This is a genomic window from Bacillus cereus group sp. N14 (assembly GCF_016483555.1).
Lineage (GTDB): Bacteria > Bacillota > Bacilli > Bacillales > Bacillaceae_G > Bacillus_A > Bacillus_A wiedmannii.
The window spans coordinates 1-57,671 of record NZ_JAEHBQ010000019.1; the positions used below are offsets into that span (position 1 = coordinate 1).

Sequence of the window (57,671 nt, forward strand, 5' to 3'; positions counted from 1 at the left end):
GAAGAACAGAAGAAAGTAGAAGAACAGAAGAAAGTAGAAGAACAGAAGAAAGTAGAAGAACAGAAGAAAGTAGAAGAACAGAAGAAAGTAGAAGAGCAGAAGAAGGTAGAAGAGCAGAAACAAGTAGAGACAGCTAAAAAACTTGAGCAAGGAACTCATGAAAAGGCTACTACCACGGATCATAATGAGAAATCGTCAGAATAAACTGACGACCGGTATAAAAAATGATGTATATGAGTGTGAGGGAGTATTTGCCCCCGCACTTATTGTATTTCTTAAAATATAAACGTAAGAATTCAGAAAAAACGAAATAATATTGAGAAATAAAAATAATTGAAAATACTAATAAATATTTGTTGTATTTATAGAGTGATGTTCGTTATAATGAACTTAAGGTTTTTAAAAGAGAACGAACATTAGCTAAGCTAATATAGTTTTCTTTATATCTCTTATTGAAAAATAAGAGACAAAAATATAAAAAACAGCTAGGGGGAATTGATTGTGAGTCTGAAAAAGAAATTAGGTATGGGAGTTGCATCAGCAGCATTGGGGTTATCTTTAATTGGTGGAGGAACATTCGCTTACTTTAGCGATAAAGAAGTATCAAACAATACATTTGCAGCTGGGACGTTAGATCTTACATTAGACCCTAAAACGCTTGTAGATATTAAAGATTTAAAACCAGGGGACTCTATTAAGAAAGAGTTCTTATTAAAGAATAGCGGTTCATTAACAATTAAAGATGTTAAACTAGCGACAAAGTATACTGTAAAAGATGCAAAAGGTGATAATGCTGGTGAAGACTTTGGTAAGCACGTTAAAGTAAAATTCCTTTGGAACTGGGATAAACAAAGTGAGCCTGTATATGAAACAACTTTAGCTGATTTACAAAATGCTGATCCAGATCTTTTAGCGAAGGATATCTTTGCTCCTGAGTGGGGAGAAAAGGGTGGATTAGAAGCAGGCACAGAGGATTATCTGTGGGTACAATTTGAATTTGTAGATAATGGGAAAGAACAAAATATCTTCCAAGGTGATTCATTGAACTTAGAATGGACATTCAATGCTAACCAAGAAGCTGGAGAAGAAAAATAATAAAAAAGCGGGTATCCCCCGCTTTTTTTTATAAAGAAAAAAGAAGTGCCAATTGTAAGCACTTCTTTCTATTTATTATTTTTGATCTTGCTTCCATTTTGTAAATTCAAGAAATTCACGAAATTGTTCTTTGGAGACGCCGGAGCTCATCGCATCTTTAACGAGTTGTGTCCATTCGGAGTCTAAATGATTTTCCTTTGTTGTTTCATCATGAAGTAGAGTGTCAACTGGAATTTGTAGAACTGCTGCGATCTTTTCAAGAAACTGAATGGAAGGGTTTTTTTGTAAATTTCGTTCTATAGAACTAATGTAAGATTTAGCAACACCAGCTTTTTCGGCAAGCTCAGTTAATGAAATACCTTTTTGTAAGCGAAGGCGTTTTATACGTTCTCCAATCATATTTGCGCACCTTTCTATCAATATGTAGTCGTCTTATGATGTCATTATTATAACATAAACTTCGTTAAAAAGAACAAGCCTATTGAGCCTGACTGGATGGCTTCATACGTTGGAAAAAATGTTCGATATCTTGCAGGGCGATACCAGCGTCTAGAGCTTCAAGTATTAAATCAAGCCATTCTTGGTCCAGTGCGTCAGTCTTATCTTTGTACAAATGTAATTCCTCCCTAATTATCGGTCATAACTGCTGCTACAGAATAGATGATAAGCAATCGCATTTTGTGTTTTATATAGTGAATTATCAAATATTTTGTAGATAAAACAAAGATAAAATCCCCATTAAATTCCCTCTATGGCGATTATAAAGTTTCTGACAAATATTTTCAATATTTTCAGAAAACATTGTTGAATTGTGATATATTCGTATGCTAACTATGGAATTTTTACAAATATGTTAAAAAAATTACATAATATAACTAAATATTGAAAAAATATTGAATTTTTAATAAAATTCAATTTGTAATACATATTTTTTATTAGGGGAGGAAATAAGGGATGAACAAAAAACCGTTCAAAGTTTTGTCATCAATCGCTTTGACAGCTGTGTTAGGTCTTTCATTCGGAGCGGGTGGCCAGTCTGCATATGCTGAAACACCTGTGAATAAGACAGCTACGAGTCCAGTCGATGATCATTTAATTCCAGAAGAACGTTTAGCAAATGCGCTAAAAAACCGTGGGGTAATTGATTCGAAGGCTTCAGAGACAGAAACAAAGAAAGCCGTCGAAAAATACGTAGAGAACAAAAAGGGTGAAAATCCTGGGAAAGAAGTATCAAATGGGGACCCACTTACGAAAGAAGCATCTGACTTTTTAAAGAAAGTGAAAGATGCGAAAGCTGATACGAAAGAAAAGTTAGACAAACCAGCAACAGGAACACCTGCAGCGACAGGCCCAGTTAAGGGTGGTCTAAATGGTAAAGTACCAACTTCTCCAGCAAAGGGAAAAGAATATAACGGTGAAGTTCGTAAAGATAAAGTACTCGTTTTACTTGTAGAGTACGCTGACTTTAAACATAACAATATTGATAAAGAACCTGGTTATATGTATACTGACGATTTTAACAAAGAACATTATGAAAAAATGTTATTCGGTAATGAGCCATTCGCATTAGAGGATGGCAGCAAAATCGAAACGTTTAAACAATATTACGAAGAGCAATCTGGCGGTAGTTATACAGTAGACGGAACAGTTACAAAATGGTTAACAGTTCCTGGTAAAGCTGCTGATTACGGTGCAGATGGTGCGACAGGTCATGATAATAAAGGGCCAAAAGGACCACGTGATTTAGTAAAAGATGCATTAAAAGCAGCTGTAGATAGCGGTATTGATTTATCAGAGTTTGACCAATTCGATCAATATGATGTAAATGGCGATGGAAATCAAAAACAACCGGACGGTTTAATCGATCACTTAATGATTATCCATGCGGGTGTTGGACAAGAAGCAGGTGGCGGTAAATTAGGTGACGATGCAATTTGGTCACATCGCTGGACTGTTGGACCAAAACCATTCCCAATCGAAGGCACACAAGCGAAAGTTCCATATTGGGGCGGAAAGATCGCAGCATTCGACTACACAATTGAACCAGAAGATGGCGCAGTTGGTGTATTCGCACATGAATATGGTCATGATTTAGGTCTTCCAGATGAGTATGATACAGACTATACTGGTGACGGTGAACCAATTCAAGCTTGGTCTGTTATGAGTGGCGGAAGCTGGGCTGGTAACATTGCAGGAACAACGCCAACGAGTTTCTCACCACAAAATAAAGAGTTTTTCCAAAAAACAATCGGTGGTAACTGGGCAAATATCGTAGAAGTAGATTACGAGAAATTAAATAAAGGTATCGGTCTAGCAACATATTTAGACCAAAGTGTTACGAAATCTAACCGCCCAGGTATGATTCGTGTTAACTTGCCAGATAAAGATATAAAAACAATTGCTCCAGCATTTGGTAAGCAGTATTACTACAGCACAAAAGGTGACAATCTTCACACAAAAATGGAGACGCCACTGTTCGATTTAACAAATGCAACGACTGCGAAATTTGATTTCAAGTCATTGTATGAAATTGAAGCAGAGTATGATTTTCTTGAAGTACATGCTGTAACAGAAGATGGTCAACAAACATTAATCGAAAAACTTGGTGAGAAAGCAAATAGTGGAAATGCACATTCAACAAATGGAAAATGGATTGATAAATCATACGATTTAAGCCAATTCAAAGGTAAGAAAGTAAAATTAACATTTGAGTACATTACAGACGGTGGTTTAGCATTAAACGGTTTCCTACTTGATAATGCATCACTAAATGTAGACGGTAAAGTAGTATTCTCTGATGATGCAGAAGGTACACCGCAGTTCAAATTAGATGGATTCGCCGTATCTAATGGAACAGAGAAGAAAAAACATAACTATTATGTAGAGTGGAGAAACTATGCTGGTTCGGATAACGCATTGAAATATGCTCGCGGTCCAGAATACAACACAGGTATGGTTGTATGGTATGCAGACTCAGCTTATACAGATAACTGGGTTGGTTTACATCCAGGACATGGTTTCCTTGGCGTAGTTGATTCTCATCCAGAAGCAATTGTTGGAACTTTAAATGGTAAACCAACAGTAGCAAGTAGTACACGATTCCAAATCGCTGATGCAGCGTTCTCATTCGATAAAACGCCAGCTTGGAAAGTTGTATCTCCAACGCGCGGAACGTATACGTATAATGGCTTAGCAGGCGTACCGAAGTTTGATGATTCGAAAACGTATATTAATAAACAGATTCCAGATGCAGGACGTATTTTACCGAATCTTGGCCTGAAGTTTGAAGTAGTAGGACAAGCCGATGATAATTCTGCAGGTGCTGTTCGTTTATATCGTTAATACAGTAAAACTACCGAAAGATTTTCTTTCGGTAGTTTTTTTGTGAGCAATGAATTTTATATACAAGAAAAAATTATATATAATATAACTTTACGAATAGAAATTTATTATATATGAAGTCTATATAAATAATGAAAGAATTGGATAAAAATAGTGGGAGAAGGTGAATGAATGAGTGTTTCTTCTATTGTAAATAAACAAAAGGCATATTTTTATAATGGCCATACGAGAAGCATAGAAGTGAGAAAGAATAATTTGAAGAAGCTTTATAAAGGCATTCAGCGCTTTGAAGAAGAAATATTTCAGGCATTGAAATTAGATTTAAATAAGTCAGTTCATGAGTCGTTTACAACGGAAGTTGGATATGTATTAAAAGAAATTTCTTTTCAATTGAAGCATATTTCATCGTGGAGTAAACCGAAGCGAGTTCGAACAGCACTCACTCATTTTGGATCAAAGGGGAAAGTCGTACCTGAACCGTACGGTGTGACACTTATTATTGCGCCGTGGAACTATCCATTTCAATTAGCAATCGCACCTCTTGTAGGAGCGTTGGCGGCTGGAAATACAATCGTTTTAAAGCCGTCAGAGCTAACGCCGAACGTTTCCAAAGTGCTTACGAGAATGTTAGAGGGATTATTCCAAGAAGAGCTTGTAGCGGTAGTAGAAGGCGGTGTAGAAGAGAGTACGGAATTGTTAAAGGAACCGTTTGATTATATGTTCTTTACAGGTAGTGTCGGTGTTGGAAAAGTTGTGATGGAAGCAGCTGCGAAACGGTTGACACCACTCGCGTTAGAACTTGGCGGAAAAAGCCCATGTATTGTACATAAAGATGCAAAAATAGATGTAACAGCAAGAAGAATTGTGTGGGGGAAATTTTTAAATGCAGGGCAGACGTGTGTAGCACCTGATTATATGTATGTGCATGCTTCGGTGAGAGAACAGTTAATCAAGGCATTACGACACGAGATTGCGGAGCAGTATGGAGAAGATCCACTAAACAATGACAATTATGTACGAATTGTGACTGAACGTCATTTTGAACGTTTATGTTCATTTTTGAAAGATGGTAAAACGGTAATCGGCGGGAACTATAAAAAAGAAACTTTACATATAGAACCAACAGTGTTAACGAATGTTACATGGCAAAGTACTGTTATGGAAGATGAAATTTTTGGTCCGATTTTACCAATTATAGAATACGACAACATAGAAGAGGTAATTGGCACAATTCAGCAACATCCGAAGCCGTTAGCGTTATATGTATTTTCTGAAGATAAAGAAGTACAAAAGAAAGTGACAAGTAATATTTCATATGGTGGAGGCTGTATTAATGATGTTGTCTATCATCTTGCAACGCCATATTTACCTTTTGGTGGTGTTGGAAGTAGTGGATTAGGTAGTTATCATGGGGAAGAAAGTTTTCGGACTTTTTCACATTATAAAAGCATTTTAGCCCAATCTACGGCATTCGATATGAAAATTCGTTACTCTTCTACAAAAAGTGCTTTAAAATTCATACGAAAGTTGTTAAAATGATGATGGTGTTTATCAGTAGGCGTAGCCGTATGATAATAGCCCCTTCGTAATGGAAGGGGTTTTTCTGTTCGACATATGTATCATGCAAAAATGAATCAAACATACTACATAAAGAATAGAAGAGAACGCTAAACAACCATTTTTGTTTGGATCGAAACAAAAAATAGTCTATAGAACATAAATATTTATTCATGAATATAAAAATTAAAATTTAAGGTAGATAGGACGGGAAAATGAAAAAGATTATTAAAGTTGAAGCAGTAGAAAAACATTTTGGAAATCAAGTGATTATCCCACCTCTTTCTTTAGACATTAAAGAAGGGGAATTTTTAACGATTTTAGGGCCGAGTGGTTGCGGGAAAACAACGTTACTTCGCATGATCGCAGGCTTTGAAACACCAACTAAAGGGAATCTTTTATTAGATGATGAAAAGATTAACGATTTGCCACCATATAAGCGTCATATGAACTTAGTGTTCCAACATTATGCGCTATTCCCACATATGAATGTGGAGAAAAATATTTGTTTCGGTATGAAAATGCAGAAAGTACCGGCAGCAGAGCAGAAAGAGCGTGCTGAAGAGGCAATGCGTTTAACGCAGTTACTTGAGTTCCGTAATCGTAAACCTGCAAAGCTTTCTGGTGGACAGCAGCAGCGTGTAGCAATTGCGAGAGCGATTGTAAATAACCCGCGTGTATTATTACTAGATGAGCCACTTGGGGCGTTAGACTTTAAGTTAAGAAAAGATTTGCAACGTGAATTGAAAAACTTACAACGTAATTTAGGAATTACATTCATATACGTAACGCACGATCAAGAAGAAGCGATGAGCATGAGTGATCGTATTGTCGTTATGAATAAAGGACATATTGAGCAAATTGGAACGCCGAAAGAAATTTACAATAAGCCGAAAACAATGTTCGTTGCGACATTTATCGGTGAAAATAATATTGTGAAAAATGGGGAAGGCTATGTAGCAATTCGCCCTGAAAACGTAAAAGTACGTTCGGTTGAAGAGCCGATTTTAAAAGAATACCATCTTGGACATATTGAAGACGTTGAGTTTGTTGGAAATATGGAAAAGCTGTATGTACGTGACGAGAAAACATCAGAATTACTAATGGCATATCAAACTGCTGAAGAAGCAGCGCAGTGGAGCATTGGAGATAATGTATACGTAGGCTGGGAGCAAGAGGACGAGGTGACCTTAAATTGAAAAAAGGGAAATTACTCGCACTACCTACAGTTGCGTGGCTGTTAATCTTCTTCCTAATTCCCCTTCTGTTTGTATTGGCATTTGCCTTTATGCAACGCGGAGCATACGGAACAGTGGAAATGCAATTTACGTTAGAGAATATAGCTCGTGTGTTTGATCCACTATACATGGGAACGTTATGGGAAACTGTTAAGATTGCAGTTATTACAACAGTAATCTGTTTAGTAATTGGTTATCCATTTGCTTATACAATTACAATTGTTGATCGTAAATACCGTTCCATTCTTTTATTATTGGCAACGATCCCGTTTTGGATTAACTTCCTTGTTCGTTCATACGCATGGATTGTTATTTTACGTTCACAAGGTCTTGTAAACACATTGCTGTTGAAACTAGGTATTATTAGTGAACCTTTAAATTTACTATATAATACACCTTCTGTAATACTCGGAATGGTCTATTCTTTATTACCATTTATGATTTTACCGGTGTATGCAGCGATTGAGCAGCTTGATAAACGTAAGCTAGAAGCAGCTTATGATTTAGGAGCAACACCAGCAAAGGCATTTTGGAATGTAACAGTACCAATGACAATGTCAGGAATTGCTACTGGTTCTATTTTAGTGTTTGTTTCTTCTATCGGAATGTTTGTTGTATCAGACGTTATGGGTGGATCGAAAGTAGCATTAATCGGAAACGTAATTCAAAATCAATTCTTAGGAGCGCGTGACTGGCCGTTTGGATCTGCGTTATCTATGATTGTTGTTCTATTCTCTGTTCTGTTAATTTACTTATATTATCGTGCAACGAAAGTATATAAATATGATGGGAACGGAGGGGAATAAGCAAAGATGAAGAAGTTTTTAGTTTCTTATTCTTGGTTAATTTTATTGTTCTTGTATTTTCCAATGATGGTTTTAATGGTATATTCCTTCAATGATTCTCGCATTAATGCGGAATGGGAAGGTTTTACATTCCATTGGTATACAGATTTATTTCAAAAGCAAGATGTTATTGATGCGTTTGTAAATAGTATGACGATTGCGATCGTAACGACGATTGTAACGACAGTTCTTGGTGTGATTTTCGCCATTGCATTACATCGTTATAAATATCGTTATGAAGGGGCTATTAACGGTCTTGTGTATTTACCAATATTAATTCCTGATATTTTAATGGGGTTATCTTTACTTATCTTATTTAGTCAATTAGGTATGGAGCTTGGCAAGACAACAATTATTATTGCGCACATTACATTTAGTATTTCATTTGTTGTCGTTATTTTAGCAGCACGTCTTTCTGGTATGGGGCGTGATTTAGAAGAGGCTGCGAATGATTTAGGAGCAACGCCGTGGCAAACGTTTCGTTATGTAACGTTCCCAGCAATTGCACCAGGAGTTATTTCAGCCGCATTATTAACATTCACATTATCAATTGATGATTTTGTAATTAGTTTCTTCGTATCAGGACCAGGATCAACAACATTGCCATTATACATTTACAGTATGGTTAAGCGCGGAGTATCACCAGAAATTAATGCACTTTCTACAATTTTAATTGTGGCTATCGTAGGATTAATGGTTCTATCTGAAATCTTCCGTAACAAAGGTGCAGATGGTGAAGAAAACTCTGGAGGACACCTTCCTTTATAATACGAACGATATAGAAAGTACGAGGGGGTAATAAATCGATGAAATTAATGAAAAGATTAGCCGGCGCAGCAATTAGCTTTAGCCTTGTTGCTGGTGTACTTGCTGGTTGTGGTGAAAAGAAAGAAGAGTTAAATATTTATAGCTGGGCTGATAATTTTGATGAGCAAGTGCTAAGAGATTTTGAAAAGAAATATAACGTGAAAGTTAACTATGATAAGTACGCAAGTAACGAAGAAATGCTTGCGAAATTACAAGCTGGTGGCGCGAAGTATGATTTAATTCAGCCATCTGATTACATGGTTAAAACAATGGCAAAAATGGATTTATTAGCGCCGTTAGATAAAAAGAATATCCCAAATATCGAAAATATGATTTCTAATTTCAAAACACCTGCGTTTGACCCAGAGAATAAATATTCTTTAGTATATACTTGGGGCGTAACAGGAATTGCATACAATAAAAAGTATGTGAAAGAAGCACCTACAAGCTGGGCTGATTTATGGAATGAGAAATATAAAGGGCATGTAACTTTATTAAATGATTCTCGTGAAGTGTTAGGAATGGGTCTTAAGAAGCATGGATTCTCAAACAGCACGAAAGACGATGCACAGTTAAAGACAGCTGCGAATGATTTACAGAAGCTACTTCCAAACTTATTAGCATTTGATACAGATAATATTAAACAAAAATTCATTACAGAAGATGCTTGGATCGGAACAGTTTGGTCTGGAGATGCAGCATTTATCGCAAAAGATAATAAAGATGTAGAGTATGTTGTACCAAAAGAAGGCGGCACAATTTGGGCTGATACGTTAGCGATTCCAAAAGGTGCGAAAAACAAAGAGCTTGCAGAGAAGTTTATGAACTACTTATTAGATGAGAAAGTAAGTGTGAAAAACTACGAGTCAATTGGATACAGTAATCCAAATGAAAAAGCTCATCCTCTTCATAGTAAAGAATATCGTGAAAACCACATGATCTTCTTAACGAAAGAAGAATTAGATCGTACAGAATGGCTTGTTGATGTAGACGATAAGTTAAAAGACTATGATCGTTACTGGACAGAGTTAAAAACAAAAGGTAAATAAGTAAGGAAATGCGGTTTCTAAAATAGAAATCGCATTTTTTCATAGTAGGAGGAAATCGCTTGAAAAAGAAGTTGCATCAATATGAGGTAGTATGTATCGTTTTATTACTTGCTGTATTTGGCATTGTTGCTTGGCGCGTACATGCGGGTGGCGTTACAGTGATGGATACATATGTCCGAGCATTAGTAAAAGGATTACAAACAGAAGGTTCGCTTACATTTTTCTCACACTATACAAAATTAGGTTCTGCTATCGGGATCGTAACTACGCTGGCTATAAGTTTACTTGTTTTTTGGAGAAAACGTTATTATGCTGCGATGATCGTGTATCCAATGGGCATTTTAATAACACATCTTGTTAATAAAGGGATAAAAGAAATTGTGAAAAGGGAGCGCCCATCGTTAAATGAAACGTTGGATGCGCTTGGGTATAGCTTCCCTAGTGGACATGCAATGTTATCTATTATGACATTCGGGTTTCTTACTTATATTATTGCGGCAAATTTGAAGAGTGTAACTGGAAAATATGTTATAACGATTTTGATGGGAATTGTAATTGTATCGATTGGATTAAGTAGAGTTATTTTAAATGTACATTATCCAACTGATATTTTAGCTGGTTATTGCGTAGGTGGTATTTTGTTAATTATGGCGATTTACTGCCATCGTTTACTTACCAAGAGATTGGGACTTAATAAAGAGAGATAAAAAACGTCTGGAAAAACTATCATTATAGTGTTTCCAGACGTTTTTTGTTTGTACGAAGATGTGATACAGTATAAATGACAATTGAATTATTTAAAGTAGGTGAAAATGTGTGAAAACAAATGTACATAAAGTAGATAAGTGGGGGAAATTAGGAGCTTTTTTGTATCAGTTTCGTTATACAGTAATTGTAGCGTTACTATTGGTTGCGATCGCGCTCGGTATTTTCGCTCCAAAGCTGCCGGGAGTATTGGGCGGTGATGGTTTCCAAACGGAAGGGGACTATCAAAAAACGAAAGAAATTTTAGATAAAGATTTTAAGAGGTCTCAAGACACACTTCTACTCGTTTTTGAAAAAAATAAGGGTGCTTCACATGAGGAATTTCAAAAGCAAGTAGAGGGAATTGTAAAGAATGTAAAAGAGAAAGAGACATATGAATCTTTCCATCACCCAGTGCAAAATAAAGAAATGTTACAAGATGATATCGGCTATGCGACAATTTTATTTTCCGGGAAAACAAATAAAGAACGAATGGAAAAGACATTGCAATTTGCTGATAAAATCGAAAAGGAAAGTAATGCAGCATTAAAAGTAACGCCTACAGGGTTTCCAAAAATTAATCAAGAGATTAATGAAAGAACGCAAAATGATTTAAAAGTAGCAGAGATGATTGGATTACCAATTGCATTTCTCGTATTACTATTTTCATTTGGTAGCCTTTTGGCATCTATTTTACCAATTGTAAATGGGGCACTTAGTGTTATTAGTACGATGGGCATATTATACTTTATAGGTAGCGATAAGGAACTATCTATCTTTGTGTTAAATGTTGCACCGATGATTGGACTTGCGCTATCTATTGATTTTGCGCTATTATTTGTAAATCGCTTTCGAGAGGAAGTTGCAAAGCGAACGGTAAAAGAAGCGATAGCAATTACATATCAAACAGCAGGGCGCGCTATCGTATTTTCAGGATTATGTGTATTTGTTGGATTATCCGGCTTGTTTTTCTTTAAGATCGATTATATTCAGTCTGTCGCAATTAGCGGAATGATTGTTGTGATTATGAGTATTTTATTCTCACTCACACTTCTTCCAGCGCTATTATCATTAATTGGGAAACGAATATTAAAAAAGAATCAAGTAGCACATACGCCGGCAAAGGCGTGGCGTAAATTTGCGCAATTTGTAATGAAACATCCAATCGCAATGATTATTATTGTTACAACGTTTATTGTTATTTGCTTATTACCGTTACGTACAGCTAATTTGCAGTTCCCTGACGTAGAAGCTCTACCTAAACAAAGTGATACAAGAATTGCATATGAGAAGTACGAAGAGGCATTTAATAATACTGCAAAAAAACATGCTGATGTTACGTTAGTGGTAGAGACGAAAAAAGATATGAAAGAAAAAGAAAGTTTACAAAAGATAGAAGAAGTCGTTCAAAAGTTAAAAGATGATAAGAAAGTATATGAAGTTAGAAGCTTATACGACGGGTTAACTCGTATGAAAGCAGATCAAGTTGCTGGAATGTTAGAGTCGCCAGAAGCGGCGAAACTAGCTCCTATATTTGAAGCGTATACGAAAGGAAATAAGACGACGATAGAAATCTTTTTGAAAACAAAACCACGTACTGAAACTGCTAAACAGTGGGTTCGTGATTTTAAACAAAATTATAAAGAAACAGATGTAACGTATTATTTAGGCGGGATGACGACGTTCCAACAAGAGTTAGAAGATGAAATTAAAGATAAAGTTGCAATTGGTATGTCTGTTATATTTGGATCGACCTTTGTTATATTATTATTTGCATTCCGGTCTATACTCATTCCGATTAAGGCGATTATTATGAATATACTTAGTTTAAGTGCAACAATAGGAATTGTTGTTTGGTTATTTGAAGGTGGGCATTTTGGTTTAGAAGCGAGTCCTGTTCTATTTGTCTTACCAATCTTCATTTTCGGTCTCGTATTTGGGCTTAGCATGGATTATGAAGTCTTTCTTATTTCACGTATTCATGAACTGTATGAAGAAACAGGAGATAACGATCAAGCGACGTTAGAAGGACTTGTGTCAACAAGTAGAATCATTACATCAGCTGCATTAATTATGATTGTTGTAACTGGTGCGTTTGCCTTTACTGATATTTTACCAGTACGGCAAATGGGGCTTGGTGTTGCATTAGCAATATTCCTTGATGCAACAATTATTCGTCTTATGCTTGTACCAAGTTTAATGAAACTGTTTGGAGATTGGAACTGGTGGTTACCATTTCGAAAGAAAAGAGAAAAATCATCGTAAAAAATACTCATCTTATAGATGAGTATTTTTTTATGAATAGCAAGGCCTACATTTTGCAAATAGTATGTGATAAGAACATTACATATAAGTAGGTGAAGGCAATGTTTCGTTATTTTAAGTTTAAGCTAAATGATACAGTACAGTTTGCAGAAAACGATGGGCATATGTATCGCATTGTCGGTTATCGATTAGAAAAAGGATTTTATCCAAAAGATGAATGGACTCATATCATTTATGAATTACTTAGAGATTTTGATGGGTATACGATGGATGCGGAAGAGGAGGAACTTGTAAAGGTCATTCAAGTAGAGGATGAGTATTACAAAATACAAGAAGTATCGGGCTATCGTTATCCAGTAAAAATGAAGCAAAAACAACAAGTGATGAAAGTAGAAAAAATTGATGACTTATTAGATACGTATAATGATTATAAAAGATTGGCGGATTTCTTTAAAGATTTATCGTATGAGCAAAAAGCGGAAGAAGTATTGCAGGAAATGAAACGGCGTAGAGCGTGAGGAGGACAGTCTACTATAAGACTGTCCTCTATTTTTGACGGTGCATCAAATTGTATTTTCCGTTACAATGAGAGAATCAATAGAAATAAGGTGATACAGTATGGAAACGAAGAAGAAGGGCGAATGGTGTGAAATTACTGTTCCAGCGAAATGGAATGGCATAAGTATTGATTCGTTATTAAAAATAGAATGGGAAATACCGAAAAAGTTGTTACATCAGCTTCGTATGGAAAAAGGTATTACCGTTAACGGAGAACAGAGAAGATGGAATGAGCTTTTAAAAGAAGGCGATAAGTTACAAGTACATATGTTTATGGAAGAAGAATACGATGTAGAGCCTGAATATGGTGAATTAGATGTAGTATATGAAGACGATCACGTACTCATCGTAAATAAGCCTGAGAAGATGGATACGCATCCTGCGGAAAAAGGTGGAACGGGAACACTTGCAAACCTTGTTGCCTTTCATTTTCAAATGCAAGGTTTAGAGACGAAGGTTCGTCATATTCATCGGTTAGATAAAGATACGACAGGTGGTGTCGTGTTTGCTAAGCATAGAATTGCTGGTGCAATTATGGATCGTTTATTAATGGAACGAAAAATTAAAAGAACATATGCGGCGCTTGTGGAAGGGAAAGTAAAAGGTAAGCAAGGAACAATTGACGCAGCTATTGGAAGAGATCGCCATCATGCGACGAGACGACGTGTTTCTCCAAAGGGAGATCAAGCCATCACATTTTATAAAGTAGAGAAGTATTTTAAAAACCAAAATGTTACGTTCGTAACGTTACAATTAGAAACGGGTAGAACCCATCAAATTCGTGTTCATATGAGCTATAATGGTAATCCATTAGTTGGGGATGTATTATATGGTGGACAAACGCAATATATGTCTGGGCAAGCATTACATGCGATGAAGATAAACTTCTTACATCCCATTACGAAAGAAGAGATCGAAGTGGATGTACCATTCCCTGCAAAATTAAATCATACAATGAAAGAATTTCAAAGAATGAAGGCGTAAAGTGTAAGTTTAAATTTGAGAAAAGTAGATTCTTGCAGGAATTTCTCTAAAAGAAGCGAAGCCGTTAAGAGAAAAGAGAGGTGAGAATTGCTTGGTCAAATATAAATATATACTAGGAATATTTTTCGTTTGTCTTTTAGTTACTCTATGCCTCTATCCATATTTACCAAATGAGATGGCTGTACATTGGGATGAAAATGGTGGGCCGAACGATTTTATGAGCAAACAAGTTGTTATAGCATTTATTCCTTTTTTTCTTATTTTTTTACATGGATTGATGTATATTATTTCACATAATATATATAAGTTTAATGAAGGCGAGCATGTCATTATAAGTGGATTTCTAAAGACGATTACTTTATTTATGTTGTTTATCCATATGCTCATTCTCTTTATTAATTTTGGAAGTATGATATCCTTTCAAACAGGACTAACAATTGGGATTAGTATGTTTCTTTTTATGCTTAGTAAGTTGTTTAAACAAGTTCAGAGTAAGGAAAAAGACCCAATCAAATTACAAAAGATCCGTTTAGTGAGTAGGCGGATTTTTCAAATAATGGCATGTAGTATATTATTTTCATTATTTTTGAACTTGAAGTGGGGGTTTTATGTATTACTTAGTGTAATAAGTAGTGGTTCTATTTTGTTCATGTTTTACATTTTATACTCATACATAATAGAAAGTTATGAAACATAAAAAAGAGTCTTCTCATTATGAGAAGACTCTTTTAATCTATTTACTTCGTAATAAATTGTTGTGTCCAGTAGTTGCCGCTTTCTACATAGCCAACACCGATGTGAGTGAAGCCGTTATTTAAGATGTTTGCACGGTGTCCAGCACTGTTCATCCAAGCTTGTACTACTTCTTCAGGTGTACGTTGGCCTTGAGCGATGTTTTCACCGGCAGATGTATAAGAAATACCAAATTTCTTCATCATGTCAAACGGAGACCCGTATGTAGGGCTGTTATGATCAAAGTAGTTATTCTTCTGCATATCTTCAGATTTAACACGTGCTACTTTGCTTAATTCAGTATCGATTTTTAGTGCTGGTAAGCCTTGTTTTGCACGTTCAGCGTTTGTTAATTCAACAACACGTTGTTCGAATTCGCTTAAAGATTTTGCTTCTTCAGCAGGCTTTTGCTCAGCAGGTTTTTGTTCAGCAGGTTTTTGAGTATTGTTGTTTTCAGCAGGTTTTTGAGCTTCTGGTTTTTGAACTTCTTCAGCAGGCTTTTGCTCAACTGGTTTTTGCTCAGCAGGCTTTTGAGTTTCTGGCTTAGCTGTTGGTTGCTCAGTTACAACATTTTCAGTTGGTTGTTGACCAGGAATGAAGCAATTTGGTTGGAAATTTCCTTGTTGCCATTGTGCTAATGACTCAACGCCCATAGATTGTAAGAATGCTTGTAATTCTTGTTGGCTCATTTGCTTCATCATCACTTTTGAATGCTGAATATTTTGAACCTTTTCGTTAGATGGTTGTACTGTTGCAGCTTGTGCATCTAAAGATGATACTCCTAAAGTAAGAGCTGTTGCAGCAGCTACAGATAATAAAACACGTTTTTTCATGATGTGTGTCCCCCTATATAAAGTTTTAATTTGTTTTCACACGATTTGTTTTGACAGCCTGTCTGACTGACAAATTCATCGTAGCATACAATTTGTGAGAAAAAAGATGGAAAAAAATTCATAGACTTTAAAATTACCTAATTTATCCTAATTGAAGAAAAGGGGAAAAATAAGAGAAACATAGAGTATAAAAGGAATTTTCAGCATTTTTATACTTCGTTTTAAGAGGGGGTTTTTGGATAAATGTACCTATATTGAAAATGAAGAATCCTATTGTATCAATGATTTGAGCGTTTTTTTGAGGAATATAATGGATTGATTTTTACAAAACTGTAATGTTTCTGTTGTTCTTTTTTATAATAAAGTAACATATTCTTAATCTTGTAGCGGACAAAAAAGCGGCTATCTCTTTACATAGACGAAGGAGATAGCCGTTTTCCTATTATTACGTATGTTACGAGTTATTACGAGTTGGTTTCAATTGCTTCTAATAATAAATCTACAATGTGAATTCCTCTCATTTTATGAGAAATTCCTTCTCGTTCAATGCCTAATTTCATTTGTAGTAGACAACCTGGATTTGCAGTAACAATAGTTGCTGCTTCTGTTTCATGTACACGGTCCATTTTATAATCTAGAAATTCCATGGATAGTTCTGAATGAACAATATTGTAAATACCAGCAGAACCACAGCAGCGATCCGCATCTTTCATTTCACGATATGTTGCGCCTTGAATTGCTTCTAGTAACATACGAGGTTCTGAAGATGTTCGCATAACATTGCGTAAATGACAAGAGTCTTGATACGTAATAATTTGCGATGGAAGTCGTAAGTCATTTCGTTTATGGAAATCTAGTTCTACTAGAATAGCAGTAATATCTTTAATTTTAGAAACAAACTGCTTTGCGCGTTCAGCCCACTGTGGATCATCTTTTAAAAGATAATCGTAGTCTACGAGGTAAGCTCCGCAACCACCTGCATTCGTAATAATATAGTCGATATTTAAATCCTCGAATGCTTTTATATTTCGTTTTGCTAATTCTTTCGCTCCGCTCTTTTCACCAGCATGCCCATGTAATGCACCGCAGCAACTTTGTGTTTTCGGAATAACGATATCACAACCAGCTAACTGAAGAAGTTTCATCGTTGCGTTATTTGTTTCTAAAAACATCGTATCCATTAAACAGCCTGTGAAGAATGCAACTTGTTTCTTTTTTGTACTCTCAGCAGGTAAAAATGCAGGACGATCTTTCATTGCTTTCATTTTAGGAACTTTTGGTAAAACGAGATCCATTGTTGCAAGTGTTTCAGGGAATAACTTCATAATACCCATTTTATGTGTTAGCGTTTGTAAACCAGAACGTTGGTAAAATCCGATTAACCCTGTTAATGTTCTCATTCGATTTTGATGGGGGAAGAGCCCTTCAAAAACGACTTTACGAACGGCTCTCACTGGCACCGAGAACTTCTTGTTTTGATTTATAATATCACGAGCTTCTTCTAATAGATGTCCGTAATTTACACCTGATGGACAAACAGGTTCACAAGCACGGCAGCCGAGGCAAACATTCAATGTATTTTCAACATCTTCATCTGGTTCAATTAAACCGTCAACGACCGCTTTCATTAATGCAATACGTCCTCGTGGTGAATGTGATTCTTTATATCCAGATTGAATGTAAGTAGGACAAGTAGGTAAACAGAAACCGCATCGCATACAGTTTAGTAGTTCATCTTCACTTAATCTTTCTTTAAATTCTTTTTGAATGTTTTCTTTATTTAATGTTGTCATCGCTCAACCACCACTCTTTTGCGAGTGTCTTTCGCGAACATCTTGCCAGGGTTCATAATGTTATTTGGATCGAAGGCTTGTTTAATTCCTTGCATGGCAGCAATACCTTCTTTACCTAATTTCATTTCTAAATAAGGAGCTTTCATCGCACCAACACCATGTTCACCAGTAATTGTGCCACCAAGTTTAATTGCTTTCGCAAATATTTCAGCAAAAGCTTGTTCAGCTCGGTGCATTTCTTCTTCATTACGAGCATCTGTCATACAAGTTGGGTGTAGGTTGCCGTCGCCAGCATGCCCAAACGTACAAATAGGAATATTATATTTTTTTGCAATCGCATTAATAGCTTCAACCATCGGAGCTATTTGTGAGCGTGGTACCGTTGCATCTTCTAATATTGTAGTAGGTTTTAATCTTGCAAGTGCTGATAGTGCACTACGGCGAGCTGTCCGAAGTGCATCTGCTTCCGCTTCATCTTTTGCAATGCGAACATCGACTGCATTCATGGAGCGGCAAACGTTAGCCATTTTTTCAATATCTCGATTGACAACTTCAGGTGGACCGTCTTGTTCGATTAATAAAATTGCTTTTACATCAGTTGGTAAACCGATTTGTGCAAACTCTTCTACTACTTCAATTGTCGGCTGGTCTAAAAACTCAAGTGTCGCTGGAATGATTTTATTTGCAATAATAGAAGAAACAGCACGTGCAGCTTCATTAATATCTTCATATAGTGCAAGCATCGTTTTCTTCGTTTCAGGCATAGGAACAAGTTTTAATATTGCTTCTGTTACGACGCCAAGTGTTCCTTCAGAACCGATAAATAAACGAGTTAAATCGTAACCAGCTACATCTTTTGCTAATTTACCGCCAGTACGAATAATATCGCCATTTGGTAAGACAAGTTCAAGACCCATCACATAATCACGTGTTACGCCATATTTTAATCCGCGTAATCCACCTGAGTTTTCATTAATGTTACCGCCGATTGTAGAAATTTTCATCGAGCTTGGATCTGGTGGATAAAATAAACCTTTTTCTTCTACCGCTTTAATAATATCAAGTGTAATTACACCAGCTTGTACAGTAATTGTTAAATTCTCTTCATCAATTTCTAAAATGTTATTCATATGGCGGAAGATAAGGACGATACCGCCTTCAAGTGGACATGTCCCCGCGCAAAGGTTTGTTCCAGAACCACGAACATATACAGGAATTTTGTGAGTGTTACATATTTTTAACACTTCAGCTACTTCATTTGTATTACGAGGAGCAACGACTGCATCAGGCATTGCTTGGAAGTTTGGAGTGGCATCATAACTATACGTTAAACGCCCCATATTGGATGTATCTACATTATCTTCGCCAACAATGGATACGAATGAATGAATAATTTGCTTTTCTAACATTGGAAATCCCCCTCAAACTGTTAACGTATTTGATCATAATAAAAAACGTTGTAACAGTGCTTTCATTATAATGATAAAAAAGTTGGGGGATTCTTTCTATGTATAATCATCTAAAGATTAATCTTTTTTATCATTCTTTTTTGTGTGATTATCTAATAAGAGGAGCGAGAAGTATAAAATGTTTAAGTCTTTGAATTGTTTCGGGTCAAGTCCTGTATGCTCCTCAATCTTTTTAAGTCTGTAATGCAATGTGTTAATGTGTATATGTAATTGTTCAGCTGTTTGTTTATAGGATTGGTTATAATCAATAAATAAGCGTAAAGTGTGCATGAGCTCAGGAGATGATAGTAAGTTTTCGATGGTGCGCCTTAGAAACTGTTCCCGCGTTTCACCAGAAATATCTTGTAAGCACATTTCTAAACGTAAATCTTCATTAAATACAATTTTTTTCGTTTCAAGTGATACGGAAAGAGCTTGTAATGCTTGTTCGTACGATAAGTTCATATTGCTTGGTGTAACGGATTGTCCAATCCCAATATATAAAGGAATAGAAAACAAAGTTTCACAGTCTTGCTTTAATCTTTTTAAAAATTGATACGTTTGCTCTTTGGAGTTTGTGGCTGTAAATAAAATGAATCGATCATTTCCCCAGCGAACAAATAGATGCTCCTTTGTTAATAGATTGCGTACGTGTTGCCAAATCTTACGCTGAAGCATCGTGTCATTTTGATCGATAGAGAACAAAATAAGTTGTTTCTTCTTATATAAATCAATACCAAGTGTTTTTGCGCGATCGAGAAAGCTTGGAGACCAGTCTGTATTTTGAAGCCAATCAAAGACAAATGCTTCATAAGAACGGTGTTCAAGTTCTAGTTGTTCTAAAAAGTAGTTTTCGTGAATGAGTAGTTCGGTCATTTTACGTAATATTTCTCCGTATTGCGAAATGTTTTCAGGTTCGCCTGTAATTCCAATGACACCAATTACTTCGTCATGAAATAGTAAGGGGAGGTTCATACCCGCCTTTACGCCTTGCAAACGTCGTTCATCTGCTTTTGTAATAATGACAGTTTTCTTTTGTTTCGCGCATCGGAGTGCACCTTCATGAAATTGGCCGATTCTTTCTACATCTGTACTTGCGATAATAACGCCTTGTATATTAATGATAATGATATTTTCTTTAATTAATCTGCGTACTTCTCGTACAATTTTATTCGCTAAATCAGGAAAAAGCATAATTTGCACACCTCAAATTCTATTTGTTGTACATTATATATGTAAATGAAGTAAGAAAGGAAAATTTCACACTTTCCACACATTTATTTGTTATTTTACAATTATAACGAAATCATCCGAAGATGGAGGGAATCTTTTGAGAAAGTATGTTTTTCTTCTCTGTTTTTTATTTCTATTAGTAGGGTGTCAAGGAAGTTCATATACACCGATTGCTAAAGATAAAAGTGTTATTATAACAACGAATATAAAAGAAGGTAGTATTAGTTTTGTTGATGAAAAAACTAAAAAGTTAATTACGACATGGGAACTTAATGAACCAATGGCAGGAGTTGCACTACTTCCAAACGGTGAGGACATCCTTGTATATGGCAAGCAGTTAGAGTACATGTATGTATATTCACTAGCAGAAGGAAGGCGAGTGGACAAATATAAAACGGGAAAAGGCATTGTAAATGTGATTGTATCCGAGGATAAAAAACAATTATTTGCTGCCGATCAAACTGCCCAAAAGGTAAGGTTCTTTACGATAAAAGGGAAAGAGACAGGGAGTGTATCAACAGGAAAAGGACCAATTACGATGGTAGAGCACGATAACCAGTTATCGGTATTAAACTTTTATGATACGAAGCTAACGACCATTGATATAAAGAAAAAAGAAGTGATACAATCCTTTATGATTCCCCCAGCATCAACGGGAGCGACAATTAGCCCAGATGGGAAAGAAATATGGATTGGCGGACATGGTGATGGAAATCAAGTCAATGAAAAAGTATTAGTGTATTCATTGAAGAGCGGAGAAATGGTACGTTCTTTACATGCTCCGTTTATGCCTGTGAATATAACGAAGGATAATAAGTATGTATATGCATTAAGTCACGGTTCGAATACGCTTAGAAAGTTTGATGTTAGCACGTATAAAGAGGTGGCTTCTGTAGAAGTAGGATCGAATCCATTTGCATTTTTGAAGAGCGGAGCAGAAGGATACGTAGCAAGCTATGATAGTGATGAAGTGTGCGTCATGGATATGAAGAGTTTGAAAATAAAACAAACAATTAAAGTCGGAAAAGGGCCGTTTCAACTCATAGAGAGGGAAGGTAAGGACAATGAGTAAATATAGGGTGCTAGTTGTAGATGATGAAAGTGATATGAGGCAGCTTGTTGGAATGTACTTAGATAATTTCGGATACGAGTGGGGAGAAGCTGAAAATGGAAAAGAGGCTCTAAAAAAATTAGAGACTGATCATTATGATTTCGTTGTATTAGATATTATGATGCCAGAGATGGATGGACTTTCAGTTTGTAAAGAAATTAGAAAAACGTCAGATGTACCAATTATATTTTTAACAGCAAAAGGTGAAGAGTGGAATAGGGTGAACGGCTTGCGTATGGGAGCAGATGATTATATTGTAAAGCCTTTTAGTCCTGGAGAACTAATTGCTCGTATGGAAGCTGTGTTAAGACGTTATACAAAGCAAGAGCAACAAGAGGAGATTCAGTTTGGACCGATACTTATTAATGAAAAAAGTAGGAAGATTGAGGCTGATGGTGAGCCGATTTCTCTTACAGTAAAAGAGTTTGATTTACTCTATTTTCTTTGCCAACATACGGGACAAGTATTTAGCCGGGAACAATTGCTGGAAAAGGTATGGGGATATGATTATGCCGGAAGTACAAGAACAGTGGATACGCACGTGAAAACGATGCGTTTGAAGCTTGGAGAAAGTGGAAACTACATTCAAACGGTTTGGGGTGTAGGCTATAAATTTGAGGTGTAACGTATGTTTACGATGGTACAGAAGCTTTGGCTTACAGTAGTATGTGCAGTATGTGTAACAGTTTCCTTTCTTTATTTTGTATCTTTATACTCGTATGAAAAACTATACGTTGATAATTTAAAAGATTCATTAGTAATGGAAGGGAAGCGTCTTGCTGCGCAATATGATAAGCGTGAAGGAATAGCAACTTTTGAAGAGAAAGTAAGAGCATTTGATCAAATATCGAGTTCAGATGTTCTTTTCGTATCTAATCCGCGTGATTTAAGCGCGTGTTTACCTTTTGATGTGCATCATCATTCTCTTATAAGTGAAGGGGACAGGCAAGCATTATTAGATGGAAAAACTGTGACAAAGATAGGGTATGAGGAACATTTTGACCGAAATATTATGGGGGTTGTCATCCCTGTTTTAGAAAATAAAAAGTTAGTTGGCATTGTATATTCTTATATTCCTTTAAAAAGTATAAAAGACTTAATATATGATATGGGCCTTATTTTAGCACCGTTAGCACTTGCTATGACTTTACTGACAATATGGATTGGTAGAAAGATTATTATTGCTATTACGAGACCGCTTTCGCAAATGGAACGAGTTGCCAATCATTTGGCTACGGGAGATTTCTCAGAACGGATTACAATTTCTTCCGAAGATGAAATTGGACGATTAGGAAAAGCATTTAATAAAATGGCAAATTCTTTAGAGACAGAAGACGTAAAGCGTAAGGAATTTTTAGCTAACGTTTCGCATGAACTAAGAACACCGCTTAGTTATATAAAAGGATATAGTGAAGCTATTTTAGATGGTGTAGCGAAGGGACCACAGCAGGAAAAAGTAACACAGCTCATTCATAAAGAAGCGGGTCGTATGCAGCGTCTCGTTCATGATTTATTAGATTTAGCACAATTAGAAGGTGAACATTTTCCGTTAAAGAAACAACCTATCGTTTTTTCACAACTGATTGAAGATGTGTTAGATACGTATGAGATTAAGTTTATAGAAAAGAAAATTCGTATTTCAACAAATTTAAATCCAGAAATCATTGTAATGATTGATGAGGATCGCATGCAACAAGTGCTTCATAACGTGTTAGATAATGCGATACGGTATACAAATCAAAACGGGGATATTATGATAACACTCAGGCAGATAGATGATTACTGTGAATTAAACATAAAAGATACAGGAATCGGTATTGAAACAGAGCATTTAGAAAATCTTGGTGAACGTTTTTATCGCGTTGATAAAGCGAGAAGTCGTCAACATGGGGGAACAGGTTTAGGCCTTGCCATTGTCAGACAAATTGTTCATATACATGATGGACAGTGGCGAATTGAAAGTGAAAAAGGGCATGGAACGACGGTTAGTTTTAAATTGAAAATACAAGTTGAAGAAAGCATGTTCTAACGTGAAGGACATGCTTTTCTTCATGAGTGCAAACGAATAGAGGAATAAATATAAATTAATATCAAATAAATATTAAGAATTTGACGATTTTATGAACAAAACATTTGTACTTCTTACCAATTCGTTCTAAAATAGTTATGATGCAAAGTTCTTATAAATCGTTTCAATTGTTGTTTGGAAGATACTGAGGTGATTTAACTGGAGTACAAATCTATTAAACCGAAAAAGATTTACGAAGAAGTATCTGAAGCTATTTTAACAATGATTAAAAATGGTACGTTAAAACCTGGTGACAAACTACTTCCTGTACATCAATTAGCTGAGCAGTTTCAAGTTGGTAGATCTGCTGTTCGTGAAGCGCTAAGTGCGCTAAGAGCAATGGGCTTAATTGAGATGAAACAAGGAGAAGGTACATATGTGAAGAATTTCGATTCTTCTTCATTAACAAAATCATTAAACAATAAATTATTAATGAAGAAAGAAGATATTTTAAACTTATTAGAAGTACGAAAGGTGCTTGAAGTGGGGGCAGTTCGAGCAGCTGCGGCAAAACGTACGGAAGATAATTTGCAAAATATGAAGCATTGGTTAGATGAAATGGCAAAGAGCATTGGAGATGAAAAGGCTGGCGAAAAAGCAGATTTTCAGTTCCATATGGGAATTGCGGAGTCTTCGCATAACAACATTTTGATTGAACTCATGAATCACGTTTCAGAGATGATTGCTGAAACGATTGGTGAATCAAGACGCATTATTTTATATGGTGAACAAACAACATCAGAACGACTTATAGAAGAGCATCAAGTTATATATGATGCAGTGTTAAAGCAAGATGTAGAATTAGCGCAGCAAGCAATGCTAGATCATTTAACAAATGTAGAACATATTGTCACAGGTAAAAACGATATAAATTCGTAATTTAATCTTTTAAAAATCAAATTTTTTGATAAAATAGAGAAAGATTAAGTAAGCGTTTTCTTTAGAAGAGGGAGAGGATAGGCCATGGTTGAGCCTACTTCTTCTTTTCTCAGTCATCTGATGACCATATGTTTGTTGGTGGAGTTGTAAAAAGGGGGAGTAATAATTATGAAAGTTACTTTATTTGTTACTTGTTTAGTCGATATGTTTGAAACAAACGTCGGCAAAGCAACAGTTGAAGTGTTGGAGCGTTTAGGTTGTGAAATTGAATTTCCAGAAGCACAAGTTTGTTGTGGTCAGCCTGCTTATAATAGCGGCCATGTAGAAGCAGCAAAAGAAGCGATGAAACATATGATTGAAACTTTCGAAGATGCAGAATATATCGTTACACCATCTGGTTCTTGTGCGACAATGTTTCATGAGTATCCGCATGTTTTTAAAGATGATCCGAAGTGGGCTAAACGTGCACAAAAGGTTGCTGATAAAACATATGAATTTACACAATTTATTGTAGATGTTTTAAAAGTGACAGATGTTGGTGCAAGCTTACCAGGGATAGCTACTATTCATAAATCTTGTCATATGACACGCCTGCTTGGAGTAAAAGAGGCACCAGGAATTTTATTATCAAACGTAAAAGGATTAACTGTGAGAGAACTGCCAAACGAACAAAATTGTTGTGGGTTTGGGGGAACGTTTTCAGTGAAGATGACTCCAATTTCTGAGCAAATGGTAGATGAAAAGGTAGATAGTGCAATGGAAACAGGTGCTGATTATTTAATCGGTGCAGATTGTGGGTGTTTGTTAAACATTGGCGGACGTATTGAGCGTTTAGGAAAAGAAATAAAAGTAATGCATATTGCTGAGGTACTAAATAGTCGCTCATGAAGGGGGAACATAAGCTATGTCTATGAAAATCAGTGAGAAAAAATTTAATGATCGCGTTGGCGATGGAATTCAAGATTCTTTTATGCGCGGAGCAGTATCTTCTGCGCAAACGCGCTTATATACGAATCGCTTAAAAGCAGCGGAAGAATTAGGAAACTGGGAAGAGTGGCGTGAACTAGGTGAACAAATTCGCCAACATACGTTAGAAAACCTTGATTATTACTTAATGCAGTTAAGTGAAAATGTATCAAAAAGAGGCGGACATGTGTACTTTGCGAAAACGAAAGAGGAAGCAGCAAAGTATATTCAAGACGTTGCAAAAAAGAAACAAGCGAAGAAAGTTGTAAAATCAAAATCAATGGTAACTGAAGAAATTAGTATGAATCATGCCCTTGAAGAGATTGGTTGTGAAGTGTTAGAAAGTGACTTAGGAGAGTATATCTTGCAAGTAGATAACGATCCACCTTCACATATTATTGCGCCCGCACTTCATAAAAACAGAACGCAAATTCGTGATGTATTTAAAGAAAAGCTTGGCTATGAAAATTCTGATGATCCATATGAAATGACAAAGTTTGTTCGTAAACAACTTCGTGAGAAATTTATGGATGCAGAAATTGGTGTGACAGGTTGTAACTTTGCAGTTGCAAATACTGGCTCTCTTTGTTTAGTAACGAACGAAGGTAATGCCGATCTTGTTATGTCGATTCCGAAAACTCAAATTGCAGTAATGGGTATGGAACGTATGGTTCCGACAATGGAAGAATTAGATGTTTTAGTTGGTTTACTATGTCGCAGTGCAGTAGGGCAAAAATTAACAAGTTATGTAACTGTAGCGGGACCAATTCAAGAAGAGGAAGTAGATGGACCAGAAGAATTCCACTTAGTTGTTGTTGATAATGGCCGCTCTCAAATTCTTGGATCTGAATTCCGCTCAGTATTGCAATGTATTCGTTGTGCTGCTTGTGTTAACGTATGTCCTGTATATCGTCACGTTGGTGGACATTCGTATGGTTCTATATACTCAGGACCAATCGGTGCGGTATTAACACCACTTTTAGGTGGATACGATGATTACAAAGAGCTTCCATATGCCTCTAGTTTATGCGGAGCGTGTACAGAAGCTTGTCCAGTAAAAATACCATTGCATGATTTATTATTAAAACATCGTCAAGTAATTGTTGAGCAAGAAGGACGTGCACCACTTGCAGAAAAATTAGCAATGAAAATGTTTAGTATGGGTGCATCTTCAGCAGCTTTATATAAAATGGGATCAAAAATGGCGCCAGCAGCAATGAGTCCATTTACATCGGGCAACCGTGTATCAAAAGGTGTTGGGCCACTTAAAAACTGGACAGATATTCGTGAATTCCCGGCTCCAAGTAAAGAACGATTCCGTGATTGGTATAAAGATCATAAGAAAGGCGGGGACAAATAATGACAGGATTAATTCAAAACCGTGAGTCCTTTCTAGATAATATTGCAAAAGAACTTGGACGTGAGCGGAAAACAGAAGGCGTAAAGCGTCCAGCATGGAAAAGTAATGTGAATGTAGAAACGCTAAAAGATTATTCAAAAGAAGAATTGTTAGAAGTATTTAAAAATCAATGTACAAACATTCATACAACTGTAGTGGAAACGACAAACGACCGTTTACGTGAAGATATTCAAAAAGTAATCGTGGAAAACGGTGGGGGACCTATTATGTTATCGGCAGACGAACGTTTTGATTCTTATGGATTGACTTCTTTATTTAAAGAAGAGCTTCCAAAGCAAAATGTTGAAGTGAATGTATGGGATCCTGAGAAAAAAGAAGAGAATATGCGTATCGCAGAAAGAGCGAATATTGGAATCGCATTTAGTGATTATACTTTAGCTGAATCTGGTACGATTGTTGTACAAAGTCATAAAGGCCAAGGTCGTTCTTTACACTTTTTACCGACTGTATACTTTGCTATTATTCCACGTGAAACACTTGTGCCTCGTATTACACAAGCAGTTCAGGATATGAACACACGTGTAGAAAATGGCGAGGCAGTAGCATCTTGTATTAACTTTATTACAGGACCTAGTAACTCGGCAGATATTGAAATGAATCTTGTTGTCGGAGTACACGGACCATTAAAAGCAGTATATTTCATCGTATAAAAGAGGGGAAAGCAGGCCGGAAAATGGCCTGCTTTTTTAATAGAATAGAAATAATATGAAGTAGAAGTTCTCTCCTTTTTTTGCTATGTTCTTCTGGAAAGGAGAGGAAGGGATGTTCACTTATTTATATGCATTGTTAGTGGGGATGGTGTTTGGTTCTTTTTTTATGTTAATTGCAATGAGAGTGCCGCTAGGTGAGTCTATCATTACCCCGCGTTCACATTGTCATTATTGTAAGTATGTGCTAAAGCCAAAAGAATTGATTCCAATCATTTCTTTTTGTATACAAAGAGGACGTTGTACGAATTGTAAGAGGAAAATTTCAATTTTGTACGTAGTATTTGAACTTGTAACAGGAATGATATTTCTTCTTACTGTATATATGATTGGGGTGGAACGAGAGCTTATCATCATTTTATCGCTTTTTTCGCTACTTCTTATTATTTCAGTTACAGATTACATATATATGTTAATCCCCAATCGTATTTTAGCTTGGTTTGCCTGTTTACTCATTTTAGAATGTGTTTTTGTGCCGTTAGTGACTTGGACAGATAGTATAGTTGGTAGTGGCGTTATATTCATTTTGTTATATTGCATGCAAAAGATATATCCAGAAGGGCTTGGTGGAGGGGATATAAAATTACTTTCGTTACTTGGATTTATAGTCGGACTGAAAGGGATTTTTATGATCTTATTTTTAGCATCTTGCTTTAGTCTTTGTTTCTTTGGAGTTGGTATAGTATTAAAACGTATGAAAATGAGGAGCCAAATTCCGTTCGGTCCTTTTATTAGCCTTGGGGCAATATGTTACATGTTGGTCACGTATACAAAATAGAGAGGGGATAGAAAATGAATGTATATATGGATGATCAAAGAAGTTGTCCGTACGGGTATGTGCCCGCCACTACAGTAGAATGTGCCTTGCAAATGGTTCGGGATTATGATGTGAATATTCTTTCCCTTGATTTTAATATGGGATGGGGGGAAAGAAATGGATTAGATTTTGTAGAGGCTTTTTGTAAAGAGGGGTTATATGTAAATGAAATTCACCTTCATACGAATGATGTCATCGGTATGCACAAGATGAAACAGAGAATTAATAAGGGAAAGGAAGAAGGAGAAATTAATCCGCACCTTGTTGTTAAATATGTGGGGAGCTAAAAACTCCAAAGTGAAACTTTGGAGTTTTTAATGTTTCATATGTGCTTGTAACGGAATGATTTCTTCTTGTTGAGCTGCTACTAATTCAGTTTCTTCTTGTTTCACGTCAGGTCCTTTCTTTGTTAAGTAATGGTATACCATACCGACAAAGACGGACCCGCCAATAATGTTACCGATTGTAACTGGAATTAAGTTATGAATAGCACCTGCAAAAGAAATTGTCTCCGGATGCGGTGAAACTAAAGATAGAGCAAACAGTGATAAGTTTGCAATGCTATGCTCGTAACCAGATAAGAAGAATGTGAAAACGAGTAGCATCATCATCATAATTTTTGCTGTATCACCTTTAACTTGAGAAGGTAAGAAACACGCAAGACATACAAGCCAGTTACATAAAATTGCTTTAAAGAATAATTGTATTGTAGGTGTATTCATTTTTCCTTCTACTACTTTATTCATGAAATGGCCGTGATCAATTGCTTCGAAAATTCCAGTTGCATAAAATAGTAAGGCAAAGAATAAAGCTCCAGCTAAATTCCCTGCATAACAAGCGATCCAGTTACGAAGTGTATCAGAAATCGTTGTTTCTTTTCTTAAAGTTGCTACAGTGAAGTACATTGTGTTTCCAGTAAACAATTCAGCACCGCCATATATAATAAGTACGAGGGCAATTCCGAAAAACATAGAAGCAGCTAAATAAGTTGCTGGTGAATCTGCAATGTGAAAAAAGTTACCTAATTTAAAACATAGTACAATAATAAAACCGATATAAATACCCGCAAGTGCGGCACGAATGAAATATTGCATCGGGTTTGTATCTAGCATTTGTTTTTTGCTCTTAGCCAGTTTGACAACATAATCTAATCCTTGTTCTAGCATGAGTAATACGCTCCTTTAGTACATCATCTATAAATACTCCTTATATGAATAAAGTACATGGAATTGTTCTCAGTTTCAATAAGTTTGTGCAATGTTTCACAAAAAGGACATACATATATAAAGAAAACGTTTACAAAAGATAGTATAATGGAATTTTTTCTGGACATTGTGGGGGGAAGGGAAAAAGAAAAAGCGCTGTAATTACAGCGCTTTTTCGTCTAAATTCTTTTCTACTTTTACTTCTACTTCTTTCGAGAAGAACCAACCGCCAACTGCGATTCCGACTAATACAATCCAGAATGTAAGCTTCCATAGTGTAGATTCTGGGAATGAATGTGGAATTACATTTAATGCAGGGTGTGCTAATGTATAAACTGCTAGTTTCACACCAACCCAACCTACAATTAAGAATGCTGCAGTTTCAAGTCCTGGTTTACGTTTTAAGATTTGTACGAAAGCAGTTGCTGCAAATCTCATAATGATTAACCCGATAAGTCCACCTACAAAGATAACAACGAATTGCCCAGTATCAAGACTACCAATTGTACCTAATCCTGTTTTTGGTAAAGTCATTGCTAATGCAACTGCAGCTAAAATTGAATCAACTGCGAAGGCGATATCAGCAACCTCAACTTTAAATACAGTCCACCAAAAGTTCTCTTGTTTTTTCTTTGCTTCTTTTTCTTCTGTTTCTTCATCCGTATTCTTTTTAACATACGTTTTAAATAAATGATTACCAGCGATAAACATAAGGTAAATGGCACCGATTGCTTGCACTTGCCATACGTCGACTAAGAACGAGATCATAAATAACGATCCGAAACGGAAAACAAATGCCCCCGCTAATCCGTAAAATAGTGCTTTCTTTCGTTTTTCTTCTGGTAAATGTTTTACCATAATTGCAAGAACGAGAGCGTTATCAGCCGCTAAAATCCCCTCTAGTGCAATTAGGATGAGTAATACCCAACCATACTCCAATAATAATGATACATCCATGTACATTCTCCTCTCATTTCTATAAGTACTAAATAAGTGAAGAATTTCCCCACTATTTAGTTTCCCCATACTCCTGCCTATTAATTTTGGAAGAATTTGTAAATTAATACAAAAAAGACCTCTGCCGTTAATAGGCAAAGGTCTTGCTAGACATATGTAATGAAAATGCCAACAAAGCCGGAAGAACTAAGTTCTACGTAATGACGACTTTGTTTCCAAGAAATATTCTTGGACGCTACTCCCCTTTGGAGATATGCTATTGTACTCTCATTATATGGATAATTTATACGGTTGTCAACCTGTTAAAATATCTTCATTCGGATATTTTATTTTTCGGTTCTTTTTACGTGCAAATGAAAAAGCCAATGTTAAAGGTCCCATTTTCCCAAAAAACATCATAAAGATGATAATAGCTTTTCCGATCATAGTTAAGTGTGGTGTGAAATTCATACTGAGACCGACAGTCCCAAATGCTGAAAATACTTCGAAAGCACTCATCAATAGAGGAACTCGCTCAGTAATACTTAAAATTAAAATAGCAAAAAAGATAAATGAAATGGAAATAATAGTGATGGTTAATGCTTTGACAATGAGAGTATCTTTAATAGATTTTTTAAACACGACAATATCATCTTGTTCTTGTAAAAATTTAAATACCCCAAAAAACATGATTAAAAATGTTGTTAACTTAATTCCACCACCGGTTGAAGCACTACCAGCGCCAATAAACATAAGGAGCATCATTAATAGTAGGGAAGGCTTTGATAATGCAGAAATATCAACTGTATTAAACCCGGCAGTACGAGTTGAAACCGCCTGGAAATAAGCGGCCATTCCTTCTTCAAATGGGGTAAATCCTCTCATAGAAAGGGAATTGTGGAACTCGAATATAAAAATAAAAACAGTCGCAATAATATTGACGATTAGAGTAGAAGAGAGCATAAGTTTTGAGTGTAATGTAAGGTTTTTAAAATTTTTCTTTCTTTTTATATCTACGATTACTGTAAAACCAATTCCACCTAAAATAATGAGGGAGGAAATAACGAGATTGACAAGAATGCTATGAGAATGGGACATTAAATTATCGCTCCACAAAGAAAAACCAGCATTGTTAAAAGCAGAGATCGAATGAAAAAAGCTATAATAGATCCCTTTAGCAATCCCGTATTTTGGTACCCATTCAAAAGAAAGAATTAAAGTAGCGATACATTCGACTGTAAAAGAGAATAAAAATAATGCTTTGGCAAGACGAATGACGCCACCAATGTTCGTTTGATTTAACGCTTGTTGCAGTAAAATTCGGTTTTGAAGACCAATTTTTCTGCCGAGCATAATCGCAATTAAAACGGCAAAGCTCATAATGCCAAGTCCGCCCACTTGTATAAGCGTTAAAATGACACATTGGCCAAATAAGGTAAATACTTTTCCTGTGTCTACAACACCAAGCCCTGTAACCGTACAAGCAGAAACGGTTGTAAATAAAGCATCGAGCCATGAAATAGACGTTGTTGTAGCAATTGGTAGCTTTAATAAGCATGTACCGATAATTGATAACATAATAAAAGACAAAGTAAGAACACGGGGAGGACTCATGCTAATATTAATCCGTTTCATGTTACATATCGTTCCTTTCAGTTTGCTCTTACTAGTATGTGAAAAAGCACGATTATGTATGTTAAAAATAGAAAGAGGCAGAGAATATCTGCCTCTAAGCCATATGGTATAGTATTATCCACGTAATTGTTGTTGAGCTAAAGCAACAAGTCGTTTCGTTACTTCACCGCCAACTGAACCGTTAGAACGAGATGCTGTATTAGAACCTAAGCTAACACCGAATTCTTGTGCGATTTCATATTTAAATTGTTCAAGCGCTTGTTCTGCACCTGGAACTAGTAATTTGTTTGTTTTTACCATGTTGATACACATCCTTATAAGTAGTCCAGTTCAGCTAAGTACCTATCTAAACTGGTAACGTTATTTTATGTGGAAACGACGTACTCATACGCGGAAGTAATCGGTGTGATTAGAAGTTATTGGATAGAAAAAAGAGTAGCAAATTTGCTACTCTTTTTTCAGTATTGTCGCTGTACCTTCCACGACAATATCACCGGATTGATTATATATGTTTGTTTGCAACGTAATGATTTTTTTATCGTCTCGTTTTTTAATGACTTCTGCCACAACGCGAAGTGTATCACCAATTTTGACAGGAGCACGGAATGAAACGTTTTGAGATAAATAAATCGTGTTTTTGCCAGGGAGTTTCGTTCCAAGAATCGTCGAAATGAAACTGGAAACGAGCATGCCATGAGCAATACGTTCTTTAAACATTGTCGTTTTTGCAAAAGAATCTAAAATATGAATAGGATTCACATCTCCAGTTAATTTTGCAAAATTAATAACGTCCTCATCCGTAATAGTTTTTGTAAGGGATGCTTGATCACCGACTTGAATCTCATCATAACGAAGCTCCGGAACAGTTTGTGCTTCTTGGAATGGATTCATTTTTGCCTCCTTCTTTTCCATATCGAAAAATGCTAGCCATCTTGATGTAGTAGGAGGAAGAAAGAGTTTTGTTTGTGCTGCAGTTAGCTCCCACATTTTTCTTACTTGATGGAAGTAAATAAATTTTTTGAGTTTTCCTCGAACTGCTTTGCGAGTTCTAGTTGTTTGGACTTGAACTCTCCCAAAAAAACTTCTAACTGTTTTTGAACCTCTTCACGTTGTAATTGTTGTTGTTCAATAAATTGTTTTGTTGTTTCTTCAAATTGACCGCTAGTTTGAGTAAGAATAGACAAAGATGTTTTCGTAGGAGAAACAGTCAGTTGGTGCATTTGATTAGAAAGTTCATTCCATTTCCCTTGCCACTCGTTAATTTGATCATTTAAGGAGTTTCCAGTTAATTGCTTCACGTAATCTGTATATTGGTTATTGAACTGAGCAGTGAATTGTTGTAGTTCTTTTTCTAGTTCATCTACTCCTGATGTTAATTTATGCAAAGCGTCTTGTTGTTGTTTTAAAGTTTCTAAAGTAAGTTGCTCTAATTGTTTCCCAGCTGAAGAGAAGAGGGAAAGAGATTGAGACCAGTTTTTCCAAAATGCATCGACTAATTCGTATGGCTTAGTTTCCATTGTTTGACCTCCAAATGTTTTTTTGCATATTGTGAACGCAGATTATTCTGCTGTACCACCAGGTGAAGATGAAGAATCCTTTTCATCCTTTTCTGGAGAAGTAGAAAATGGAAAGAACGCATTGGTGTATAACGTAAAAAACGTCCGCAACATATTTTGATAATGTTCAAAAGAAGTTGCACATGTTGTTAAATATTGCTCTCCATATTCTGTTAAAGAATAAATTCGTTTCGCTGGCCCGCCTTCACTTGTATCCCAAGTGGAAGAAATGAGATTTTCTTTTTCTAACTTGCGCAATGTTCTATACACATTACCTTGGTCAACAGAAGAAAAGCCGATGTCCATTAGCATTTGAATGAGTTTGTAACCATGAAGACTCCAGTCTTTTAGACAGAGAAGTAAGAAAGGAACTAAGAAGTTTTTGGGCATGGAGTTTGGTTGTTTCGCTTGGTTTTTTTCCAAACTTTCTGGGTGTTCTGGTTCATTATGTAGCATGATTGTGCATCACCTCATGAATCAGTTAGATGGAATTTTTTTGCTTATAAGTGCAATTTACACCTATCTGTTTTTAATGTCAACACATTTATTGGAAAATAAAGAAAAATAAAATATAGACTTGAAGTTTTATTCAGAATATTAGAAAATAGTGAATAGGTTGAATTGTTTCAAAAACGAAAAAGGGAGTGTAGGCGAAGTGATTGATCAAAAATTCGATCCATTGCAAGCATGGAAAAATGCTTATGAACAAACCGAAACATTTTGGGGAAAAGCGCTCAATGAAACAATTAAAACAGAAGAATATTCTGCTTGGATGGGCAGCGTTCTAGATTTGAATTTGTTTTATCAAAAAGCATTAAATGATACGACAAAAAATTATTTAGAACAGGTGAATGTGCCGACGAGAGAGGATATCGCTAGAGTAGCTACGCTTGTTATCAATTTAGAAAATAAAGTTGATAACATTGAGGAAATTCTAGAAGAGAAAGTGGATTCATTAGGACAAGCTCCTACATTAAAGCGTGATGTTACGAAAGTAAAACAAGATATTCGCACGCTAGAAACGAAAGTTGATCAAATTTTAGAGTTACTAGAAAAGCAAAATGCAGTACTAGCGAAACTACAAGTACCTGCAAAAGAAGAAGTAAAACCTGCGAATAAGCCGGAAAATAAAAAATGATAATAGCGTTTGTTTATAACGTGTAAAAGGGAAAGGGAGAATCTCTTTTTCATGTATAAACAACGAAACATAATTAATATATGGACTCTATTCATATGAGTACCAAAATGATTCATAACAATCGTTCACAAATTCATTTAAGGGGGAAAAGAAATGGTTCAATTAAATGGCAAAGTAGCAATCGTAACAGGTGGGGCAAAAGGAATTGGAAAAGCAATTACAGTAGCATTAGCACAAGAGGGAGCAAAAGTAGTTATTAACTATAACAGCAGTAAAGAAGCAGCTGAAAACTTAGTAAATGAATTAGGAAAAGAAGGACATGACGTTTATGCAGTTCAAGCGGATGTTTCGAAAGTAGAAGATGCAAACCGACTTGTAGAAGAAGCTGTGAATCATTTTGGTAAAGTTGATATTCTTGTTAATAATGCTGGTATTACAAGAGATCGTACATTCAAAAAATTAAATCGTGAAGATTGGGAGCGCGTAATTGACGTGAACTTGAGCAGTGTATTTAATACAACAAGCGCGGTACTGCCATACATATCGGAAGCAGAAGAAGGAAGAATCATTAGTATTTCTTCTATTATTGGCCAAGCTGGTGGATTTGGACAAACAAACTACTCTGCAGCAAAAGCAGGTATGTTAGGATTTACAAAATCATTAGCATTAGAGCTTGCAAAAACAAATGTAACTGTAAACGCAATTTGCCCAGGATTTATTGATACTGAAATGGTAGCAGAAGTACCAGAAGAAGTACGTCAAAAAATCGTTGCGAAAATCCCGAAAAAACGTTTTGGTCAAGCTGATGAAATTGCAAGAGGTGTAGTATACCTATGCCGTGACGGTGCATATATCACAGGTCAGCAATTAAACATTAACGGTGGATTATACATGTAATGAAGCGAGAAAAAAGTGCATATCCATAGCAGGAATGCACTTCTTTTTTTAGAAATAAATCGACCGAAAAGGAGATAGAAAAATGACTACATTCGTAACGGAATGGGAAAAGCAATTGGAGTTGTACCCAGAAGAATATCGTAAAGCATATCGCCGTGTGAAAAGAGCGAGCGAAGTTTTATTGCGCGAACCAGAACCACAAGTTGGTTTAACACCAAAAGAAGTTATTTGGACGAAGAATAAAACGAAGCTGTATCGTTACATTCCAAAACAAGAAAAAACACAGAGAGTTCCAATCTTATTAATATACGCGCTTATTAATAAACCGTATATTATGGATTTAACTCCAGGAAATAGTTTAGTGGAATATTTAGTAGATCGTGGTTTTGATGTGTATATGCTTGATTGGGGCACATTTGGTTTAGAAGATAGTCATTTGAAATTTGATGATTTCGTGTTTGATTATATTGCAAAAGCAGTGAAGAAAGTAATGAGAACTGCGAAATCGGACGAGATTTCTTTACTTGGTTATTGCATGGGTGGAACGCTAACTTCTATTTATGCAGCACTTCATCCGCACATGCCAATTCGCAACTTAATCTTTATGACAAGTCCTTTTGATTTCTCTGAAACAGGATTATACGGTCCTTTATTAGATGAGAAATACTTCAATTTAGATAAAGCGGTTGATACATTCGGAAATATTCCGCCAGAAATGATTGATTTCGGAAATAAGATGTTAAAACCAATTACAAACTTTGTAGGTCCATATGTCGCTTTACTTGATCGTTCAGAAAATGAGCGCTTCGTCGAAAGCTGGAAATTAGTTCAAAAGTGGGTTGGTGACGGTATTCCATTCCCGGGTGAATCGTATAGACAATGGATTCGTGATTTTTATCAAAATAATAAATTAGTGAAAGGTGAACTCGTTATTCGTGGACAAAAGGTAGACCTTGCAAATATTAAGGCGAATGTCTTGAATATTTCTGCGAAACGTGATCATATCGCCCTGCCATGCCAAGTAGAAGCTTTGCTAGACCATATTTCTAGCACAGATAAACAATATGTATGTTTACCAACGGGACATATGTCGATCGTTTACGGTGGAACAGCGGTAAAACAAACATATCCGACGGTTGGAAATTGGCTTGAGGAGCGTTCTAATTAAAAATAAAAAGTCCAACTAGCGTATGTTAGTTGGATTTTTTTATGGGAAATAACAAAAGATAGAAAGGAGAAATTTATATTTTAGGAGTATAATTATGAAACTTATGACTGGTAAGTTGTTTTGGAATACAGGAGTTTCTATACCTTGTTATCCATCATTAGAAAATGATATGATATGTGATGTGCTTGTAGTCGGAAGCGGAGAAGCAGGTGCTCATATAGCGTATTCGTTAGCGAAAATTGGAATGCGTGTTACGCTCATTGAAAAACGAGCAATCGCATGTGGTAGCACAGCTGCTAATACAGGTTTACTACAATTTCTTCATGATAAATCGCTAACCTCACTTATCCATACATTTGGTGAAAAAAAGGGGGTACGAGCATATAAGCTTTGTTACGAAGCGCTACGAACAATGGAGCAAGTTGTACCGACTCTCGATATTGATCCTCAGTTTATTCCGCGAAGTAGTTTGTATTATGCAAGTAGAAATGAGGATGTATCGTTTTTACAAGAAGAATATAATACGTTACGCCATTATGGATTCCCGGTTGAATATTTTACCGATTCACATATGAAGAAGAAGTATTCATTTATAAAACAAGCAGCGTTATATACGCATGGTGATGCCGAAGTGAATCCGTATTTATTAGCGCATAGCCTTTTGCATAAAGCAAATCAAATGGGAGCTACTATACTTGAGCATACAGAGGCCATACATATAAAAAAACGCCAAAATGATTTAATTTGTTACACGAAAACAGGAAATCAAATTGTAGCAAAGAATATTATTATGGCGACAGGTTATGAAGCACTTTTCGGAAAGAAAGAAAAAAATACAACAGTGGAAACATCATATGCAGTGGTGACAAATAAGGTAGATTCATTTGAAGGCTGGCATGAACGATCATTAATTTGGGAAACAGCACGGCCTTACTTATATTTTCGAACGTATCAAAACCGTATTATTGTAGGCGGATTAGATGAAGCGATGCAAATTCAAACAATTGGTGATACGAAATTATTGCATAAGCGTGATATCCTTATTAACATTGTAAAAGAGATGTTCCCGCAGTATAAGAATATACAGGCAGAGTACTATTGGGCGGCAGCATTTGGCGGTAGTCATGATGGTCTCCCTATTTTAAAAGAAGACAAAAAGATACATAATTTATTTTACGCATTGCCATATGGAGGTAATGGAACTGTGTATGGAATGGTATTTGCCAAATTATTTGAGCAGTTATTTACAAATAAAGAAAGTGAAGATTTTTCTTTATTTAATCGATAGAAAAAAAGGTAGCGAAGTGATGGAATGAGAGATATAAAAAAGTTTTTACAAAAATTACGTCCTGTACAACTCATTGTTTTATTTTATTTATTAGCAGTAGTTGTATCGGTGATATTGCTTAGTTTCCCGTTTGTTACGAAGTCTGGTGTGAAATGGACATTTATCGATGCCCTCTTTACATCTGTTAGTGCGGTAAGTGTTACGGGACTGTCTGTTGTTACGATTTCAGATACATTTACTACGGCAGGAATTATTATGTTAGCCCTTATTTTACAATTAGGCGGCTTAGGAATTATGGCACTTGGTACGTTTGTTTGGATTATAACGGGGAAAAAGATCGGTTTGCAGAGAAGAAGACTCATTATGGCAGACCATAATCAAGGGAATTTATCAGGCCTTGTAGAATTGATGCGTTCTATTTTAATTGTAATTATTTCGATAGAACTTATTGGAGCGATACTATTAGGTACAAGATTTCTACTTTATTTTCCAACTTGGCAAGAAGCTTATTTTCACGGTTTCTTTGCCGCTGTTAGTGCAACCACGAACGGCGGATTTGATTTAACAGGACAATCGCTAATTCCGTATAAGAAAGATTATATTGTGCAAATGATTCATATGTTACTCATTATTTTAGGGGCAATTGGTTTCCCTGTATTAATGGAAGTGAAACAATTCCTTAGTAAAAAGAGACAGCAACTATTTCGTTTTTCGTTATTTACAAAATTGACGACAACAACATTTTTTGCCCTCGTTATCGTTGGAACCATTATGATTTTTTTACTAGAACGAAATCAATTTTTAGCAGGAAAGTCATGGCATGAAACAGTTTTCTATACATTATTCCAATCTGTGACGACGCGAAGCGGTGGACTGGCTACAATGGATATACGTGAATTGTCACAACCGACGCTTTTATTTATGAGTATATTAATGTTTATAGGGGCATCTCCAAGTTCGGTTGGGGGCGGAATACGTACAACAACATTCGCTGTTAGTATATTATCGTTATACAATTTTGCAAGAGGCGGAAGAACGGTTAGAGTCTTCAAACGTCAGTTACATGAAGAAGACGTGCTAAAAGCATCTGTCGTTATGACAATGGGGATTTTATTATGTGCCACAGCACTCTTTATTTTATCTATTACGGAAAATGTACCGCTTATGAGTTTAATTGTTGAAGTGTGTTCTGCTTTCGGAACGACAGGGCTATCGACAGGTATTACGCCAGATTTAACAACTGTTGGTAAACTTGTACTCATTGTACTTATGTTTATTGGGCGTGTCGGTATTTTAACATTTATACTGGCTAGTGGGGGAAGAGAACAGCCACCTCGCTATAAATACCCGAAAGAGAGAATTATTATTGGATAGTATGAAACCATTCTACCTATGTGAGGTAGAATGGTTTTTTAGTCGTTAATGCCAAATTGCGGATGCATAAAAGCCTCATTCTTATTATCCACTTCTTTTTTTAGCAACTCTTGATTTTCTTCTGAAATCCACCCAATATCATTTGTAGGATGAATCCATTCTTCTCCAGCCATAATGGCAGGGTCTACTTCATCAGTCCAATTGTGAAGTGGACTATTCTCGGAATCATATTTACTGTCTCCGATTACGACGTCATATTGATTTATGAAAGGTTGTTGCATCTTCTTTCCTGTTCCTTTAAAAGATGGGAAATTCATTTGATGCGGGAGCGTTTCATCTAAAATTGGTGACTGGATTTTATCTTTCTTCTTCAAAATAATCGCCCCTTTTCTAATGCTTTCTTCATAGGTAGTATTTCCATCTAGCGGCCTTATGTACTTGTTAACACTTGCCAGTAATAATTATTTAATGTTGTTTCAAACTAGAGTAGAAAGTGAATTCTTGAGAGCAGGTGAATGTATTGGTAAAAAGAAAAGTGAAACAAAATGCGGCAATCAACAATAATAAAACTCCGAAAGAAAGCTTACCAGATGCAGAATTTGCATTAGAGTATGAAGGAGAAAATAGCGCGAAGTATGCAAATCGTAATTCAAAAAAAGGTAAACAAAAATGAGGCGTTTTTTACAAACGCCTCATTTTTTTGTGGGATTATAAAGGTTTTTTTAATTATTTGTAAATTTAGTGTTCATTATTGGCAGAAAAATGCGAAAAAACATAGAAGTAGCAACGTATTACACAAAAACAAACAACAAACAAAAGATTAATGTTGGTTTAATACTGCTTTTACACTAGTTGTTTATATTAGAGTTGTACATAAGATTTATAAAAGGAGAGAGAGACAGTGAAAAAAACAATCTTTAAAGCTGTAGCAACTGGAATGGTATTTTCGTTATTAATGGGGTGTGGTGCAAAGAAAGAAGAGAGTGCTGGGGCAAAAGTAAAGGATGATAAATTATCTGGATCATTAACTGTTTACACAGCGATTGAAGAAGAACTTGTACCAATTTACCTTGATTCTTTTAAACAGAAGTATCCAGATGTGAAACTGAACATTGTTCGTGATTCAACTGGGGTTATTACAGCGAAATTGCTAGCTGAAGGAAAAAATACACAAGCAGATGTTGTATGGGGAACAGCAGCGTCTAGTCTATTAGCTTTAGATAAAAAAGATATGTTAAAAGGATACTCTCCAAAAGGAGCGGATCGTGTTCTTCCGCAATTTAAAGATGATAAGCAACCAGAAAAATGGGTAGGTAATACGGCATTTATGACGGGGATTGCTATAAATAAAGAAGAATTAAAGAAGAAAAATTTACCGATGCCAGAATCATACGAAGACTTAACGAAACCAGAATATAAAGGAACGCTTGTTATGCCACATCCAGCTTCTTCTGGAACAGGATTTTTAACAGTTTCTGCATGGTTACAAATTATGGGTGAAGATAAAGGCTGGGATTACATGAAGAAACTTCATGATAATATAGCAACTTATACTCATTCAGGTTCAAAACCAGCGAAATTAGCAGGCGCAGGTGAATATCCAGTTGGCGTATCAATGGTTTATAGTGCTTTGAAAGAGAAACAAAAAGGTGCACCAGTTGAAGTTGTATTGCCGAAAGAAGGATTAGGTTGGGAAGTAGAAGCGAACGCACTTATTAAAAAAGATAATGCAAAAAATGAAAAATTAGCGCAAGCATTTTTAGATTGGGCAATTACTGATGATGTAATGAAGTTATACTTCGAGAAAAATGGATTTGCGACAATTAAAAATGATTATAAACTTCCAGATGGATTCCCTAAAGATGTGACAGAAAAGTTATACAAAAAGAATGACTTTAAATGGGCAGCAGAAAATCGTGACAAAATTTTAGAAAAATGGGAAAAAGAGTTTGGCCAAAAAGCAGAACCGAAAAAGTAAGTGAGTGGGAGAGAGAAAAAATGAGCGAATATTTATCAATTCAACACATTCAAAAACAGTTTGATGCATTTACAGCGTTAAAAGATATTTCTTTTACTGTGAAAAAAAATGAGTTTGTATGTTTATTAGGCCCAAGTGGTTGTGGGAAAACAACATTGCTTCGAATTTTAGCAGGGCTAGAAGAGGCAACAACAGGTAGTATAGCTGTGGAGGGAAAAGATATTACAGCATTACCTCCTGGAAAGAGGAATTTCGGAATGGTGTTTCAATCATATGCATTATTTCCGAATTTAACAGCACTTGAAAACATTGAATATGGCTTAAAGACAAAAAAATATGGAAAAGCAGAAGTAAAAGAGAAAGCGCTAGAGGTGTTAGAACTTGTAGATTTGCTGAATGTAAAAGATAAATATCCTGCTCAAATGTCTGGTGGACAACAGCAGCGAGTAGCACTTGCACGTGCGCTCGCTCTGTCTCCGGATATTTTGTTACTCGATGAGCCATTATCTGCTTTAGATGCAAAAGTGCGTGAAAAGTTACGTAGAGAAATGCGTGATTTGCAAGAAAAAGTAGGAGTAACAACTATTATGGTTACGCATGATCAAGAAGAGGCATTAACGATGGCCGATAAAATTGTTGTAATGAATCATGCGGAAATTATGCAGATTGGCACACCAGAGGAGATTTATCAAAGACCAGCCAATCCATTTGTGGCAGATTTTATTGGTTCTATTAATTTCTTTTCGAAAAACAATGAAGAACATGCAATTCGTCCTGAGCATGTAACAGTTGTACAAAAGGATGGTATTAAAACGGTTGTGGAAAGTATGGAATTTCGCGGATCTGTATATCGGACGGAAGTGCGGGTCGTAGAAGAAAAAACACATCTTTATAACGAGAAAATTGTAGTGGATATATTGGCATCAGAAGTAGAAGCAACCGCAATTAGAAAAGGAAAGCCGATTCAAATCTCTTTCTCAGAAAATCATATGTTGTCATATGGAAAGAAGGTCATTGTATAGATGGAGATGTTAGAAGATTTTAAGGTAGAAAGTACGAAAAAAAAGATTAAGAGACGTATCGGTAAAGAAGAGTGGATACAAAGACTATTAATTATTGGTATGCTTCTCGCGTTTTTGATCATGCTTGTATTACCTCTATTACAATTGTTTACACAAGCTTTTTATGATAAAGATGGAGCTTTCATTGGTGTTGCGAATTTCAGTAAATATTTCACAACACCAACGCTAGTTCAATCATTACAAAATACGATATGGATTTCGGGTGCGACAACAATTATTGCAGTGACACTTGCTTTCGCTTACGCCTATGCGATCGCTCGTACGAATGTGTTTGGAAAGCGTGTATTCCAATATATTGCGTTGTTACCATTATTCGCACCAACGATGATGCATGGTATCGCACTTACATATTTATTTGGTAATCAAGGGTTAGTAACGAAAGGAATGTTTGGTTTGTTTGAAGGGATACAAATCCCTTTATATGGACCAGTAGGAATTGTAATGGCTGAAGTCATGTATACATTTCCGCAAGCATTTCTTATATTATTAATTGCTTTTCGAGGCTCTGATTATCGTTTATATGAAGCTTCTAATATGTTAGGAGCGAGTAAAACAAAGCAATTTTTCACTGTTACTTTACCTAGTGTAAAGTACGGATTAATTAGTGCGATGTTCGTTGTGTTTACACTTAGTTTCACTGACTTTGGGGCACCAAAAATTGTTGGTGGGCAATATAATGTACTTGCTACTGACGTATATAAGCAAGTAATTGGGCAGCAAAATATGCCGATGGGTGCAACTGTCGGAATGATTTTATTAATCCCAGCTATATTTGCCTTTGCAGTTGATCGCATTACGCAAAGAAAGCAGGCGAATCTCTTATCTTCCAAATCAGTACCTTACAGAATAATAAATAATAAGAAACGAGATGTTATTTCATTCGTATATTGTAGCGTAGTAACGCTTATGATCATTCTATTATTTGTGGCAGTTGGTATTGCTGCAAGTGTGAAAGTATGGCCATATAATATGAGCTTTACATTTGAGCATTTTAATTTTTCCAGTTTAACAGGAGATGGATTGGAAGCATTTAAAAATAGCGTAATTGTTTCAGCAATTACTGCGGTTATTGGAGCGGTTTTAACATTTATGTTCGCTTATACGATTGAGAAAATAGATCAGCTACAATTTTTCCGAAAAGCAGGTTACTTTTTCTCTATCGTCCCTTTAGCGATACCAGGTTTAGTACTTGGGTTAGGCTACGTCTTCTTCTTTAGTCAACCAACCATACAAATCTTTGGACTTTCCGTAACGAACCCGTTCCATTCTCTATACGGAACAATTGCTGTGCTAGTACTAGTCAATATCATTCATTTTTATTCTGTAACATTTGTTACGGCAACGACAGCTTTAAAGAAATTAGATCGAGAGTTTGAACTTGTTTCACAGTCGATGGGGATACCGTTTTATAAAACATTCTTTCGAGTTACGGTACCGATGTGTTTACCAGCCATTTTAGAAATGGTAATGTACTACTTCGTAAATTCAATGGTAACTGTCTCAGCAGTTGTATTCCTGTATGCAGCTGATTTTAAACTAGCTGCCGTATCAATTGTAAATATGGATGATGCAGGAAATGTAGCACCAGCAGCTGCAATGAGTGTACTTATTGTTGTTACAAATATTGTAGTGAGAGTTGTATATGAATGGGGAACGAAAGCACTTCGTAACCGAACGTCACAATGGCAAAAAAGATAAATAAGAAGGGTGATGGATTAGATGAAAGTAGAAGCAGTTATTTTTGATTGGGCAGGTACAACAGTTGATTACGGATGTTTTGCACCACTGGAAGTATTTATGGAAATTTTCCATAAACGTGGTGTGGCAATTACTGCAGAAGAAGCCCGTAAGCCAATGGGATTATTGAAAATTGATCATGTTAGGGCATTAACAGAGATGCCTCGTATTGCGAGTGAGTGGAATCGTATTTTCGGACAATTACCAACAGAAGCAGACATTCAGGAGATGTATGAAGAATTCGAAAAGATTCTCTTCGCTATTTTACCGCGCTATGCGTCGCCGATTAATGGAGTAAAAGAAGTGATTGCTTCTTTACGTGAAAGAGGAATTAAAATTGGTTCAACGACTGGTTATACGAGAGAAATGATGGATATTGTAGCAAAAGAAGCAGCACTACAAGGGTATAAACCTGATTTTCTTGTAACACCAGATGATGTTCCAGCAGGTCGTCCGTATCCGTGGATGTGCTATAAAAATGGGATGGAGCTTGGTGTATATCCAATGAATCATATGATAAAAGTTGGAGACACAGTATCAGATATGAAAGAGGGAAGAAATGCTGGTATGTGGACAGTAGGTGTAATTCTCGGCAGTAGCGAACTCGGCTTAACTGAAGAGGAAGTGGAGAATATGGATCCGGTAGAACTTCGTGAAAAAATAGAAGTAGTTCGCAATCGTTTCGTTGAAAATGGGGCGCACTTTACGATAGAAACGATGCAGGAACTCGAAAACGTAATGGAACATATCGAGAAACAAGAACTTATTATTTCATAAAAGGGGAATAGGATCATGACTGAAAATCACTATTTATTATTAACGCCTGGACCATTAACAACAACCAAAACAGTAAAAGAAGTTATGTTATACGATTGGTGTACGTGGGATGCTGAATATAACAAAATGGTACAAGAGGTAAGAGCTAAGCTTGTATCGTTAGCAACGAAGGAAAAAGAGACATATACAACTGTTCTCATGCAAGGAAGCGGTACGTTTTCAGTTGAAGCAGTGATTGGATCTGTCGTTCCTAAAAATGGAAAGCTGCTCGTATGTACAAATGGTGCGTATGGTAAGCGAATTGTACAAATGGCAGAGATGTTACATATAGATGTGGTGGTCAGTCAAACAGAAGAGTGGGAGCCCACTAATATTGCAGCAGTAGAAAAGATATTGCAACGAGATAAAGAGATTACACATATTGCAGTTGTTCATTGTGAAACAACAACAGGTATTATCAATCCAATTGTAGATGTATGTAAATTAGGGAAGCAATACGGAAAAGTAACACTGGTTGATGCAATGAGTAGTTTTGGTGGTATTGAAATAGATATCGCTGAGTTGCAAATTGACTTTCTAATTAGTAGTGCGAATAAATGTATTCAAGGGGTTCCTGGATTTGGCTTTGTTATTGCGAAGCGCGATGAATTGGTGAAATGTAAAGGGCAGGCACGTTCATTATCATTAGACTTATTTGATCAGTGGGAAACGATGGAACATCAAAATGGGAAATGGCGTTTTACGTCACCTACACATGTTGTACACGCTTTTTATCAAGCACTACTTGAATTAGAAAAAGAGGGCGGAGTAGAAGCACGTTACAATCGATATTATAACAATCAAAAAATATTAGTGAATAGAATGAGAGAAATCGGATTTAAGCCACTAGTAGATGAAAAATACCAATCGCCTATTATTACATCCTTCATTTATCCAGAAGAGGGGTTCGATTTTGGGCAGTTATATAATGAATTAAAGTGTGATGGGTTTGTTATTTATCCAGGTAAAATTTCAAAAGTAGATACATTCCGCATTGGAAATATCGGTGATGTACATGAGGCAGATATCAATCGCTTAGTTGATAGTATCGCTAAAGGAGTTGTTATAGGTTGAAAGTATTTTGCTTAGGTGGAGCAGGTAAAATTTGTCGTGAAGCAATTTTAGATTTAGTGCAATTTTCATCTTTTGAGGCGATTACAGTAGCTGATTTTAATGAAGAAGAGGGCCTGAAAGTAGTAGAATGGCTCAACGATCCTCGTGTTGATTTTGTGAAAGTAGATGTAACGAATCACGAGGATACGGTTGCAAAAATGAAAGGTTATGACATTGTAATGGACGGTACGACAATTAAGTTAAATGGATTGTCTACTCGATGTATTGCAGAAGCAGGTTGTCACGGTGTGAATTTGAATGGATTTGGTGAAGAAAATGAATCTCATTCTATATTTGCTCAAAATGAAAAAACGTGTTTACCTGGTTTTGGTATGACGCCAGGTGTAACGCAAATGATGGCAATGCATGCAGCAAATCAGCTAGATACTGTAGAGTCAGTACGTGTAAGTCATGGCTCGTACCGTCCAATTGCTTTTTCTGCATCCATTACAGAAACAACGACATATGAATATGATCCACATTTACCATCGCGTACAGTATATGAAGATGGTGAGTTTAAGCAAGTACCGCCGTTTGCGCGTCCGAGAGAAATTGAATTACCGGCGCCTTATGGTAAGGAAACGCAGTATATAATACCGCATTCTGAAACGATTACGTTAGCAAAAGCACTAGAAAATAAAGGGGTCAAACTGATAGAGACGAGAGGAACTTGGCCAAAGCAAAATATGCAGCTCGTACGTGCTTTATATGATTATGGTATATTGCGTAATGATCGGGTTGACATAAATGGGAAAGAAATTGGCATTATGGATTGTATTTCGAAGTATTTATTGCAATCGAAAGAAGGGCAAGAAACAGAAATTTACGGTTATGCGCTTCATGTAGAAGTAATAGGTATGAAAAATAATGAGAAACAAAGGCACGTATTATATCATACACACCCGTTATCTGATGGTTCTGTTGTAGGATGGGAAAAATTAAGAGCTTATACGAGAAACGTCGGTATTCCATTTGGGATTGCTACAGAGTTAATCGCAAAAGGGAGTGTAAACAAAGTTGGTGTTGTGACACCTGAGGAAGCTTTTGTAAATCCACAAATTATTTTTGATGAACTAAAAAAGCGTGGTATTCATATTCATGAAGAAGTTTTCACTGAAAAAGAAGGTCATAACTTTGTATAAGTAAGGCAGTGTATGAGGTAGAAATCAATGGGGTGAATCTATGTCTGTAGTAGGTGAAGAAAGAAAGCGAACCATTCTTGAGAAGGTAGAGTTTAAAGGGAAAGTAAAAGTTTCAGAGTTAGCGAGAGAGTTTGCTGTATCAACAGAGACGATTCGTCGTTATTTAGAAGAATTGGATCGTGAAAAGAAGTTGAAGAAAGTGTATGGCGGAGCCGTCCAACTTCCGGGAGCTGGAATAGAGGCACCAATGTTAGAACGAGAGATGCTGCATATAGAAGAGAAGAAGAGAATTGGGTATAAAGCAGCAACGTTTGTGGAAGATGGAGATGTGATTGCGATTGATGATGGAAGTACACCACTTCAAATGGTGCCATATCTTGTTCATCGTAAAAATTTAACGATTGTAACAAGTTCATTTCCAGTCGCTACACAATTAATTTCTTCTATTAATAAAAAGATGTTTCACGGTGAAGTTTTATTTATTGGTGGAAAAGTCTCTCCAAAGCATTCACGTGTGTCAGGGTCTATTTCGCAGCAAGTAATCCAGCAATTTCATTTTCATAAAGCATTCGTTTCAATTGATGGATTATTACCTGGTTTTGGGGTTTCTAGTTTTGAATTAGAAAAGGCGAAACTGTCAGAAGCGATGCTGAAATTAGCGGAGAAAACATATATTTTATGTGATCATACAAAAGTAGGGGTAAAAGGAAATTACCGAATAGCAGCATTTTCACGTATTCAACATGTAATTTGTGATAAGAAAATGCCCTATAGTTTTGAAGAGGAAGTCAAAAAGCATAATATTCAATGGACAATTTGTTAAATAAATTGAACTCCCACCTGTTTTTGAGGTGGGAGTTTTACTGTCCGCAAATAGCGGGATAAAAGATTTGTATGTATGCAAAAAGTGGACACATTTTCTCATCTCTTTCATATAATTTACCAATACAAAAAAAGTTGGTCGAAGGAAAGAAGGGAGAAGCATGTCAGAACGGATATATAATAAACTTGTATTGTATGCAAATATTTTGCAAAAAATTGGTTTTATTAATGAAAAAGAAAAAAGTGAAATTCTTCATACGCTAGGTAAAAAGGCCCTTTGATTAAAGGGTTTTTTTATTTTTTATCTTTGGAAATATAAACTTAATGTAATATTATCATTTATTTGTAGATAATTGATAACATTTATTAATTATAAAAATTATGTATGATAGGGGATATTATTTTGAAAAAGTTATATTAAGGCGCTGGTAGTAGCCACAACATTAGCAATTCCATTTGCTACATACTCTACTCCAGCATTAGCAGCACTAAAAGCTGAAGCAAACCAGTCGGTGGCAGCAGCTAGTGAACGTACATACGATACTGAGATTAAAATATATAAGGATCAACAAGATGAGCCATCTATGGTTTCTCAGTACATAAAAAATCCTAAAGTAGCAATTGAAGATGGGAAAAAAATCGTTACTGTAACAATACAAGATAGCGATTATTTTCAATATCTTAGAATAGAGGATAAAAACCAACCTGGTGTATTTCAAGATGTGAAAGTTTTATCAGAAGATAAGAGGAAAAATGGAACGAAAGTAGTCCAATTTGAAATTGGTGAGTTTGAGAAGAAGCATAATATGCATATACTTATTCCGGCCATCGGATATGATCACAAATATCAAGTTCAATTTGAAATTAAAGATCCAATTGTAGGTGACAAAGAAACAGAGAAACCAGATGATAACTCTAATTCAGGCAATACGGAAACGGATCATCCAGTTGAAAGTCAAAATATGATAACAGATAACAAATTAAGAGAACTTGTTAATAAAAAAGTATTTAATAGAAAAGATTTAAATACACCAATTACGAAAGAGGAGTTATTACAAGTAAAGGACTTGTTTTTAAACACGAATGAGATTCTTGATTATAGTGCATTAAAATATATGCCAAATTTAAAATCTTTAACAGTTGCGAATGCGAAGATAACAGATCCGTCGTTCTTTGCGAATTTAAAGCAATTAAATCATTTAGCTTTACGTGGTAATGAATTTTCAGATGTAACACCACTTGTTAAGATGGATAATTTAGCATCTCTTGATTTGAGTAATAATAAAATTACAAACGTTGCACCACTCATTGAAATGAAAAATGTAAAAAGTTTATATCTATCAGGCAACCAAATAGAAGACGTAACAGCATTAGCGAAAATGGAACAACTAGATTACTTGAATTTAGCAAATAATAAAATTACGAATGTTGCTCCATTAAGCACGTTGAAAAATGTAACATACTTAACTTTAGCAGGTAATCAAATTGAAGATATTAAACCGTTATATTCATTACCTTTAAAAGACTTAGTATTAACGCGTAATAAAGTTAAAGATTTATCGGGTATTGATCAAATGAAGCAATTAAATAAATTATTTATCGGGAAAAATCAAATAGAAGATGTGACACCACTTGCTAAAATGACTCAGCTTACAGAATTAGATTTACCTAATAATGAGTTAAAGGATATTACTCCATTATCAAATCTAGTAAACTTACAAAAACTTGATTTAGAAGCAAATTATATTTCAGACTTATCGCCAGTTAGTAAGTTGAATAAGTTAGTATATTTAAGTTTTGTTGCAAATGAAATCCGCGATGTTAGACCAGTAATAGAACTAAGTAAGAAAGCTTATATTAATGTTCAAAACCAAAAAGTCTTTCTAGAGGATACAGAAGTAAATAAAGAAGTAAAAGTACCTATATACGAAAAAGACGGTGAGGTATCTACAAAAATCCGTCTGAAGAGTGATGGTGGTACGCATAGTAATGGTGTAGTGAAATGGAGTACACCAGGTGAGAAAGTATATGAATTTGGAGTGAAAGATCCATTTAATGATACAGGTATTTTCTTCACTGGTTCTGTGATTCAAAAGGTTGTAAATGAAAAAGTAGCTGAAGAAGTAATAGAGTTTAAAGATGTACCAAAGGGTCATTGGTCAGAAGGCTATGTGAAAGCTTTAGCGGATAATAATATATCAAAAGGTGATGGAAAAGGAAACTTTTTAGGTGATGATTTCGTAACACGTGAACAATATGCACAGTTTTTATATAATGCAATAAAGAAATAAAAGATGAGAAAATACGTTATTCTTTGATTTAAAAAGAATAACGTATTTTTTATGTACAAAATGAAATAGGTAATAGACAGAAGTATAGATATATGAATGGCCCATTTTAAAGAAGAGCTGTGAAACTATATTGACAAAAAGGCGTTCTCATGTGATAATTCAATTAAATTTTTAGAATAATCAAAAAATACTCCTTTTACATAGAAAGGATTCGAACATTATATAAATATTATGCCGGGGGTGACGAAATGTTATTTTTTCTAAAGAAATGGAATGAATTAAAAGATGTGAAATCTGAATTGGCACTTCGTGATTGGTTTTATGGTACAAAAATTAGTTTATCACTCTGTACGTCAAAAGAGCCGTTAACTTTTTTAATAAACGTTGAGGGAAGAGATAAAGGGTTATTTTCAGAAGAAGACTTTATTGTTGTTAATTGTATGTGTGAGCCAGTATTTGAAAATGAAGAAAAACCAGCTGCAGAATCGTTTATGCATGCGGATATTTATAAAAAAAGTAGTGCAGAATGTATTTTACAAGTGCAGACTGTAGATAGCCATTTAATATCAGAGTTATATGGAGAAGAAGGAGAAGTAACATTCGATAAACGTAGCGTGGAACGTGTTTTTGGAAAAGAAGGTATAACAGAAATGACAATTCCCATTGTAGAAGATGAGAAGAAATTTGCTGATTTATTAGAAAGTAATGTACCGAATTTTATTGAAGGTGGAGGAGTAGTTCTTGTTCATAATTATGGCATGATTGTGTGGGGGAAAACTCCAGAAGAAGCGAAAAAATGGCTAGAGGGTATAGAATATTTAATGAATTACCATGTAAAGTTGTTAATGATAAAAGGTGCAAAGAGCTCTGTTATATAAAATGTTTGTGATGTCGTTACAAGTCAATAAAAAATGAAAGCGTTTTAAAAATAATTTCACTCATAAAATATAGGTCTCCTTATTATATATAGATTACATGTTGACATGTAAGGAGGAACATATTTTGCGAGTTAAATATCATTTTCTGCCAAAACAGCAAGTAACATTTTGCAAAATGAACGATTCAGGTGAAGAGGCTTTGCACATTATGAATGAAACGGGATTTCGAGCAATCCCTGTATTAGCAGAAGATGAAAAGAAATTCATAGGGATTATTTATAAAGTAGATCTTTTAGAAAAGAAGTGTAATAGCGGATTAGAGAAATTAAGTACGGAACATATGCTGGGAGATTCCTCTGCATTTATTTTTGAAAAGGATTCTTTTTTTAGAGCATTTTATGTTATTCGTCGACTTCCATTTTTAGCTGTGCTAAATGACTATAATGAATTTGTCGGTATCTTAACGCATTCCAATATATTTGATGTTATCGAAGATTCATTCGGTATGCGGACGGGTGGTTATATATTAACAATTGCAACACAAGATTGTAAGGGAACGATTAAAGAACTTGGGACATTGTTGAAAGCATTTAATATCGGTGGATTATTTACGCTAGATAACGGTGATCAATATATTCGCCGCGTTATCGTAAATATAGCAGATGAGTTAAATGAAAAAAGATTAAAGCAATTAATTGAAAAAATAGAGAAAAAAGGATTCAGGGTGAGTCATGTAGATTATATTTAAGGTGAAAAGGAAAGGTACCAATTTGCTATATGCAGATTGGTACCTTTTTTAGTGCGAGTAATGAATCTTATTTTGAAACAGGAGGTGGAGATAATGCTAAATCAGATAAAAAAATAAAATCTGCATGTTCGCGAATTTTAGGAATAGAAGTTTCTATAACACGTGATGTAATTTCACCTGGAGGTCCAACGTGTCCAATAGCTACCATAATCGGTTTTTCTTGAAGTTTTTTAATAAGTAATTGGGCTTGTTTTGAAATATGTGCCGCTGTATACACATCATCAAAAAATAATTGATTTTCAATAATAGGCACTCCTAATTCTTTCCCGATTTTTGGGACAACACTCTTAGGATTTGTTTTGCTATCTAAATAAAATAAACCGTGTTTTTTACAAGCTGCAAGTATAAGTCGTACAATTCTTTCGTCCGCGGTCACTTTTGATCCCATATGATTGTTCATGCCAATTGCATGCGGTACTTCTTGAATCGCTTGTTCGAGTCGGTTATTTATTTCTTCGTCGCTTAAATCAGTTGTAATTGCTTTTGGTCCAAGCCATTCTTTTTTACCTTTAATAGGTTCCATTGGCATATGTATAATAACTTCGTGCCCCTTCTTATGAGCCGCTATCGCATCTTCCTTTGTGGAAGGGAGAAAAGGCATAACGGCAACAGTCAGTGGAATAGGAAGTGATAACATTTTATCAGTCCCCTTCATATTATTGCCAAAGTCATCAATGACAATAGCGACTTTGTTTGTATGGGCCTTTGCTTGAACAGGAAACAAGAAGGATGGTAAGAACATAGTAAATATAAGCAATGCAATCGTATATTTGCGCATATAAATATTTCCTTTCTATTTTATCCCGCTATTTGCGAGCAGTGAAGAAGGACAAAATCCCCAATGATTAAATTTCACTTTATCAATCATCATTATGTTTTGCGTTTTTATAAAAATTAAACAAAAAATGTCGAAGAAAAGTATATGGAAAATAGAGAATCCGCTATTTAATTGGTATTTGTAAAAAAAGAAGATGAAAAAATTGTCTATTATTGCGAATGTATTTACAAAGATAGAATAATTTGTAATAATTCTCAAAGTGAGGGTAAAGATTTGTAAATTACAGGGAGAAAATGTTAAATTTTCTGATTCTTCAAATATGATTAAGTAGTTAAAAGGCCAATGGAGAAGTAAAGTTGAGAGCATGGAAGTATAATAAGGGGGATATGAATGTTTACTGTAAAAAGGAAGTACACATTAGAAAAGCTTTCACGTGATATTCATATGAAACGTGAAGAAATGATTCAATTAGGTTTAACAAGTGGGTTAAATAGTATGGAGACAATTCAAGTGAGTCAAGAATTGGACAAGCTTATTTTACAGTACCAGCGTTATAAAGAAAAACAAACACCAAAATGGTTATCAATTATAAAGGTACCTATTTTTCAAATTGGATATGAAGGGAAATCAAGTAATTTTTGGCGAATGCTTGTGGCTGGTTTTATGAAATAAGTATAATTACCCTTTTGGGATAAGGATAATTATACTAGGTGTAACGGAATTTCGATATGAACTGTCGTTCCTTCGTTTTCTATACTGTCAATAAAAATATGCCCATTGTACATCTCTACAATTCGTTTACATATGACAAGTCCAAGACCGGTTCCAGTATCTTTATTAGTAAAGAACGGATGAAAGAGGTGTTTTTGAATATGTTTTGGAATACCTTTTCCAGTATCTGTAATTTGCAATTGTGCGTGTGTTTCATTGTTTGTTACGGAAATGATCAGTGTGTCACCAGAATTCATGGCTTCAATTGCATTTTTTGTAATGTTTAAAACCACTTGTTTCATATGGTCTTTTGAGCAACGGATATGAACAGAATGGTCTGGCAAATGTAAATGGAATACAATGTTATGTAGATTCGTCTCAGATTGAATAATTAATGCTACCTCATTTAGAATGGTTCTCACATCATATGTTTGTTCAATGATAGCAGTTGGCTTTCCAAGAATAAGAAATTCGCTTACAATTTCATTAATCCGTTCTATTTCTTGTTCGATGACGGAAAAATAAAACTGATCTTGTTCATCTTTATATTTCTCTTTTAATAGAGCGACGAGCCCTTTAATTCCGGTAAGAGGATTACGGATTTCGTGGGCTGTACTAGCTGCAAAAGTTCCAACTAATTCAATTTTTTGTAGTTCATTTTGTTGTCTTTCCAGTTTTGTTTGACGTTTTAACAACATATATTGAGCAAGTAAAAATAAAATAGACATTAAAAATAAAGTAGCTATACACTCTATTGCAACCCACTGATATAAAGTTTTTTGATGGATAGGCAATGGAGAAACAGAGACCTTCCAATTTAATCTTTGGAGTGGGGTAGTAAGCATATTAGAATGCGCATCACTTGTTTCGTTATTATCATCGGTGAGAAAAACTACATCATGTTTATCAGTTACTTCAAAATGATATTGTGGCTTAATGGCATTTAAAGATGCTGAAATGTAGTCAAAGCGTAAACTTGCTAATAATAAGCCTGAGATTTCCTTCTGTTTATTGAAAATGGGAGAAGCAATCATAATAGCTTGATGTCCAAGAACACGATCTGTAATGGCTGATGATACAGTTGTTTTCTTCGTTTGCAATACGTCTTGAATATATTTGCGATCTGAGACATCAACAGGTGGTCGGTCGCCTTCGGATGCGATTGTAATGATGCCTTCTGATGTAGCGTAATATAAACCAGAAAAACGTGTATCGTTTCCATCTGTATCATGTACAATTTGTTTAACTCCATTTATATTTCCAGTCTCGGTTCCTACGACCTTTGAGAGCATTTCTAATGCGGAAATTGCTTCACCAAGGTGATGATCTAAATAGTCTCTATATAAAAAGAGAACCGTGTGAGCAGATAGTTTGTTTTCCTGCTTCATTTTATACGAATGATATGAATAAAATGTAGCACCAATTCCTATCGTTGGTAGGATAACAAGCACCATATATAAAACTATGCTGTGGAATTTGACTTTCAAATTTGGTACTCCTTCTTTTTTATTATCATTATATATAAACTATGTTAAAATTGTCATGTTTTTATTCAAGAATCATTCATAATATATTTGGGGAGAGGAAATGAATGAGTGAATACTCATTCGGAATTTACATGAAGTACTAAGTTGTTTTTTCTTTTTATTACTGAGAATTTAAGTGAAGGGTTGAAAGTTGTATGACATCAAATAATGAACGAGAAGATATTTCTCAATCTTTAAAAGTATTTATTGCATTATCTCGTGTACATCGATCTGTTATGGATACTACAAATAAATCTATACAAAGTAACGGGTTAAATCCAACTGAATTTGCTGTATTAGAACTGTTATATCATAAAGGCGGTCAACCACTTCAGCAAATTGGTGAGCGTATTTTAATAGCTAGTGGCAGCATTACATATGTTGTAGATAAGCTAGAGAAAAAGGGGCTAGTAAAGAGAATTCCGTGCCCGAATGACAGACGTGTTATTTATGCACAACTAACTGAATCTGGAGAGAGCTTTATTGCTTCTATTTTTCCAGGGCATGAGCAAGTTATACATCAGTCTTTTGAAATGTTAACGAAAGAGGAAAAGGATGAATTACTTGCTCTATTAAAAAAGATTGGGAAATATGAAAAATAATAGTATGTTCCAAAAGAGCTTTGGATAAAGAAATCCAAGGCTCTTTTGTTTACATGTAATTATGACAGCATCTGCCGTATTTTGTTGAAGAATAAGAGGAGATTTGTAAGTAAGCATTGAATTATAGTAAGGATGCACATAATGGAGAGGAGGCTCGTTCATGTCATTTAAAGACTATGAATATAAACGGCCAAATATTGAAGAATTAAAAGAAAAGTTTACTGTTGCTTTAGAGAAGTTTGATAATGCAAAAACTGTAGAAGAACAAAAACAAGTCATCAATTCAATTAACGAAATTCGCAACGACTTCGGTACAATGGGGAATCTTTGTTACATTCGTCATTCTGTTGATACGACAGATGCTTTTTATAAGGAAGAGCAAGATTTCTTTGATGAATTCTCTCCAGTTGTACAAGGATATGGTACAAAGTATTATAATGCGTTAATTCATTCTCCATTCCGTGAAGAATTAGAAGCGTATTATGGAAAGCAATTATTTGCTTTAGCGGAGTGTGATTTGAAAACATACTCTGATGAAGTTGTGAAAGATTTACAATTAGAGAATAAATTGTCTTCACAATATACGCAGTTATTAGCATCTGCAAAAATTGACTTTGCAGGAGAAGAAAGAACGTTATCGCAACTGATTCCATTTATGCAAGGGAAAGAAAGAAATGAACGTAAAGTAGCAAGTGAAGCATATTACGGATTTTTAGCTGAGAATGAGGAAGAGTTAGATCGTATTTATGATGAGCTTGTTAAAGTGAGAACGAAAATCGCCAAATCTTTAGGTTTCAAAAACTTTGTTGAACTTGGATATGCAAGAATGTACCGTACAGATTATAATGCGGAAATGGTGGCGAATTATCGTCAGCAAGTACTTGATTATATCGTTCCCGTTACAACGGAATTAAGAAAGCGACAACAAGCACGTATCGGTGTAGAGAAGTTAGCATATTACGACGAAAACTTTGAGTTTGCTACTGGTAATCCAACTCCAAAAGGAGATGCGGATTGGATTGTTAATCATGGGAAAACGATGTATAAAGAGTTATCGACTGAAACGGATGAATTTTTCAATTTCATGCTAGATAATGATTTATTAGATTTAGTTGCGAAAAAAGGAAAAGCTGGTGGCGGATATTGTACATATATTGAGAATTATAAAGCGCCATTTATTTTCTCAAACTTCAACGGAACATCTGGCGACATTGATGTATTAACACATGAAGCTGGTCATGCTTTCCAAGTATATGAAAGTCGAAAGTTTGAAATTCCAGAATACAATTGGCCAACGTATGAAGCATGTGAAATTCATTCTATGAGTATGGAATTCTTTACATGGCCATGGATGAAGTCATTCTTTGAAGAAGATGCAGATAAATATTATTTCTCTCACTTAAGTTCAGCACTTCTGTTTTTACCGTATGGTGTATCTGTTGATGAATACCAACATTATGTATATGAAAATCCAGAAGCATCACCAGAAGAGCGTAAGACAGCATGGCGTAATATAGAGAAAAAGTATTTGCCGCATCGTGATTATGAAGATAATGATTATTTAGAGCGCGGTGGATTCTGGCAACGTCAAGGACATATTTATAGCTCGCCGTTCTACTATATCGACTACACATTAGCACAAATTTGCGCACTGCAATTTTGGAAACGTGCAAGAGATAATAGACAAGAGGCATGGGAA

Annotated in this window: 56 protein-coding genes, 1 pseudogene and 1 riboswitch (1 of these 58 running past the window's edge); of the genes and pseudogenes, 41 read left to right on the forward strand and 16 right to left on the reverse strand. The window is 35.5% G+C overall.

What is annotated here, in order from left to right:
• Window positions 1-204 (forward strand): annotated as a pseudogene (locus tag JDS82_RS22110) (DUF4047 domain-containing protein); the annotation flags it as partial.
• A 297-nt stretch (window positions 205-501) separates the two neighbouring features.
• Window positions 502-1,095: a biofilm matrix protein CalY gene (calY, locus tag JDS82_RS22115; protein ID WP_000053728.1), complete on the forward strand. Its 594-nt coding sequence runs from the start codon at window positions 502-504 to the stop codon at window positions 1,093-1,095.
• 75 nt (window positions 1,096-1,170) lie between these two features.
• On the opposite strand, the gene JDS82_RS22120 is transcribed toward calY, so the two are convergent.
• Together JDS82_RS22120 and JDS82_RS22125 are read right to left on the reverse strand one after the other, a co-directional pair.
• The gene (locus JDS82_RS22120; RefSeq protein WP_000578882.1) at window positions 1,171-1,494 is read right to left on the reverse strand and encodes a helix-turn-helix domain-containing protein; all 324 of its coding nucleotides are present in this window, start codon (window positions 1,492-1,494) and stop codon (window positions 1,171-1,173) included.
• 79 nt (window positions 1,495-1,573) lie between these two features.
• A complete protein-coding gene (locus JDS82_RS22125; RefSeq protein ID WP_088091280.1) occupies window positions 1,574-1,708 on the reverse strand; it encodes an anti-repressor SinI family protein in 135 nt (44 codons plus the stop codon).
• 341 nt (window positions 1,709-2,049) lie between these two features.
• On the opposite strand from JDS82_RS22125, the gene inhA1 reads away from it, so the two are divergent.
• The 11 genes from inhA1 (at window position 2,050) to JDS82_RS22180 (ending at window position 15,181) form a co-directional block, all read left to right on the forward strand.
• Window positions 2,050-4,437, forward strand: a complete 2,388-nt coding sequence (inhA1, locus tag JDS82_RS22130; RefSeq protein WP_001035922.1) for a M6 family metalloprotease immune inhibitor InhA1 — start codon at window positions 2,050-2,052, stop codon at window positions 4,435-4,437.
• Between the two features lie 171 nt (window positions 4,438-4,608).
• Window positions 4,609-5,976 (forward strand): aldehyde dehydrogenase, encoded by a 1,368-nt coding sequence (locus JDS82_RS22135; protein WP_199713959.1) that lies wholly within the window; start codon window positions 4,609-4,611, stop codon window positions 5,974-5,976.
• Between the two features lie 233 nt (window positions 5,977-6,209).
• Window positions 6,210-7,193, forward strand: coding sequence for a spermidine/putrescine ABC transporter ATP-binding protein PotA (gene potA / locus JDS82_RS22140; protein ID WP_000720323.1), 984 nt, complete (start codon window positions 6,210-6,212; stop codon window positions 7,191-7,193).
• Entirely contained in the window at window positions 7,190-8,038 is an 849-nt protein-coding gene (potB, locus tag JDS82_RS22145; RefSeq protein ID WP_000715495.1) for a spermidine/putrescine ABC transporter permease PotB, read from the forward strand. Before potA ends, potB begins: the two co-directional genes overlap by 4 nt.
• 6 nt (window positions 8,039-8,044) lie before the next feature.
• Complete coding sequence (potC, locus tag JDS82_RS22150) at window positions 8,045-8,845, forward strand: spermidine/putrescine ABC transporter permease PotC (RefSeq protein WP_000714199.1); 801 nt, start codon at window positions 8,045-8,047, stop codon at window positions 8,843-8,845.
• A gap of 38 nt (window positions 8,846-8,883) precedes the next feature.
• Window positions 8,884-9,933, forward strand: coding sequence for a spermidine/putrescine ABC transporter substrate-binding protein PotD (gene potD / locus JDS82_RS22155; RefSeq protein ID WP_000772503.1), 1,050 nt, complete (start codon window positions 8,884-8,886; stop codon window positions 9,931-9,933).
• A gap of 59 nt (window positions 9,934-9,992) precedes the next feature.
• Window positions 9,993-10,640 carry a phosphatase PAP2 family protein gene (locus JDS82_RS22160; protein WP_000727812.1) on the forward strand — a complete coding sequence of 216 codons (648 nt, stop codon included), beginning with the start codon at window positions 9,993-9,995 and terminating at the stop codon, window positions 10,638-10,640.
• A gap of 109 nt (window positions 10,641-10,749) precedes the next feature.
• The gene (locus JDS82_RS22165; RefSeq protein ID WP_061673478.1) at window positions 10,750-12,942 is read left to right on the forward strand and encodes an MMPL family transporter; all 2,193 of its coding nucleotides are present in this window, start codon (window positions 10,750-10,752) and stop codon (window positions 12,940-12,942) included.
• A gap of 101 nt (window positions 12,943-13,043) precedes the next feature.
• Window positions 13,044-13,460 (forward strand): hypothetical protein, encoded by a 417-nt coding sequence (locus JDS82_RS22170; RefSeq protein ID WP_000490295.1) that lies wholly within the window; start codon window positions 13,044-13,046, stop codon window positions 13,458-13,460.
• 100 nt (window positions 13,461-13,560) lie between these two features.
• Window positions 13,561-14,484 (forward strand): RluA family pseudouridine synthase, encoded by a 924-nt coding sequence (locus JDS82_RS22175; RefSeq protein ID WP_000448333.1) that lies wholly within the window; start codon window positions 13,561-13,563, stop codon window positions 14,482-14,484.
• 91 nt (window positions 14,485-14,575) lie between these two features.
• Window positions 14,576-15,181, forward strand: a complete 606-nt coding sequence (locus JDS82_RS22180; protein ID WP_064056804.1) for a DUF1648 domain-containing protein — start codon at window positions 14,576-14,578, stop codon at window positions 15,179-15,181.
• 40 nt (window positions 15,182-15,221) lie between these two features.
• Here JDS82_RS22180 and JDS82_RS22185 read toward each other — a convergent pair whose 3' ends face one another.
• The 4 genes from JDS82_RS22185 to JDS82_RS22200 form a co-directional block, all read right to left on the reverse strand.
• Window positions 15,222-16,049 carry a CAP domain-containing protein gene (locus JDS82_RS22185; RefSeq protein WP_199713960.1) on the reverse strand — a complete coding sequence of 276 codons (828 nt, stop codon included), beginning with the start codon at window positions 16,047-16,049 and terminating at the stop codon, window positions 15,222-15,224.
• A 464-nt stretch (window positions 16,050-16,513) separates the two neighbouring features.
• Window positions 16,514-17,842, reverse strand: a complete 1,329-nt coding sequence (locus JDS82_RS22190; protein WP_046958241.1) for a (Fe-S)-binding protein — start codon at window positions 17,840-17,842, stop codon at window positions 16,514-16,516.
• Window positions 17,839-19,251 carry a glycolate oxidase subunit GlcD gene (gene glcD / locus JDS82_RS22195; RefSeq protein ID WP_199713961.1) on the reverse strand — a complete coding sequence of 471 codons (1,413 nt, stop codon included), beginning with the start codon at window positions 19,249-19,251 and terminating at the stop codon, window positions 17,839-17,841. The genes JDS82_RS22190 and glcD overlap by 4 nt, the downstream gene beginning before the upstream one ends.
• A 117-nt stretch (window positions 19,252-19,368) precedes the next feature.
• Window positions 19,369-20,484, reverse strand: coding sequence for a CdaR family transcriptional regulator (locus JDS82_RS22200; RefSeq protein WP_000898633.1), 1,116 nt, complete (start codon window positions 20,482-20,484; stop codon window positions 19,369-19,371).
• 136 nt (window positions 20,485-20,620) lie between these two features.
• On the opposite strand from JDS82_RS22200, the gene JDS82_RS22205 reads away from it, so the two are divergent.
• The 9 genes from JDS82_RS22205 (at window position 20,621) to JDS82_RS22245 (ending at window position 28,778) form a co-directional block, all read left to right on the forward strand.
• On the forward strand, window positions 20,621-21,595 hold the full coding sequence (locus tag JDS82_RS22205) for a YncE family protein (protein WP_088091284.1): 975 nt from the start codon (window positions 20,621-20,623) through the stop codon (window positions 21,593-21,595).
• Window positions 21,588-22,259, forward strand: a complete 672-nt coding sequence (locus JDS82_RS22210) for a response regulator transcription factor (protein ID WP_000049878.1) — start codon at window positions 21,588-21,590, stop codon at window positions 22,257-22,259. The genes JDS82_RS22205 and JDS82_RS22210 overlap by 8 nt, the downstream gene beginning before the upstream one ends.
• Window positions 22,260-22,262: 3 nt before the next feature.
• Window positions 22,263-23,663: a sensor histidine kinase gene (locus JDS82_RS22215; RefSeq protein ID WP_000494800.1), complete on the forward strand. Its 1,401-nt coding sequence runs from the start codon at window positions 22,263-22,265 to the stop codon at window positions 23,661-23,663.
• 228 nt (window positions 23,664-23,891) lie between these two features.
• Window positions 23,892-24,581: a FadR/GntR family transcriptional regulator gene (locus JDS82_RS22220; protein ID WP_254915158.1), complete on the forward strand. Its 690-nt coding sequence runs from the start codon at window positions 23,892-23,894 to the stop codon at window positions 24,579-24,581.
• 168 nt (window positions 24,582-24,749) lie between these two features.
• Window positions 24,750-25,469 carry a (Fe-S)-binding protein gene (locus tag JDS82_RS22225; RefSeq protein ID WP_000869144.1) on the forward strand — a complete coding sequence of 240 codons (720 nt, stop codon included), beginning with the start codon at window positions 24,750-24,752 and terminating at the stop codon, window positions 25,467-25,469.
• A 16-nt stretch (window positions 25,470-25,485) separates the two neighbouring features.
• On the forward strand, window positions 25,486-26,907 hold the full coding sequence (locus tag JDS82_RS22230; protein ID WP_000061936.1) for a LutB/LldF family L-lactate oxidation iron-sulfur protein: 1,422 nt from the start codon (window positions 25,486-25,488) through the stop codon (window positions 26,905-26,907).
• Window positions 26,907-27,617 carry a LutC/YkgG family protein gene (locus JDS82_RS22235; RefSeq protein ID WP_000147203.1) on the forward strand — a complete coding sequence of 237 codons (711 nt, stop codon included), beginning with the start codon at window positions 26,907-26,909 and terminating at the stop codon, window positions 27,615-27,617. Before JDS82_RS22230 ends, JDS82_RS22235 begins: the two co-directional genes overlap by 1 nt.
• 112 nt (window positions 27,618-27,729) lie before the next feature.
• Window positions 27,730-28,452, forward strand: coding sequence for a prepilin peptidase (locus JDS82_RS22240; protein ID WP_000495731.1), 723 nt, complete (start codon window positions 27,730-27,732; stop codon window positions 28,450-28,452).
• Window positions 28,453-28,466: 14 nt separating this feature from the next.
• Window positions 28,467-28,778, forward strand: a complete 312-nt coding sequence (locus tag JDS82_RS22245; RefSeq protein WP_048567059.1) for a cyclic-phosphate processing receiver domain-containing protein — start codon at window positions 28,467-28,469, stop codon at window positions 28,776-28,778.
• A 27-nt stretch (window positions 28,779-28,805) separates the two neighbouring features.
• Here JDS82_RS22245 and JDS82_RS22250 read toward each other — a convergent pair whose 3' ends face one another.
• From JDS82_RS22250 to phaQ, 7 genes are all read right to left on the reverse strand, one after another.
• Window positions 28,806-29,657: a formate/nitrite transporter family protein gene (locus JDS82_RS22250; RefSeq protein ID WP_048567060.1), complete on the reverse strand. Its 852-nt coding sequence runs from the start codon at window positions 29,655-29,657 to the stop codon at window positions 28,806-28,808.
• 201 nt (window positions 29,658-29,858) lie between these two features.
• Window positions 29,859-30,653 (reverse strand): TerC family protein, encoded by a 795-nt coding sequence (locus tag JDS82_RS22255; RefSeq protein ID WP_000383317.1) that lies wholly within the window; start codon window positions 30,651-30,653, stop codon window positions 29,859-29,861.
• Window positions 30,654-30,743: 90 nt separating this feature from the next.
• Window positions 30,744-30,909: riboswitch (yybP-ykoY riboswitch) on the reverse strand.
• A gap of 38 nt (window positions 30,910-30,947) precedes the next feature.
• Window positions 30,948-32,267 (reverse strand): TrkH family potassium uptake protein, encoded by a 1,320-nt coding sequence (locus JDS82_RS22260; RefSeq protein ID WP_199713962.1) that lies wholly within the window; start codon window positions 32,265-32,267, stop codon window positions 30,948-30,950.
• A 114-nt stretch (window positions 32,268-32,381) separates the two neighbouring features.
• Complete coding sequence (locus JDS82_RS22265; protein ID WP_000241212.1) at window positions 32,382-32,567, reverse strand: alpha/beta-type small acid-soluble spore protein; 186 nt, start codon at window positions 32,565-32,567, stop codon at window positions 32,382-32,384.
• A gap of 147 nt (window positions 32,568-32,714) precedes the next feature.
• Window positions 32,715-33,158 (reverse strand): MaoC family dehydratase, encoded by a 444-nt coding sequence (locus JDS82_RS22270; RefSeq protein WP_001067917.1) that lies wholly within the window; start codon window positions 33,156-33,158, stop codon window positions 32,715-32,717.
• A 101-nt stretch (window positions 33,159-33,259) separates the two neighbouring features.
• Complete coding sequence (gene phaP, locus JDS82_RS22275; RefSeq protein WP_000448583.1) at window positions 33,260-33,784, reverse strand: polyhydroxyalkanoic acid inclusion protein PhaP; 525 nt, start codon at window positions 33,782-33,784, stop codon at window positions 33,260-33,262.
• Window positions 33,785-33,826: 42 nt separating this feature from the next.
• Window positions 33,827-34,279: a poly-beta-hydroxybutyrate-responsive repressor gene (gene phaQ, locus JDS82_RS22280; protein WP_000903018.1), complete on the reverse strand. Its 453-nt coding sequence runs from the start codon at window positions 34,277-34,279 to the stop codon at window positions 33,827-33,829.
• 199 nt (window positions 34,280-34,478) lie between these two features.
• Here phaQ and phaR point away from each other — a divergent pair, with 199 nt between their 5' ends.
• From phaR to JDS82_RS22305, 5 genes are all read left to right on the forward strand, one after another.
• Window positions 34,479-34,961, forward strand: a complete 483-nt coding sequence (phaR, locus tag JDS82_RS22285) for a polyhydroxyalkanoic acid synthase subunit PhaR (RefSeq protein WP_000566954.1) — start codon at window positions 34,479-34,481, stop codon at window positions 34,959-34,961.
• 153 nt (window positions 34,962-35,114) lie between these two features.
• Window positions 35,115-35,858 carry an acetoacetyl-CoA reductase gene (locus tag JDS82_RS22290; RefSeq protein ID WP_064473105.1) on the forward strand — a complete coding sequence of 248 codons (744 nt, stop codon included), beginning with the start codon at window positions 35,115-35,117 and terminating at the stop codon, window positions 35,856-35,858.
• Between the two features lie 82 nt (window positions 35,859-35,940).
• Entirely contained in the window at window positions 35,941-37,026 is a 1,086-nt protein-coding gene (phaC, locus tag JDS82_RS22295) for a class III poly(R)-hydroxyalkanoic acid synthase subunit PhaC (RefSeq protein ID WP_000206842.1), read from the forward strand.
• A 94-nt stretch (window positions 37,027-37,120) separates the two neighbouring features.
• The gene (locus JDS82_RS22300) at window positions 37,121-38,314 is read left to right on the forward strand and encodes an NAD(P)/FAD-dependent oxidoreductase (protein ID WP_000772559.1); all 1,194 of its coding nucleotides are present in this window, start codon (window positions 37,121-37,123) and stop codon (window positions 38,312-38,314) included.
• A 24-nt stretch (window positions 38,315-38,338) separates the two neighbouring features.
• Window positions 38,339-39,688, forward strand: coding sequence for a TrkH family potassium uptake protein (locus JDS82_RS22305; RefSeq protein ID WP_001204695.1), 1,350 nt, complete (start codon window positions 38,339-38,341; stop codon window positions 39,686-39,688).
• A gap of 38 nt (window positions 39,689-39,726) precedes the next feature.
• Here JDS82_RS22305 and JDS82_RS22310 read toward each other — a convergent pair whose 3' ends face one another.
• Window positions 39,727-40,062 (reverse strand): DUF3905 domain-containing protein, encoded by a 336-nt coding sequence (locus JDS82_RS22310; RefSeq protein ID WP_000725963.1) that lies wholly within the window; start codon window positions 40,060-40,062, stop codon window positions 39,727-39,729.
• A gap of 146 nt (window positions 40,063-40,208) precedes the next feature.
• Between JDS82_RS22310 and JDS82_RS22315 the strand changes: the two genes are divergently transcribed.
• The 11 genes from JDS82_RS22315 (at window position 40,209) to cbpA (ending at window position 52,295) form a co-directional block, all read left to right on the forward strand.
• The gene (locus JDS82_RS22315; RefSeq protein ID WP_000240799.1) at window positions 40,209-40,361 is read left to right on the forward strand and encodes a hypothetical protein; all 153 of its coding nucleotides are present in this window, start codon (window positions 40,209-40,211) and stop codon (window positions 40,359-40,361) included.
• A gap of 228 nt (window positions 40,362-40,589) precedes the next feature.
• Complete coding sequence (locus JDS82_RS22320; protein ID WP_000750909.1) at window positions 40,590-41,666, forward strand: putative 2-aminoethylphosphonate ABC transporter substrate-binding protein; 1,077 nt, start codon at window positions 40,590-40,592, stop codon at window positions 41,664-41,666.
• A gap of 20 nt (window positions 41,667-41,686) precedes the next feature.
• Window positions 41,687-42,688 carry a putative 2-aminoethylphosphonate ABC transporter ATP-binding protein gene (locus JDS82_RS22325; protein WP_000006174.1) on the forward strand — a complete coding sequence of 334 codons (1,002 nt, stop codon included), beginning with the start codon at window positions 41,687-41,689 and terminating at the stop codon, window positions 42,686-42,688.
• A complete protein-coding gene (locus JDS82_RS22330) occupies window positions 42,689-44,446 on the forward strand; it encodes a putative 2-aminoethylphosphonate ABC transporter permease subunit (RefSeq protein ID WP_199713963.1) in 1,758 nt (585 codons plus the stop codon).
• A 21-nt stretch (window positions 44,447-44,467) separates the two neighbouring features.
• Window positions 44,468-45,262, forward strand: a complete 795-nt coding sequence (gene phnX, locus JDS82_RS22335; RefSeq protein WP_000861862.1) for a phosphonoacetaldehyde hydrolase — start codon at window positions 44,468-44,470, stop codon at window positions 45,260-45,262.
• Between the two features lie 15 nt (window positions 45,263-45,277).
• The gene (gene phnW, locus JDS82_RS22340; RefSeq protein WP_000138234.1) at window positions 45,278-46,375 is read left to right on the forward strand and encodes a 2-aminoethylphosphonate--pyruvate transaminase; all 1,098 of its coding nucleotides are present in this window, start codon (window positions 45,278-45,280) and stop codon (window positions 46,373-46,375) included.
• Window positions 46,372-47,556: a saccharopine dehydrogenase family protein gene (locus tag JDS82_RS22345; RefSeq protein WP_000862131.1), complete on the forward strand. Its 1,185-nt coding sequence runs from the start codon at window positions 46,372-46,374 to the stop codon at window positions 47,554-47,556. Before phnW ends, JDS82_RS22345 begins: the two co-directional genes overlap by 4 nt.
• Window positions 47,557-47,596: 40 nt before the next feature.
• On the forward strand, window positions 47,597-48,379 hold the full coding sequence (locus tag JDS82_RS22350) for a DeoR/GlpR family DNA-binding transcription regulator (RefSeq protein ID WP_000117658.1): 783 nt from the start codon (window positions 47,597-47,599) through the stop codon (window positions 48,377-48,379).
• Between the two features lie 415 nt (window positions 48,380-48,794).
• Window positions 48,795-50,669 (forward strand): NEAT domain-containing leucine-rich repeat protein, encoded by a 1,875-nt coding sequence (locus JDS82_RS22355; protein WP_199713977.1) that lies wholly within the window; start codon window positions 48,795-48,797, stop codon window positions 50,667-50,669.
• A 248-nt stretch (window positions 50,670-50,917) separates the two neighbouring features.
• Window positions 50,918-51,547 (forward strand): class II aldolase/adducin family protein, encoded by a 630-nt coding sequence (locus JDS82_RS22360; RefSeq protein WP_000895986.1) that lies wholly within the window; start codon window positions 50,918-50,920, stop codon window positions 51,545-51,547.
• 124 nt (window positions 51,548-51,671) lie between these two features.
• Window positions 51,672-52,295, forward strand: coding sequence for a cyclic di-AMP binding protein CbpA (gene cbpA / locus JDS82_RS22365; RefSeq protein WP_001264215.1), 624 nt, complete (start codon window positions 51,672-51,674; stop codon window positions 52,293-52,295).
• Between the two features lie 67 nt (window positions 52,296-52,362).
• On the opposite strand, the gene JDS82_RS22370 is transcribed toward cbpA, so the two are convergent.
• Window positions 52,363-53,133: a divergent polysaccharide deacetylase family protein gene (locus JDS82_RS22370; RefSeq protein ID WP_001234116.1), complete on the reverse strand. Its 771-nt coding sequence runs from the start codon at window positions 53,131-53,133 to the stop codon at window positions 52,363-52,365.
• Window positions 53,134-53,523: 390 nt separating this feature from the next.
• Here JDS82_RS22370 and JDS82_RS22375 point away from each other — a divergent pair, with 390 nt between their 5' ends.
• Window positions 53,524-53,805, forward strand: a complete 282-nt coding sequence (locus tag JDS82_RS22375) for an aspartyl-phosphate phosphatase Spo0E family protein (RefSeq protein WP_000495533.1) — start codon at window positions 53,524-53,526, stop codon at window positions 53,803-53,805.
• Between the two features lie 29 nt (window positions 53,806-53,834).
• Here JDS82_RS22375 and JDS82_RS22380 read toward each other — a convergent pair whose 3' ends face one another.
• On the reverse strand, window positions 53,835-55,331 hold the full coding sequence (locus JDS82_RS22380; protein ID WP_199713964.1) for a DUF3149 domain-containing protein: 1,497 nt from the start codon (window positions 55,329-55,331) through the stop codon (window positions 53,835-53,837).
• A gap of 194 nt (window positions 55,332-55,525) precedes the next feature.
• On the opposite strand from JDS82_RS22380, the gene JDS82_RS22385 reads away from it, so the two are divergent.
• Together JDS82_RS22385 and JDS82_RS22390 are read left to right on the forward strand one after the other, a co-directional pair.
• Window positions 55,526-55,972: a MarR family winged helix-turn-helix transcriptional regulator gene (locus JDS82_RS22385; protein ID WP_000203344.1), complete on the forward strand. Its 447-nt coding sequence runs from the start codon at window positions 55,526-55,528 to the stop codon at window positions 55,970-55,972.
• A 160-nt stretch (window positions 55,973-56,132) separates the two neighbouring features.
• Window positions 56,133-57,671 carry the 5' portion of a M3 family oligoendopeptidase gene (locus JDS82_RS22390; protein WP_061673470.1) on the forward strand. The gene runs 156 nt beyond the window's last position, so the window shows 1,539 of its 1,695 coding nt (coding positions 1-1,539); it begins with the start codon at window positions 56,133-56,135; its stop codon lies beyond the right edge, outside the window.

Excerpts from the sequence above, each read along its gene's own strand:
- JDS82_RS22120 (WP_000578882.1), bottom strand. The coding sequence starts at position 1,494 with ATGATTGGAGAACGTATAAAACGCCTTCGCTTACAAAAAGGTATTTCA.
- inhA1 (WP_001035922.1), top strand. The coding sequence starts at position 2,050 with ATGAACAAAAAACCGTTCAAAGTTTTGTCATCAATCGCTTTGACAGCT.
- JDS82_RS22135 (WP_199713959.1), top strand. The coding sequence starts at position 4,609 with ATGAGTGTTTCTTCTATTGTAAATAAACAAAAGGCATATTTTTATAAT.
- potA (WP_000720323.1), top strand. The coding sequence starts at position 6,210 with ATGAAAAAGATTATTAAAGTTGAAGCAGTAGAAAAACATTTTGGAAAT.
- potC (WP_000714199.1), top strand. The coding sequence starts at position 8,045 with ATGAAGAAGTTTTTAGTTTCTTATTCTTGGTTAATTTTATTGTTCTTG.
- potD (WP_000772503.1), top strand. The coding sequence starts at position 8,884 with ATGAAATTAATGAAAAGATTAGCCGGCGCAGCAATTAGCTTTAGCCTT.
- JDS82_RS22170 (WP_000490295.1), top strand. The coding sequence starts at position 13,044 with ATGTTTCGTTATTTTAAGTTTAAGCTAAATGATACAGTACAGTTTGCA.
- JDS82_RS22175 (WP_000448333.1), top strand. The coding sequence starts at position 13,561 with ATGGAAACGAAGAAGAAGGGCGAATGGTGTGAAATTACTGTTCCAGCG.
- JDS82_RS22185 (WP_199713960.1), bottom strand. The coding sequence starts at position 16,049 with ATGAAAAAACGTGTTTTATTATCTGTAGCTGCTGCAACAGCTCTTACT.
- JDS82_RS22190 (WP_046958241.1), bottom strand. The coding sequence starts at position 17,842 with ATGACAACATTAAATAAAGAAAACATTCAAAAAGAATTTAAAGAAAGA.
- glcD (WP_199713961.1), bottom strand. The coding sequence starts at position 19,251 with ATGTTAGAAAAGCAAATTATTCATTCATTCGTATCCATTGTTGGCGAA.
- JDS82_RS22200 (WP_000898633.1), bottom strand. The coding sequence starts at position 20,484 with ATGCTTTTTCCTGATTTAGCGAATAAAATTGTACGAGAAGTACGCAGA.
- JDS82_RS22210 (WP_000049878.1), top strand. The coding sequence starts at position 21,588 with ATGAGTAAATATAGGGTGCTAGTTGTAGATGATGAAAGTGATATGAGG.
- JDS82_RS22215 (WP_000494800.1), top strand. The coding sequence starts at position 22,263 with ATGTTTACGATGGTACAGAAGCTTTGGCTTACAGTAGTATGTGCAGTA.
- JDS82_RS22225 (WP_000869144.1), top strand. The coding sequence starts at position 24,750 with ATGAAAGTTACTTTATTTGTTACTTGTTTAGTCGATATGTTTGAAACA.
- JDS82_RS22230 (WP_000061936.1), top strand. The coding sequence starts at position 25,486 with ATGTCTATGAAAATCAGTGAGAAAAAATTTAATGATCGCGTTGGCGAT.
- JDS82_RS22235 (WP_000147203.1), top strand. The coding sequence starts at position 26,907 with ATGACAGGATTAATTCAAAACCGTGAGTCCTTTCTAGATAATATTGCA.
- JDS82_RS22240 (WP_000495731.1), top strand. The coding sequence starts at position 27,730 with ATGTTCACTTATTTATATGCATTGTTAGTGGGGATGGTGTTTGGTTCT.
- JDS82_RS22245 (WP_048567059.1), top strand. The coding sequence starts at position 28,467 with ATGAATGTATATATGGATGATCAAAGAAGTTGTCCGTACGGGTATGTG.
- JDS82_RS22250 (WP_048567060.1), bottom strand. The coding sequence starts at position 29,657 with ATGCTAGAACAAGGATTAGATTATGTTGTCAAACTGGCTAAGAGCAAA.
- JDS82_RS22255 (WP_000383317.1), bottom strand. The coding sequence starts at position 30,653 with ATGGATGTATCATTATTATTGGAGTATGGTTGGGTATTACTCATCCTA.
- JDS82_RS22260 (WP_199713962.1), bottom strand. The coding sequence starts at position 32,267 with ATGAAACGGATTAATATTAGCATGAGTCCTCCCCGTGTTCTTACTTTG.
- JDS82_RS22265 (WP_000241212.1), bottom strand. The coding sequence starts at position 32,567 with ATGGTAAAAACAAACAAATTACTAGTTCCAGGTGCAGAACAAGCGCTT.
- JDS82_RS22270 (WP_001067917.1), bottom strand. The coding sequence starts at position 33,158 with ATGAATCCATTCCAAGAAGCACAAACTGTTCCGGAGCTTCGTTATGAT.
- phaP (WP_000448583.1), bottom strand. The coding sequence starts at position 33,784 with ATGGAAACTAAGCCATACGAATTAGTCGATGCATTTTGGAAAAACTGG.
- phaQ (WP_000903018.1), bottom strand. The coding sequence starts at position 34,279 with ATGCTACATAATGAACCAGAACACCCAGAAAGTTTGGAAAAAAACCAA.
- JDS82_RS22290 (WP_064473105.1), top strand. The coding sequence starts at position 35,115 with ATGGTTCAATTAAATGGCAAAGTAGCAATCGTAACAGGTGGGGCAAAA.
- phaC (WP_000206842.1), top strand. The coding sequence starts at position 35,941 with ATGACTACATTCGTAACGGAATGGGAAAAGCAATTGGAGTTGTACCCA.
- JDS82_RS22300 (WP_000772559.1), top strand. The coding sequence starts at position 37,121 with ATGAAACTTATGACTGGTAAGTTGTTTTGGAATACAGGAGTTTCTATA.
- JDS82_RS22305 (WP_001204695.1), top strand. The coding sequence starts at position 38,339 with ATGAGAGATATAAAAAAGTTTTTACAAAAATTACGTCCTGTACAACTC.
- JDS82_RS22325 (WP_000006174.1), top strand. The coding sequence starts at position 41,687 with ATGAGCGAATATTTATCAATTCAACACATTCAAAAACAGTTTGATGCA.
- JDS82_RS22330 (WP_199713963.1), top strand. The coding sequence starts at position 42,689 with ATGGAGATGTTAGAAGATTTTAAGGTAGAAAGTACGAAAAAAAAGATT.
- phnX (WP_000861862.1), top strand. The coding sequence starts at position 44,468 with ATGAAAGTAGAAGCAGTTATTTTTGATTGGGCAGGTACAACAGTTGAT.
- phnW (WP_000138234.1), top strand. The coding sequence starts at position 45,278 with ATGACTGAAAATCACTATTTATTATTAACGCCTGGACCATTAACAACA.
- JDS82_RS22350 (WP_000117658.1), top strand. The coding sequence starts at position 47,597 with ATGTCTGTAGTAGGTGAAGAAAGAAAGCGAACCATTCTTGAGAAGGTA.
- JDS82_RS22360 (WP_000895986.1), top strand. The coding sequence starts at position 50,918 with ATGTTATTTTTTCTAAAGAAATGGAATGAATTAAAAGATGTGAAATCT.
- JDS82_RS22370 (WP_001234116.1), bottom strand. The coding sequence starts at position 53,133 with ATGCGCAAATATACGATTGCATTGCTTATATTTACTATGTTCTTACCA.
- JDS82_RS22375 (WP_000495533.1), top strand. The coding sequence starts at position 53,524 with ATGTTTACTGTAAAAAGGAAGTACACATTAGAAAAGCTTTCACGTGAT.
- JDS82_RS22385 (WP_000203344.1), top strand. The coding sequence starts at position 55,526 with ATGACATCAAATAATGAACGAGAAGATATTTCTCAATCTTTAAAAGTA.